This window comes from Streptomyces telluris, assembly GCF_024519335.1.
GTDB classification, from domain to species: domain Bacteria; phylum Actinomycetota; class Actinomycetes; order Streptomycetales; family Streptomycetaceae; genus Streptomyces; species Streptomyces telluris.
Window position 1 is genome coordinate 338,747 of record NZ_JANIID010000001.1, and the last position, 57,671, is coordinate 396,417.

The following is a 57,671-nucleotide window of genomic DNA, read 5'->3' on the forward strand; positions in this document are numbered from 1 at the left end:
CACCAGGTCGGTCAGTTCCGGCATGGTCCCCAGCGCCGCGACGCCCTCGTCGGTGAAGTCGCCCGACAGCACGAGCGTCCTGACCGCCCGCTGCCCGGCGACGGCCCGGAGCATGCCGTCCGTCGCGCCGCCCAGGTCGGCGACGACGAACGCGTCGGACGGCAGCCCGGCGAGGCCGTCCGCGAGGGCCTCCTTGTCGGCCGCCTCGGCATCCGCCGCGTCGATCACGTAGACGAGCCGGGAGCCGGAGGACAGCGCCACCGCGCCGCGCGGCTCCACCTCCACGGGCTCGCCCCCGCCCTCCGTGTAGCGGACGAGGGTGCCGGGAAGGCCTTGCTCGGGGAACTCGATCAGACGCGCACTCATGAGCCCCATGCTATGCGCCGCTATTCGTCGAGGCTGATGACCTGGACCGGGCACGTCATGGCCGCCTGGCGGACGTCCTCGTACACCTCCTCCGGCGGCGCCTCCTGGAGGAGGACGACGATCCCGTCCTCGTCCTGGTCGAAGACCTCCGGGGTGAGCATCGCGCACTGACCGGACCCCACGCACCGCGGGGTCTCCACGCTGACGCGCATGGCGGGGAACCTCTCTCCGGAGCCGGTCACCAGGTGACGGGCAGTTCGTAGACGCCGTAGACCATGGCGTCGTCCTTGAACCTGAGCTCTTCCAGGGGCGCGGCCAGGCGCAGGCCGGGGATGCGCCGGAACAGGGTGCCGTAGACGACCTCCAGCTCCACGCGGGCGAGGTTCGCTCCGATGCACTGGTGGATGCCGTAGCCGAAGGCGAGGTGGCTGCGGGCCTCCTCGCGGTGGATGTTCAGCGTGTCGGGGTCGGGGAAGACGGACTCGTCGTGGTCCGCGGAGTTGTTGAGGGGGAGGATGCCCTCGCCGGCGCGGATGAGGGTGCCGCCGACCTCGATGTCCTCCAGGGCCACGCGCGCGGCGCCCGAGTCCGAGATGCTGAAGAAGCGCAGGAGTTCCTCGACGGCCCGCGGCAGCAGGTCCGGGTCGGCCTTGACCGCGTCCAGCTGCCCGGGGTGCTCCAGCAGCGCCAGCACACCGAGGGCGATCATGTTGGCCGTGGTCTCGTGGCCGCCGACGAGCATCAGCCGCGCCATCGTCACGACGTCGGTGTGGTCGGCGACCTGCTCCACCCGGTTCTTCTCGATGAACCGGCTGATCAGGTCGTCGCCCGGCCGCTCCTCCTTGCCGGCGACCAGCGCGTCCAGATAGCCGTCCAGGGCCTGGACCGCCGCTCCGTACTCCTCGGGTGCTGCGTCGTGGTTCATCATCGTCGCCGACCACTCCTCGAACCGCGCGTGGTCCTCGTACGGGACGCCGAGCAGCTCGCAGATCACCAGGGAGGGCACGGACAGCGCGAGCGCGGTCACCAGGTCCACCGGGCCGCCCGCGGCGAGCATCGCGTCGACGCGCTCGTCCACGATCTCCTGGATCCGCGGGCGCAGGGCCTTGACCCGCCGGGCGGTGAACTCGGGGATCAGCATGCGGCGCTGCGCGGTGTGGTCCGGGGGATCCATCGACAGCAGCATCAGCCGCACCGACCGGAGCATCTCCTCGGGGATGTGGAACTGGTGCGGGTAGCCCGGCAGCTTGAGGTTCGAGCTCACCCGCGGGTCGCCGAGCACCTGCCTGACGTGCTCGTAGGTGGTGACCAGCCAGGCGGGCTTGCCGTTGACCTTGAGGGTCGCCCGGGAGACCGGTTCGCTCGCGCGGAGCTTCGCGTACTCCTCCGGCGGGCTGAAGGGACAGGTGCGCTTCATCGGGAACGCCGGGTGGCGCGCCGGGTCGGCGGAGTGCGTCATGGTGCCCTCTCGAACTCGGTACGTCGTGCGGATGGTTACCAGGTGACCGGCAGCTCGTAGACGCCGAACACGATGGCGTCGTCCTTGAAGCGCAGGTCCTCCGGGGAGGCGGCGAGGCGGAGGCCGGGGACGCGCCGGAAGAGCGTGCCGTAGACGACGTCGAGTTCGAGGCGCGCGAGGTTCTGCCCGATGCACTGGTGGACGCCGTAGCCGAAGGCGAGGTGGCTGCGGGCCTCCTCGCGGTGGATGTCGAGCGTGTCGGGGTCGGCGAAGACGTCCTCGTCGTGGTTGGCCGCGTTGTTGAGCGGCAGGATGCCCTCGCCGGCGCGGATGAGCGTGCCGCCGATCTCGATGTCCTCCAGGGCCACGCGTGCGGTGCCGGAGTCGGAGATGCTGAAGTAGCGCAGGAGTTCCTCGACGGCCCGGGGCAGCAGGTCCGGGTCGGCCGTGACCGCGGCGAGCTGCTCGGGATGCTCCAGCAGCGCCAGGGTGCCGAGGGCGATCATGTTGGCGGTGGTCTCGTGGCCCGTGACGAGCATCAGCCGGGCCATGCTGACGATGTCCGCGTGCCCGACCGCCGGCTCCGCACGGTTCTTCCCGATCAGCCGGCTGATCATGTCGTCGCCCGGCTCGCTCTCCTTGGCGGTGACCAGGCCGTCGACGTACCGGTCGAGCTCGTAGTGGGCCCGCCCGCGCTCCTCCTCGCCGATGTCGCGGCTCATGATCTGCCCGGCCCAGGTCTCGAACCGTGCGTGGTCCTCGTAGGGGACGCCGAGCAGCTCGCAGATCACCAGGGAGGGCACGGGCAGTGCGAGCGCGGTCATCAGGTCCACCGGGCCGCCGGCGGCGAGCATCGCGTCGATGCGCTCGTCCACGATCTGCTGGACCCGGGGCCGCAGCTCCCGCATCCGGCGGACGCTGAACTCGGGGGCCAGCATGCGGCGCTGGACGGTGTGGTCCGGCGGGTCCATGGACAGGAACGTCAGCGGGACGGCCTGCAGCATCTCCTCCGGTACGGGGACCTGCAGCGGGTAGCCCGGCAGTTTCAGGTTGGCGCTCACCCGGGAGTCGCCGAGCACCTTCTTGATGTGCTCGTGCTTGGTGATCAGCCAGGCGGGCTTGCCGTTGACCTTGAGGGTCGCCCGGGAGACCGGTTCGCTCGCGCGGAGCTTCGCGTACTCCTCCGGCGGGCCGAAGGGGCACCGGCGGGCCATGGGGAACGCGGGGTGCTGCTCGGCAGGTGGGTTCATGATGCCCTTTCGTACTCGGTACGTCGTACGGGCGGGCACGTGGGAAACGGGCTGCCGCCGTTCGCACGCTAAACACCCCCGGTGCGCGGGCAGCACCCCCTACCGGCCCCAGTTCGGCGACGCCGGCGCACCCCGGCGGCAACCCCTGCTCCGCTAGGGGCCGTTAGGGGTCCTGGTGCGGCGCCGCAGCGGGTTAGCGTCGGTCCCGACCCCCTGCACGACGTCGAGTGAGGTGCTTGCCGTGTCCTCGGACCCCAGCGCAAAGGGAACGGTCCCTTTCGGGGAGTACCGGACCTGGTACCGGATCACCGGTGAACTCCGTGCGGGCCGGCCCGCCGTCGTCGCCGTGCACGGCGGCCCGGGCAGCACGCACGACTACCTGCTGGGTCTCACCTCCCTCGCCGACGCCGGCTGGCCGGTCGTCCACTACGACCAGCTCGGCAACGGCGGATCGACGCACCTGCCCGGCCGCGGCGCGGACTTCTGGACCCCCGAGCTCTTCCTGGCCGAGCTGGACAACCTGCTGGAGCGCCTCGGCATCGCCGACGACTACGTGCTGTTCGGCCAGTCGTGGGGCGGGCTGCTCTCCGCCCGGCACGCCTCGGCACGGCCCTCCGGCCTGCGCGGCCTCGTCATCGCCAACGCGCCCGCCTCATACCCCTTGTGGCTCGCCGAGATGGAGGTGCTGCGGTCGCAGCTCCCGCCGGGGGTGGACGAGACGCTGCGGCGCCACGAGGCCGCCGGCACGACCGACTCGGACGAGTACTTCACCGCGATGCGCGTCTTCTACGACCGGCACGTGTGCCGGACCCTGCCGTGGCCGCGGGACTTCCTCTCCTCCTTCATGGAGATCTACAACGACCCGACCGTGTACTACACGATGAACGGGCCCAGCGAATTCCACGTGACCGGCACCCTGAAGGACTGGTCGGTCATCGACGGCCTGGACGCCGTCGAGGCGCCGACCCTGCTCGTCAACGGCCGTCACGACGAGGCGACGGCGGTGACGATGCAGCCGTTCCACGACCTCATTCCGGATGTGCGCTGGGAGGTCTTCGAGCAGTCGAGTCACGTGCCGCACCTGGAGGAGCCGGAACGGTTCACCGAGGTGCTGACCGGATTCCTGAAGAGCCTGTAGACCTGTAGAGAGGACGTGGCACTCATGGCCGCCGAGGCACACCGCACCGCCGTCGTCTTTCCCGGCATGGGCCCGTCCGCGTTCACCGACGTCGGCCGGTTCATGGTGGTGAACCCGTTCGCCCGCGAACTCGTCGCCGTCGCCGACGACGTGCTCGGCTACTCCCTGGTCGACGCCTTCCGCGAGGCCGACGGGGACTATTCCGAGGCGGCCCAGGTCGCCTTCCTCGTGAACTGTCTCGCCTCCGCCGAATGGGCGCGGCAGAACCTGGGGATCGAGCCCGGATTCTGTGCCGGGCCGAGCTTCGGCGAGAAGGCGGCCATCGCCTACTCCGGGGCGCTGCCGGCGGCCGAGGCGATCCGGATGACCGCCGGGCTCGCCCGCTGCATGGACGAGTACTTCCGGCACGAGCACCGCGACATCGTCACGCTCTCCTTCGTGCGCACGCCGCGCGAGCGGCTCGACGAGATCCTCGCCGAGCTCGACGAGCAGGGCGAGTGGCACGACATCTCCTGCTACATCGACGACGACTTCTTCATGCTCTCGCTGGCCGAGGGCCGGGTCTCCTGGCTGCAGGAGCGGCTGCGCGCCGTCGGCGGGATGTCGCTGTACACGATGCGGCCGCCCATGCACTCGGCCGCCTTCGCGGGACTGCGCGCCAAGGCCGAGCGGGAAGTGGTCTCCACCCTGGACTTCGCCGACCCGGAGCTGCCGGTCGTCGCCGACCAGGACGGCACGCTCCTGCACTCGGCCGAAGGCATCCGCACGATGCTGCTGGACAGCTTCACCCGCCCGCTGGACTGGCCGGCGGTCGTGACCGCCCTCAAGGAGGCCGGTGTCGAGCGGATCTGCGTCGCGGGCCCGGACAGCCTCTTCGGCCGGGTCGGCCGCACGACGGACAACTTCGAGGTCATCGCGGCCAATCCGCGGCTGGCGATGACACCACGGCGCCGCGCCGGCGCCGCCTGAGCACCCTCCGACGATGGGATCCACCATGTGGGACGACCAGTTCGAACAGCTTCTGCGCAAGTTCCTGCCGTTCCTGGCACCGGACGAGCCCCTGGAGAGCGGCACCGCCCTGCGCGACCTGGGGCTGGACTCCCTGGGCGTGGTCGAACTGCTCGGGAACCTCGAGAGCACCTACGACGTGCGGTTCCTCGACGGCGCGCTGGCCATGGAGAACTTCGAGAACCCCGGCATCCTCTGGAAGACCGTGGAGGGCCTGCCGGCCGGCACCGCCGCGTAGCGGGAGCCGGGGGACACCACGATGGACGACACCATGGACGCCGTACTGCCCGGCCGCTTTCTGCGCGGCCTGGCCTTGTCGCCGGACCGCCCCGCGGTCCGGGCCGGCAAAGCCGCGCTGACCTACCGGGAGCTGCACGAGCGCGCGCTGGCGCTGGCGGGCTCGCTGCTGTCGGGGCTGCCGGAGCGGCCGCAGGCGATCGGCGTGCTGGCGGGCAAGGGGCTCTCCGCGTACCCGGCGGTCCTCGCCGGCCTGTACACGGGGATCACCACCGTCCCGCTGCAGCCCGCCTTCCCCGCGCTGCGCACCCGGCAGATGATCGAGGCGAGCGGCGTCGGCGCACTGATCGCGGACGACGACGCGCTGCCCGCGCTCACGGCGCTGCGGGAGGCCGGCACCGACCTGCCGGTGCTCTTCCGCCCCGGCGGGCAGCCGATGCCGGCCGTGCCGTACGACCCGGCCGCCGCCCTGGCCTCGCCGCGGCCGGTGCGGGCGGCGGACGTGGCGTACGTCCTGTTCACCTCGGGCTCGACCGGCAGGCCGAAGGGCGTGCCGGTCACGCACGCCAACACCGCGCACTACTTCGGCCTGCTCGACGAGCGCTACGACTTCGGGCCCGGGGACGTCTTCTCGCAGAACTTCGACCTCAACTTCGACTGCGGGATGTTCGACCTGTTCTGTGCCTGGGGGGCCGGTGCGACCCTGACCGTTCCGCCGCCGCAGGCGTTCCGGGACATGCCGGCGTTCGCCGCCGCGGAAGGGCTGACCGTCTGGTTCTCCACGCCCAGCGCCATCGCCCTGATCCGGCGCACGGGCGGCCTGCGGCCGGGGGCGATGCCGTCCCTGCGGTGGAGTTTCTTCGCGGGGGAGGCGCTGAACTGCCAGGACGCCGAGGACTGGCAGGCGGCGGCACCGGGCGCGTTCGTGGAGAACCTCTACGGGCCGACCGAGCTGACCATCACGGTCTCCGCCCACCGGTGGTCCGCCGGGCGCGGGCTGCACGGCGTCGTGCCGATCGGCGCGGTGCACGCCGGGCACGGCGTGCTGCTGCTCGGCCCGGACGGCGCCGAGCACACCGACGAAGGGGAGCTGTGCATCGCCGGGCCCCAGCTGACGCCCGGCTACCTCGACCCCTCCGACGACACCGGCCGCTTCTTCCACCGGGACGGCCGGCGCTGGTACCGCACCGGCGACCGCGTCCGCCGCGCGGACGACGGCGAACTGCTCTACCTGGGGCGGCAGGACTCCCAGGTCCAGGTGCACGGCGTGCGCGTGGAGCTGGCCGAGGTGGACGCCGCCGTGCGCACCTGCGCCGGCGTGGAGGACGCCGTCACCGTGGCGGTCGCGGCGGGCCACACCTGCGAACTGGTGGTCTTCTACACCGGATCCGCCGTGCCGCAGGTGCAGCTGGCCCGCGAGCTGCGGAGCGTGCTGCCCCTGGCGATCGTCCCGAAGAAGTACGTGCACCTGGCGGAATTCCCGCTGAACCCGAACCGGAAGATCGACCGCAAGAAGCTCGCCCTCCGGGCCGCGCCCGCAGCCGGCTGAGCCGGCCGCCCGCACCGTGCAGGAGGGCTCTCATGAAAGGTCATACGGGGCGCAGTGAACCGTAATTCGACATCGGATACCCGTCCGCCCGCGCTCGTCCACGCGCTGCTGGACGAGGCCACGGCGGACACCGCTCCCGGCGCCGCGGCGGTCGGCGACGGAGCCGGGCGCTGGACGTACCGGGAGCTCGCCGCGTACAGCCACGCGGTCGACGCCTGGCTGGAAGCCCGCGGCATCGGCCGCGGCGACCGGGTGCTCGTGCAGGTGCCCAGCACCCGCGAACTGGTCGCCCTGTTCTACGGGACCTCGCGGCGCGGCGCGGTGTTCGTGTCGCTGAACCCGGGGATGAAGGACTTCCACCTCCGCTCGGTGCTCGCCAACGCCGAGCCCGGGCTGGTGATCGCGGCCGACGCCGCCGCGGCGCGGATCACGGAGTTCTCCCCGGCCCCGGTCGTCGGGATGGGGGAGTTCTGGAGCGGGGTCGCCGCCCTGCACGAGAAGGGGGCACGGGCCTCGGCCCCGGTGGAGGTGTCCGCCGAGGACATCGCGGCGCTGGTGTACACCTCCGGCAGCACCGCCGCGCCGAAGGCGGTCATCTGCCCGCACGGGCCCATGCTCTTCGCCTCGCACGCGATCCACCTCGAACTCGGCTACCGCCCCGACGACGTGGTGTTCTGCCGCTTCCCGATCTCCTGGGACTACGGGCTGTACAAGATCCTCCTGGCCGCCCTCGGCCGCTCCGAACTGGTGCTCGCCGACGGCGAGTCGGACCTGGTGCTGCTCAAGCGGATCCGGGAGTCGGGGGCGACGGTGGTGCCCATCGTGCCGTCCCTCGCCACCATGATCCTGACCCTGGCCGAGCGCGAGCCCGCGCCGGAGGGGATCTCCCGGGTGCGGATGTTCACCAACACCGGGGCCGCGCTGCCCAGGCCGACGGCCGACGCGCTGCGCGCGGCGTTCCCCGGTGCCGAGGTGATCCGCCAGTTCGGCCAGACCGAGTGCAAGCGCATCTCCGTCCTGCCGCCCGAGTTCGAGGACGGCAAGCGCGAGTCGGTCGGCCGGCCCCTGCCGGGCACGACGGTGCTCGTCCTCGGCGAGGACGGGGCCGAACTGCCCACGGGGGAGACGGGCGAGATCGTGGTGGAGGGCCCGCACGTGATGCCCGGGTACTGGCGCGCGCCGGAGCTCACCGCCCGCACGTTCCGGGAGAACCCGGTCACCGGTGCCCGGCGGCTGCACACCGGCGACTACGGGCACGTGGACGAGGACGGCTTCCTCTACTACGAGGGCCGCCGCGACGACGTGTTCAAGCGCAAGGGCGTGCGCATGAGCACCACCGAGATCGAGGCCGCCACCATGGACATCCCCGGCGTCCGCGCCGCGGCCGTCCTGCCGCCTGCCGGGGACCGCGACCTCGCGGTGTGCGTCGAGGGCGACGTGGCCTCGCACACCGTCCTGCGCGAGCTGGCCCGCCGGCTGGAGCCCGCCAAGGTCCCCGGCCTCTGCAGGGTCGTCGAGGACCTGCCCCTCACTCTGCACGGAAAGCACGAGCGCAAGCAGCTCGCCCTGCTGTTCGAAGGGAACGACCGGTGACCGGCTACACCGAGCTCGCCGAGCGTTTCGGCACGCCCGCCTACGTCTACGACCTCGACCGCGTCGCGGCGGCGAAGCGCGACCTCTTCGCCGCCCTGCCCGAGGAGGCCCACCTCTTCTACGCCGTCAAGGCGAACCCGCACCCGGAGCTCGTCCGCGAGATGTGCGCCGGCACCGGGCGCGGCTGCCGGGCGGAGATCAGCTCCGTCGGCGAGCTCGCCGCCGTGCTCGCCGCGGGGGCCTCCGCGGCGGACGTCCTCTACACCGGGCCCGGCAAGACCGAGGGCGAACTGACCGAGGCGCTGAAGGAGGGCGTGCGGCTGTTCTCCGTCGAGTCCCTCGGCGACCTGCGGCGCGTCGGGGAGACCGCCGGCCGGCTCGGCGTCGTCGCCGACTGCCTGCTGCGGGTCAACAGCGCCTCCGCGAGCGCCTCGACCAGCATCCGGATGACCGGCGTCCCCTCCCAGTTCGGCTTCGACAGCGAGACGCTGCCCGCCCTCCGGGACGAGCTGACGGCCGTGCCCGGGACCCGGGTCGCGGGCGCCCACTTCTTCCCGCTCAGCAACGCCAAGGACGAGGCGAGCCTGATCGCCGAGTTCCGCCACACCATCGCGGTGGCCGCCGGGCTGCAGGACGAGCTGGGCGTGCGGTTCCGGTTCGTGGACATCGGCGGCGGCTTCGCGGCCCCGTACGCCGTGACCGGCGACCGGCCGGTGTACGGCGAGCTGCGCGCGGCCCTGGCGGAGACGCTGGACGCGCACTTCCCCGGGTGGCGCGAGGGCGCCCCGCGCATCGCCTTCGAGTCCGGGCGTCACCTCGTAGGCGACAGCGGCACGCTGCTGGCCGGGGTGGTCAACCTCAAGGAGAGCCGCGGCCGGCGCTTCGCGATCCTGGACGGCGGCATCAACACCTTCGGCGGCATGTCCGGCCTCGGGCGGATCCTGCCGGTGTCCGTCGAGCTCCACGGGCCGCAGGAGCCGGCCGACCAGGTCGCCAGCCTCGTCGGCCCGCTGTGCACCCCCGGGGACGTCCTCGGCCGTGACATCCCGCTGCCGGCGCTCGCGCCCGGGGACGTCGTCGCCGTCCCCAACGCCGGCGCCTACGGACCCACCGCCAGCCTGCTGATGTTCCTGGGCAGACCGGCCCCGGTCGAGATCGTCGTGCGCGGCGGCGACGTCGTCTCGGCCTCCCGGATCGAGCACACCCGCGCGTACGCGTACGGGCAGGGGGAGCGATGAGCAGCCCGGCCACGACGGGGAGGGGTGCGGGCGCGGAGCCCGCCGGGGACCGGGCCCCCGCCCGGCGGGACGCCACCGTCGTCGTCACGGGCGTGACCTCCGACTCGCACACCTGGAACCTGGTCTTCCTGCAACTGCTGCTGGAGGAGCTCGGCTTCGGCGTCGTCAACCTCGGCCCCTGCGCGCCCGAGGAGCTGGTCGTCGCCGAGTGCCTCGCCCGCCGGCCCGCGCTGCTCGTGGTGAGCAGCGTCAACGGCCACGGCTACCGGGACGGCATGCGGCTGATCAGCCGGCTGCGCCGGCAGCCCGGGCTGAGCGCCGTGCCGGCGGTCATCGGCGGCAAGCTGGGGATCGCCGGGGTCCGGAGCGCCGAGCAGCTCGGCGCCCTGGTCACCGCCGGGTACGACGCCGTCTTCGACGACGGCGCCGAGGGGATCGCCTCCTTCCGGCGGCTGCTCGACGCGCTCCCGCAGCGGGCACTGGCGTGACCGGGTTCGGCGCGTTCGTCCGCCGGGCCCACGCCGGCGGCGAACTCGTCGTGCAGCCCAGGATGGGCATGAGCGAACCCGGACGGATGCGCGCCGGCCTGCGGGCGACCAGGGCGGCGAACGGGCGGACGGTCGGCACCATCACCCTGGACAGCTACACCCGCGTCCGGGACCTGGAGTCCGCCGGACTCGCCCTCCTGGAGGGCGAGTCGCTCAACGGCTACCCGATCGTCAACCACGACCCGGCCACCACGCGGTGGGTCCTGGAGGGCTCCCACGGACCGGACTTCCCCGTCCAGGTCCGGCACGGCTCCGCCGACCCCGTCGACATCTTCCGGGCGCTGATGACCGTCGGACTCGACGCCTCCGAGGGCGGGCCCGTCTCGTACTGCCTGCCCTACGGGCGCATACCGCTCCGGCAGTCCGTGGACAACTGGGCGCGCTCCTGCGAGCTGTTCGTCCGGCTGCGCGAGACGGGCCTGGAACCGCACCTGGAGACGTTCGGCGGGTGCATGCTCGGACAGCTCTGCCCGCCCAGCCAGCTGGTCGCGATCAGCGTGCTGGAAGCCCTGTTCTTCCACCGGCACGGCCTGCGCAGCATCTCCGTCAGCTACGCCCAGCAGACGAGCCCGGCGCAGGACGCCGAAGCCGTCGCGGCGCTGCGCCGGCTGTGTGCGGAGCTGCTGCCCGACACCGACTGGCACGTCGTCATCTACGCCTACATGGGCGTCTACCCCGCCTCGCCGGACGGCGCCTACCGGCTGCTGGGCAAGGCGGCGGAGCTCGCCGCCGTAACCGGCTCCGAACGCCTGATCGTGAAGACCGTCGCCGAATCCGTACGGATTCCGACGGTCGCGGAGAACGTCAGCGCGCTCGAATTCGCGGCCGCCACCGCGGCGAGGACCCCGCGGCCCGTCGCCGCCGAAAGCGCGGGCGCCGATTCACAGACGTATGCGGAAGCCGCCGCTCTAGTGTCCGCCGTACTCAATATGGCGTCCGATCCCGGCGAGGCCATGCTGCTGGCATTCCGCAGGGGATATCTCGACATCCCCTATTGCCTGCACCCCGACAACATGGGGCGCAGCAGGAGTTACATCGACGGGAAAGGACGGCTCCGCTGGGCGGACACCGGCAGGCTGCCGCTGTCCGGCGTGGTGGAGACGCGCGGGTCCCGCACCGTCACCTCCGGCGATCTGCTGGATTCCCTCTCGTATGTGCGCCGGAAGTTCGACCACGAGCAGGTGTCCGGCGCGCCGGGCAGGGGAGTGATCGGCCCGGGGCGCACACGTCCTAGGGGTGCGTAAGGGTGTGGCCCCTGCCGGGGTCTCACTACCGTCAACGGGAAAACGGTTTCGGCCGAAAGTGGAGATGCGCGGATGAACGAGTCCAGTTCCGATTCAGCACTGGCCCGGCTGCTGGCCGCCACCGCGCCGTCGGAACACCGCAGGGTGGTCCTCGACCTCGTGCACGCCCACGCGTCGGCGGCACTGCGGTCGGCCCGGCCCGACGCCCCCGGAACCCTGGACCTCACGCTGCCCTTCGCCGGGCTGGGCTTCGACTCGCTGGCGGCGGTCGACCTGCACCGCAGGCTGAGCGCGGAGACCGGCCTCGACCTGCCGGTCACGCTCGTCTACGAGCACCCCACCCCCGTCGCCCTCGCCGACCGGCTGCTGGCCGGGGCCCTGGGCGACGCCGCGGCCCGGCCCGCGCCGGTCCCCGCGGCCGCCGCGGCCGGGCCCGCCGGCGAGCCCGTCGCCGTCGTGGGGATCGGCTGCCGCTTCCCGGGCGGGATCGACTCGCCGGAGGAGCTGTGGCGGCTGCTGGCCGACGGCGGCGAGGTGCTGTCCGGCTTCCCCGAGGACCGCGGCTGGGACCTGGAGAACCTCTTCGACGACGACCCCGAGGCGCCGGGCCGCAGCTACGTGCGCGCCGGCGGGTTCCTGGACACCGCCACCGGGTTCGACGCCGACTTCTTCGGGATCAGCCCGCGCGAGGCCCCGGCGATGGACCCCCAGCAGCGGCTGGTGCTGGAGACCTCGTGGGAGGCGCTGGAGCGCGCCGGCATCGACCCGACGGGCCTGCGCGGCAGCGCGGCCGGCATGTTCTTCGGCGCCGAGGTGCAGGAGTACGGCCCGCGCCTGCACGACGCGCCCGACGGCCTCGATGCCTACCTGCTGACCGGTAACGCGCCGAGCGTCATCTCCGGCCGCGTCGCCTACGTCCTGGGCACGGAGGGGCCGGCCGTCACCGTCGACACCGCCTGCTCGGCCTCCCTCGTGGCCATCCACCTGGCCTGCCAGTCCCTGCGGCAGGGCGAGTCCTCGCTGGCGCTCGCCGGCGGCGTCGCCGTGATGGGCGGACCCGGCGTCTTCACCGCGTTCAGCCGCCAGCGCGGACTGGCGCGCGACGGCCGGTGCAAGGCCTTCGCGGCCGCGGCCGACGGCACCGGATTCGCCGAGGGCGCCGGCGTCCTCGTCCTCGAACGGCTCTCCGACGCCCGGCGCAACGGCCACCGCGTGCTCGCCGTCGTCCGCGGCTCGGCCGTCAACCAGGACGGCGCCAGCAACGGCCTCACCGCGCCCAGCGGCGCCGCCCAGCAGCGCCTCATCCGCCAGGCCCTGGCCAACTCCGGGCTGACCGCGGCCGAGGTCGACGCCGTCGACGCGCACGGCACCGGCACCACCCTCGGCGACCCCATCGAGGCCCACGCGCTCCTCGCGACCTACGGGCAGGAGCGGGACGGCGGCGCACCGCTGCTGCTCGGCTCGGTGAAGTCGAACCTGGGCCACACCCAGGGCGCCGCCGGCGTCGCCGGAGTGATCAAGATGGTCCTGGCCATGCGCCACGGCCACCTGCCGCGCACCCTGCACGTCGACGCGCCCAGCCCGCACATCGACTGGGCGTCGGGGGCCGTCGAACTGCTCACCGAGGACCGGCCCTGGCCCGAGACGGGCCGCCCCCGCCGCGCCGGCATCTCGTCGTTCGGCGTCAGCGGCACCAACGCGCACCTCATCGTCGAACACCCTGAAGAGGACACGGCGGACGCGGAGCCGGCCGGCCCCGCGCCCGCGGACGAGGACACCCCCGGCGTGCTGCCCTTCCTCCTGTCGGCCCGCGGCGAACAGGCCCTGCGCGCCCAGGCGTCCGCGCTGCTGCCCCTGGCCGCCGAGGCGCCCCTGGCCGACATCGCCCTCTCCCTGGCCACCACGCGCGCCGCCCTCCCGCACCGCGCCGCCATCGTCACCGCCGACCGCGGCGAACTGCAGGACGCCCTGGCGGACCTCGCCTCCGGCACCGCCCCCACCGGCGTGGCCGGGCCCGGCGGGCTCGCGTTCCTCTTCACCGGCCAGGGCAGCCAGCGCCTCGCGATGGGACGCGGCCTGGCCGGGGCCTTCCCGGCCTACGCCGACGCGCTCGACGAGGCCTGCGCCTACCTCGACATGCAGCTCCAACCGCCCCTGAGCGACGTGCTGTTCGCGGAGGCGGGCACGCCGGAGGCCGCGCGGCTGCACGACACGGAATACGCCCAGCCCGCCCTCTTCGCCGTCGAGGTCGCGCTGTTCCGTCTCCTGGAGAGCTGGGGCGTGCGGCCCGACTACCTCGCCGGGCACTCGGTCGGCGAGATCGCCGCCGCCCACGTCGCCGGCGTGCTGACACTGGAGGACGCGGCGATCCTCGTGGCCGCACGCGGCCGCCTCATGCAGGAACTCCCCGCCGGCGGCGCCATGGTCGCGGTGCAGGCAGCCGAAGCCGACGTGACGCCCCTGCTCACCCCGCGCACGGGCATAGCCGCCGTCAACGGCCCCGCCTCCGTGGTGATATCCGGCGACGGGGACGAGGTCGCCCGCATCGCCGAAATCCTGGCCGGGCGCGGCCACGGCACCAAGCGCCTGCAGGTCAGCCACGCCTTCCACTCGCCGCTGATGGAACCGGTGCTGGCGGAGTTCCGCCGCGTCGCCCAGGTGCTGACCTACGCGACGCCGCGGATCCCCGTCGTCTCGACGGTCACCGGCGCCCTCACCACCGGCGAACTGTGCGGCCCCGACCACTGGGTCGAACACGTCCGCGCCCGGGTGCGCTTCCACGACGCCGTGCGCGGCCTGGAGGAAGCCGGGGTCCGCACCTTCCTGGAGCTCGGCCCCGACGGCGTGCTCAGCGCGATGGGCGAGGAGTGCGCCGAGGGCACCGGCCTCGCCTTCACCCCGCTGCTGCGCCGCGACCGGCCCGAGGAGCACGAGGCCGTGTCCGCCCTCGCCCTGGCCCACGCCCGCGGCGTGCCCGTCGACTGGGCGCGCTTCCACGCCGGCCGCGGCGGCCGGCGCATCGACCTGCCCACCTACCGCTTCCAGCGCAAGCGGTTCTGGCTGGAGCCGGGTTCGGCCGGTGCGGACGCCACCGGCCTCGGACAGCTTCCCGCCGGCCACCCGCTGCTGGGCGCCGTCGTCGCCGTCGGCGCCGACGAAGCGGTGCTGACCGGCCGCCTCTCGCTCCGTACGCACCCCTGGCTGGCCGACCACGCCATCTCCGGCCGCGTGCTCCTCCCCGGCACGGCGTTCGTGGAACTGGCCCTGCGCGCGGGCGACCACGTCGGCGCGGGCACCCTGGAGGAGCTGACCCTCGGCGCACCGCTGGAGCTGCCCGCCGACGGGGGAGTGGCGGTGCAGGTCGCCGTCGGCGCGCCCGACGCGTCGGGGCGCCACCCGCTGACCGTCCACTCCCGGCCCGACGGGGCGGAGCCCGGCGCGTGGACCCGGCACGCCACCGGCGTCCTCGCCGCCACCGCCGCGCCGCCCGAGGCCCCCCTCGCCACCTGGCCGCCGGCAGGCGCCGAACCCCTCGGCCTCGACGGCGTCTACGCGGACCTGGCCGCCCAGGGCTACGGATACGGCCCGGCCTTCCAGGGCCTGCGCGCCGCCTGGCGGCACGGTGACGACATCTGCGCCGAGGTCGCCCTGGACCCGGCCACGGCGGCGGACGCGCCCGGCTTCGGACTGCACCCCGCCCTGCTCGACGCGGCCCTGCACGCCGCCGACCTCGGGGAGCAGGCCCGCCCGGAGGTGCTCGTCCCCTTCGCCTGGAGCGACGTCCGCCTGCACGCGACTGGCGCTTCGGCGGTACGGGTCCGGATCTCCCGCGACGGCAAGGACACGCTCTCCCTCCGGCTCGCCGACGCCACCGGGGCCCCCGTCGCCACGATCGGCGGCCTGACCTCGCGCCCGGTGCCGGACGCCGAACCGCTCTACGCGATACGGCCGGTGCCCGCGGCCCGGCCCGCGCAGGCACCGCCGCTGAGCACGGCCGCGCTCGGCGACGTGCTGGACGGCACGTGGGCCGGGCCGGTGCCGGACGCGGTCGTCCACCGGGCCGGGGACCACGACGGTGACTTCGCGACCGCGGGGTTGGCCGCCGCGGGAGAAGCCCTGCGCGCCCTGCAGGCCTGGCTGTCCGACGACCGCTGCGCCGCCGCGCGCCTGGTCGTCGTCACCTCCGCGGGACCGGCCCACGCACCCGTCCGCGGCCTGGTCCGCTCGGCCCAGGCGGAGAACCCGGGCCGCTTCGTCCTGCTGGAGCACGACGGCCCGCACATCGCACCCTCCGACGCGGACCTGAGCGCCGCCCTCGCCACCGGGGAGCCCGAACTCACCCTCTCCGGCGGGGAACTGCACGTCCCCCGGCTGACCGCCGTGCAGCCCGCGCGGAGCGCGGCACCTGACTGGGGCACCGTACTGATCACCGGCGGCACGGGCGGCCTCGGCGGCATCCTGGCCCGGCACCTGGTGCGCACCCACGGCGTCCGCAGCCTGGTGCTGGCCGGCAGGAGGGGCTCCGCGCCCGCGCTGGAGGCCGAACTCGCCGCGCTGGGCGCCGACGTGACCGCCGTGGCCTGCGACATGGGCGACCGCACGGCCGTCGAGCGGCTCCTCGCCGCCCACCCGGTCGACTCGGTCGTCCACGCCGCGGGCACCGTGCACGACGGCGTGATCGGCTCGCTCACCGGCGAGCTGCTCGCCGAGGTGTTCCGGGCCAAGGCCGAGGGGGCCTGGCACCTGCACGAGCTCACCCGCGGCCGGGACCTGAAGGCGTTCGTCCTCTTCTCCTCCCTGGCCGCCGTCCTCGACGGCGCCGGACAGGGCAACTACGCGGCGGCCAACGCCTTCCTCGACGTCCTCGCCGACCACCGCGCCTCCCTCGGACTGCCCGTCACCGCACTGTCGTGGGGCCTGTGGGCCACCGACGCCGGGATGGGCGCGGACCTCGACGCGACGGCACTGGCGCGCATCGCGCAGTACGGGCTGCCGGGGCTGAGCGCCGAGCGGTCCCTGCGCCTGTTCGACGCCGCCGTCCGCTCCGGCGAACCCCGCCTCGTCCCCGCCGAGATCGACGCCGCCGCCGTACGGGCCCGGCCCGGCGGCATACCCCCGCTGCTCAGCGGGCTGGTACGCCCCCTCGCACGGCGGGCCGCCGCGGCACAGGCACCGGCCCCGCCCACCGCCGGCGGCGCACTGGCCGCACTGCCGGCCGCCGAGCGGGACCGCACGCTGCTGGAGCTCGTCCGCACCGAGGTCGCGGCCGTCCTGCGGCACGACGGCGCCGCCGCCGTCGACCCGGCCAGGGCCTTCACCGAGACAGGCTTCGACTCGCTGGCGGCGGTCGAGCTCCGCAACCGGCTGAACACGGCGACCGGGCTGCGCCTGCCCGCCACCCTCGTCTTCGACCACCCCACCCCGCAGATCCTGGCCGGTCACATCCGCGACACCCTCTTCGGCACCGCACAGGAGACCCTGCCGCAGCCCACCGAGCTCCCCGCCGCAGCGGACGAGCCCATCGCCATCGTCGGCATGAGCTGCCGCTACCCCGGCGGCGTGCGCTCGCCCGAGGAGCTGTGGCAGCTGGTGGCCGACGGCGTCGACGGCATCGCGGCCTTCCCCGGGGACCGCGGCTGGGACGCCGACGCGCTCTACGACCCCGAGCCGGGCACGCCCGGGAAGACGTACGCCCGCGAGGGCGGCTTCCTCTACGACGCCGCCGACTTCGACGCCGACTTCTTCGGCATCAGCCCGCGCGAGGCCGTCGCCATGGACCCCCAGCAGCGGCTGCTGCTGGAGGTCTCCTGGGAGGCCCTCGAACGGGCCGGCATCGACCCCGCGGCCGTCCGCGGCTCGCGCACCGGCGTGTTCGCCGGCGTCATGTACCACGACTACGGCACCTGGCTGACGGACGTGCCCGAGGACGTCGCCGCGTACTTCGGCAACGGCAACCTCGGCAGCGTCGTCTCCGGCCGGGTCGCCTACGCGCTCGGCCTGGAGGGACCGGCCGTCACCGTCGACACGGCCTGCTCGTCCTCGCTGGTCACCCTGCACCTCGCGGCGCAGGCCCTGCGGCAGGGCGAGTGCTCCCTGGCCCTGGCCGGAGGCGTGACCGTGATGTCGACCCCCGACACGTTCGTGGACTTCAGCCGGCAGCGCGGCCTGGCCGCCGACGGCCGCTGCAAGTCCTTCGCGGCCGCGGCCGACGGCACCGGCTGGGGCGAGGGCGTCGGCGTCCTGGTGGTGGAGCGGCTCTCCGACGCCCGCCGCAACGGCCACCGCGTCCTGGCCGTCCTCAGGGGCAGCGCGATCAACTCCGACGGCGCCTCCAACGGCCTGACCGCTCCCAACGGCCCGTCCCAGCAGCGGGTGATCCGCGCCGCCCTGTCCGGCGCGGGGCTGACCGCCGCCGACGTCGACGCGGTCGAGGCCCACGGCACCGGCACCACGCTCGGCGACCCGATCGAGGCCCAGGCCCTGCTCGCCACGTACGGGCAGGAGCGGCCGGCGGACCGGCCGCTGCGGCTCGGCTCCATCAAGTCGAACATCGGGCACACCCAGGCGGCGGCCGGCGTCGCGGGTGTGATCAAGATGGTGATGGCGATGCGCCACGGGGTGCTGCCCCGGACGCTGCACGTGGACGCCCCCTCGGAGCAGGTGGACTGGTCGGCCGGCGCGGTGGACCTGCTCACCGAGGCCCGGCCGTGGGAGCGCGACGGCCGCCCGCGCCGGGCCGGGGTGTCCTCGTTCGGCATCAGCGGCACCAACGCCCACGTGATCCTGGAGGAGCCCGCGGCCGAGGAGGCCGTGCCCGAAGCGGAGACCGGGCCCGGCCAGGCCCCGGCCCCCGCGCTCGTGGCGCTGCCCGTCTCGGCCCGCGGCACCGCCGCCCTGCGCGACCAGGCCGCGCGGCTGCTGCCCCTGACCGGCACCGACGTGGCCGACCTGGGCCTCGCGCTGGCGACGGCCCGCACCGCGCACCGGGACCGCGCCGTGATCCTGGCGGCCGACCGCGGCGAGGCCGAGGCCGGCCTCGCCGCGCTCGCGCAGGGGACGTCCGCGCCGGGCCTGGTCACCGGCTCGGTCACCGAGGGCGGGCTCGCGTTCCTCTTCTCCGGCCAGGGCTCGCAGCGGATCGGCATGGGCCGTGAGCTGTACGAGGCCTTCCCCGTCTTCGCCGAGCACTTCGACCGGGCCGCCGCCCTGCTGGACAAGTCGCTGGAACGGCCGCTGACCGACGTGCTGTTCGGCGATCCCGGCGACGCTTCCGAGCGCGCCGGGCTGCTGGAGCGGACGGCCTGCACGCAGGCCGCCCTGTTCGCCACGGAGGTGGCGCTGTTCCGCCTGCTGGAGTCCTTCGGGCTGCGCCCGGACCGGCTGGCGGGCCACTCGGTCGGCGAGTTCGCGGCCGCGCACGTCGCGGGGGTCTGGTCGCTGGAGGACGCGGTGGCGGCCGTCTCGGCGCGCGGCCGGCTGATGCAGGCGCTGCCCGAGGGCGGCGCGATGGTCGCGGTGCGGGCGGCGGAGGACGAGGTGGCGCCCCTGCTGGACGAGCGGATGAGCATCGCCGCCGTCAACGGGCCGCGCTCGGTCGTGGTGTCCGGTGACGCCGACGCGGTCCTCGCCCTCGCGGAGGGCTTCGACCGGCCCAAGCGGCTGCGGGTCTCCCACGCCTTCCACTCGCACCACATGGACGCCATGCTGGCGGAGTTCGGCGAGGTCATGGCCGGGCTCACCGCCGCCGACCCGGTCATCCCCCTCGTCTCGACGCTGACCGGCCGCCCGGCCGGCGGAGCGGAGCTGCGCTCCCCGCAGTACTGGGTCCGGCACGTGCGCGAGACCGTGCGCTTCGCGGACGCCGTCGCCGCCCTGGAGGCGCAGGGCGTCACCACCTTCCTGGAGCTGGGCCCCGACGCGGTGCTCGCCGCGATGGGCCGGGACTGCACCGACGGCGCCGAGTTCGTCGCGGTCGCCCGCAAGGACCGGCCCGAGGTGCGCGAACTGCTCGGCGCCCTGGCCCGGGTCCACACGCGCGGCGCCGGCGTCGACTGGTCCGCGCTCCACGGCGGCCGCACCGGCAGGCCGGTCGACCTGCCCACGTACGCCTTCCAGCACCGGCGCTTCTGGCTCGACGTCCCCGCACGCAAGGGCGACGCGGGCGGGCTCGGCCAGACCCCGCTCGACCACCCGCTGGTCGGCGCGGAGATCCGGATGGCCGCCTCCGGCGGCGTCATGCTGACCGGGCGGCTCTCCCTCGCCACCCACCCCGTGCTCGCCGAACACGCCGTCCTCGGCACCGTGCTGCTGCCCGGGGCCGCGCTGGTCGGCCTCGCGATCCGCGCCGGCGACCTGACGGGACGCCCCGTCCTGGAAGAGCTCACCCTCGAAGCGCCCCTGGTCATTCCGCAGCGCGGGGCCGTACAGCTCCAGGTGGTGGCCCAGGACGGCACGGCGGAGATCTTCTCGCGGCCCGAGGGCGCCGCGCCCGGCGCGGGCTGGACCAGGAACGCGACCGCGCTCCTCACCGACCGGGAGGGACCGCGGCCGCAGCCCCTCGCCGCGTGGCCGCCGCCGGGCGCCGCCCCGGTCGACACCGCCGGGCTCTACGACCGCCTGCAGGCCGAAGGCTTCGCCTACGGGCCCGTCTTCCGCGGCGTCCGGGCCGTCTGGCGCCGCGGCGAGGAGCTCTTCGCCGAACTCGCGCTCCCCGCCCCGGCCGGGGCCGAGGCCGCCGCCTACGGCCTGCACCCCGCGCTCCTCGACGCGGCCCTGCACGTCACCTCGCTCTTCGACGACGGGACCGCGCAGGACGACGGCCGGGTGCGGCTCCCCTTCGCCTGGGAGGACGTCGCCCTGCACGCCGGCGGCGCCTCGGCGGCCCGCGTCCGGCTCTCCCGCACCGCCGGCGAGAGCGGCGCGGCGGCCGGGACGGTACGGATCGAGCTGGCGGACCTCTCCGGCCGGCCGCTCGCGACCATCGGGTCCTACGCGACCCGGCCCGTCGCCGCCGGGCGCCTGACCGCGGGCCACGACGCACTGTTCGCCGTGAAGCAGGTGCCGCTGCCGCTGCCGCAGGCGTCCGCCGGGAGCGGTGGCGACCGCCGGTTCGCGGTGCTGGGCACCGACGACCTCGGGCTCGGCCTGCCCGCCTCCCCGGACCTCGCCTCGCTCGCCGCCGCCGCGCCCGACGTGGTCCTCCTGCCCGTACGGCCGGACTCCGGCGACGTGCCCGCGGCCGTACGGTCGGCCCTGCACGGTGTGCTCGGCGTCCTCCAGGAGTGGGCGGCGGACGAGCGGTTCGCCGCGGCGAAGCTCGTCGTGCTGAGCGGGACCGGACTCGCCGGGGCCCCCGTAGGCGGCCTGGTCCGCGCGGCGCAGGCCGAGGACCCGGGCCGGATCGTCCTCGCCGCCACCGGCGACGAACCGCCGTCCCTGGCGGCGCTGGCCGCCGCCCTCGACTCGGGGGAGCCCGAAGTCGTGCTGCGCGACGGCGAGGTGCTGGTGCCGCGACTGGCCCCGGCCGCTGCGGCGGACGGCGCTCCCGGCGAGCCGGACGCCGCCCCGGACTGGGGCACCACGCTGATCACGGGCGGCACGGGAGGCCTCGGCGCGCTGGTGGCCCGGCACCTCGTGCAGCGCCACGGGGTCCGCAGCCTGGTCCTCGCCGGGCGCCGCGGCCCCGGGGCCCCGGGCGCGCGGCAGCTGCAGGAGGAGCTGGCCGGACTCGGCGCGCAGGCCCGCGTGGTCGCCTGCGACGTCGCGGACCGGGCCGCCCTCGCCGCCCTGCTCGCCGAGCACCCCGTCCGCAGCGTGGTGCACACCGCGGGCGTCCTGGACGACGGCCTGATCGGCTCGCTGACGCCCGCGCGGATCGACGCGGTGCTCGCGCCCAAGGCCGACGCCGCGTGGCACCTGCACGAGCTGACCCAGGGGCAGGACCTGGCGAACTTCGTCCTGTTCTCCTCGGCGGCGGGCACGCTGGACGCCACCGGCCAGGGCAACTACGCGGCCGCCAACGTGTTCCTCGACGCGCTCGCCGCCCACCGCAGGGCCGCCGGCCTGCCCGCCGTCTCCCTGGCCTGGGGCCTGTGGGACCAGCCCGGGGGCATGGGAGGTCAGCTCGACGAGGCGGACCGGCAGCGCATCGCCCGGGCCGGCATCGGCGCCCTGGACCCCGCCGACGGGCTCGCTCTTCTCGACGCCGCTCTGCTGACCGGCGCCGCAACGCTCGTGCCCGTCAAGCTGGACCTCGCGGCGCTGCGCCGGCGGGCCGACGACGTACCGGCCGTCCTGCACGGCCTCGTCGCCGCCCCGCCCCGGCGCGAGGCGAGCGGCGGGAGCGGCGCGGCGGACGCCGGCGGGGCGCCGCTCGCCCGCCGGCTGGAGACCCTGCCGGCCGCCGACCACGACCACGCGGTCCTGGAGGCGGTGCGCGCCGAAGTCGCCGCCGTGCTCGGCCACGACGGCGCGGCGTCGGTCGAACCCAGGCGCGCCTTCACCGAGCTGGGCTTCGACTCGCTCGCCGCCGTGGAACTGCGCAACAAGCTCAACGCGGTGAGCGGGCTGCGGCTCCCCTCCACGATGATCTTCGACTACGCCACCCCGGCGGCGCTGGCGGGCCACCTGCTCACCCGGCTCGTACCGGACCGGCCGGAAGCCGGCGCGGCACCGGCCGCGGAAGCCGACGACGCACGCCTGCGCGACCTGCTGGCGGGCATCCCGCTGGCCCGGATCCGCGCAGCCGGCCTGCTGGATTCCCTATTGGAGCTGTCCGGGCCGGACACCGCCGCCGGCCCCGCCCCGGACCCCGGCCCGGGCCCGGACGACGACGCCGCAGCCGCGGCCGACCGGAGCCTGCCGGACATCAAGAGCATGAACATCGCCGATCTCGTGCGGACCGCACTCGACCGCAGCGACGCCAAGTAATCAGGGAGCGACACCTACCGTGGACACATCCGTCGAGCAGATCGTCGAGGCGCTGCGCGAGTCACTGCTGGAGAACGAGCGGCTGCGCCGGCAGAACGCCGAGATCACGGCAGCGGCCTCCGAGCCCGTGGCGATCGTGGCGATGAGCTGCCGCTATCCCGGCGGCGTGGCCTCGCCCGAACAGCTGTGGCGCCTCGTCGACGAGGGCACCGACGCCATCGGCGACTTCCCGGACGACCGCGGCTGGGACGTCGAAGGACTCTACGACCCGGACCCCGACACCCCCGGCAAGACCCATGTGCGCGAGGGCGGGTTCCTTTACGGAGCCGCCGGGTTCGACGCGGCGTTCTTCGGGATATCCCCGCGCGAGGCCATCGCGATGGACCCGCAGCAGCGGCTGCTCCTGGAGACCTCCTGGGAGGCCTTCGAGCGTGCGGGCATCGACCCGCACACCGTCCGGGGGAGCCGGACCGGCATCTTCGCCGGCGTCATGTACCACGACTACGGCAGCTGGCTGACGGACGTGCCCGAGGGCGTCGAGGGCTACCTCGGCAACGGCAGCCTCGGCAGCGTCGCCTCCGGCCGGGTCTCGTACACCCTGGGCCTGGAGGGCCCCGCGGTCACCGTCGACACGGCCTGCTCGTCGTCGCTGGTCGCCCTGCACCTGGCGGTCCGGGCGCTGCGCACGGGGGAGTGCTCCCTGGCGCTGGCGGGCGGGGTGACGGTGATGTCGACCCCCGACACGTTCGTGGACTTCAGCCGGCAGCGCGGGCTGTCCCTGGACGGCCGCTGCAAGTCGTTCGCCGCCGGGGCCGACGGCACGGGCTGGGGCGAGGGCGCCGGCATGCTTCTCCTGGAGCGGCTCTCCGACGCCCGCCGCAACGGGCACCCCGTCCTCGCCGTCGTCAAGGGCAGCGCCCTCAACCAGGACGGCGCCTCCAACGGGCTGACCGCCCCCAACGGCCCCTCCCAGCAGCGCGTCATCCGCCAGGCCCTGGCCGACGCCGGGCTGCGCACCGACCAGGTGCACGCCGTCGAGGCCCACGGCACCGGCACGCCCCTGGGCGACCCGATCGAGGCGCAGGCCCTGCTCGCCACGTACGGGCAGGACCGCGAACAGCCCCTGTGGCTGGGCTCGGTCAAGTCGAACATCGGGCACACCCAGGCCGCCGCCGGCGTGGCCGGCGTCATCAAGATGGTCATGGCCATGCACCACGGCAGGCTGCCGAGGACGCTGCACGCCGACGAGCCCACGCCCCAGGTCGACTGGGACTCCGGCGCCGTCGAACTGCTCGCCGAGGCCCGCGCGTGGCCCGGCACCGACGGCCCCCGCCGCGCAGGCGTCTCCTCGTTCGGCATCAGCGGCACCAACGCCCACGTGATCCTGGAAGGCGTCCCCGGGCCCGAACGGCCCCAAGCGCCGGCCGCGCTCACCGGGCCCGTCCCGCTGGTCCTCTCCGGCCAGGGCGAGCAGGCGCCGGCCGCCCAGGCCCGGCAGCTGCTCGCCCACCTCACTGGCGCCGGGGAGGGCCCGGACGCGGCCCCGCTCCCCGACGTCGCCCACACGCTGGCGACGTCGCGGGCGGCCCTGGACCACCGCGCCGTGGTGATCGGCGACGACCGCGAGACCCTGCTCGCGGGGCTCGCCGCCCTCGCCGACGGGACCACCGCGCCCCACGTCGTCCGGGGCCGGCGGGCGAGCGAGTCCCGGATCGCCTTCGTCTTCCCCGGGCAGGGCTCCCAGTGGGCCGGCATGGCCGCAGAACTCCTCGACGCGTCACCGGTGTTCGCCGCCCGGATGGCCGAGTGCGCCGAGGCCCTCGCCCCCTTCACCGACTGGGACCTGCTCGACACCGTGCGCGACGCGGCGCCCCTGGAACGCGTGGACGTCGTCCAGCCCGCCCTGTGGGCGGTCATGGTGTCGCTCGCCGGGCTGTGGCGCTCGTACGGCATCCGCCCCGCCGCCGTCATCGGGCACTCCCAGGGCGAGATCGCCGCCGCGTGCGTCGCCGGGGCGCTCTCCCTCGCCGACGGCGCCCGCGTCGTGGCCCTGCGCAGCCGGGCCATCGCCGACGAGCTCTCCGCCCGCGGGGGCATGCTCTCGGTCGCGCTGCCCGAGGAGCGGATCGGGGAGCGGCTCGCCGCCTACGACGGCAGGATCTCGGTGGCCGCCGTCAACGGGGCCGCCTCCGTGGTCCTCTCCGGCGACACCGACGCCCTCGACGCCCTGGAGGAACGGCTCAAGGCCGACGACGTGCGCGTCAAGCGGCTGCCCGTCGACTACGCCTCGCACTCCGCGCAGGTCGAGACGATCCGCGAGCGGCTGCTGACCGAACTGGCCCCCGTCAGCCCGCGCTCCGCGGACGTGCCCTTCTACTCCACCGTCACCGGAGCCCTGTTCGACACCGCCGGGCTCGACGCCGAGTACTGGTACACGAACCTGCGCCGGACCGTGCTCTTCGAGCCCACGACCCGGGTGCTGCTCGCCGGCGGCTACGGCGTCTTCGCCGAGTGCAGCCCGCACCCCGTGCTCCTGCACAGCATCGAGGAGACCGCCGACGCCGCCGGCGCGGACATCACCGGCCTCGGCTCGCTGCGCCGCGACGAGGGCGGCCCTGCCCGGTGGCTGGCGTCGCTGGCCGAGGCGTTCGTGCACGGCGTCCCCGTGGACTGGCGGCCCGCCTTCGACGGCATGCCCGTCCGCCCGGCCGACCTTCCGACCTACGCCTTCCAGCGCGAGCGGTTCTGGCTCGGCCGCTCGACCGCCGCCGGCGACGTGGCCGCGGCCGGGCTCGCGGCCACCGGGCACCCGCTGCTCGGCGCCGCGGTGACCGTCGCCGACGGCGGAGGCATGCTCTTCACCGGGCGGCTCTCCACCGCCACCGCGCCCTGGCTCGCCGACCACGCCGTCGGGGAGACCGCCCTGCTGCCCGGCACGGCGTTCGTGGAACTCGCGATCGCGGCGGGCGACGAGCTCGGCTGCGGCCGGGTGGCCGAGCTGACGCTGGAGGCGCCGCTGCTGCTGCCCGCACGGGGAGCCGTCCAGGTACAGGTCCGCGCCGGCGACGCCGACGGGACGGGACAGCGGTACCTGTCCGTGCACTCCCGCCCGGAGGACGGCGCCGCAGGCTGGACCCGGCACGCCTCCGGCCTGCTCGAACCCGACGCCCCGGACGCCGGGTTCGACCTCGCCGCCTGGCCGCCCGCCGGCGCGCGGCCGGTCGCCGTCGACGACGTCTACGACCGGCTCGCCGGACAGGGCTACCACTACGGCCCCGCCTTCCAGGGGCTGCGCGCGGCCTGGCGGCGCGGCGACGAGACCTTCGCCGAGGTCGAACTGCCCGTGGAGGCGGAGCGCTTCGGCCTCCACCCCGCCCTGTTCGACGCCGCCCTGCACGCCGCGGGGCTCGGCGAACCGGAGGAAGGGGCGGCCCGGCTGCCCTTCTCCTGGACCGGCGTCTCGCTGTACGCGGCCGGGGCCACCGCCCTGCGTGTACGGATCACCGGCACCGACGTCACGACGCTCCAGCTGGCCGACGCCACCGGGGCGCCCGTGGCCGCCGTCGACGGCCTGACCGCCCGCACCGTCGACCCCGGCGCGCTCGCCGCGGCCGGCCGCTCCGACGGCCTCTACCGCCTGGACTGGCCCGCTCTTCCCGCCGCCGGACCCGCCACCGCCGCCCACGTCGTACTCGGCGACGGCGGTCTCGACGCCCTGGAGGAGGTGCCCGCCTACGCCGTTCTCCCCGTGAACGGATCCGGCGACCCCCTCGCCGCCACGCGCGCGCAGGCCGGACGGGTGCTGGAGACCGTACGCCAGTGGCTCGCCGACGACCGGGCCGCCTCCTCCCGGCTGATCGTGCTCACCCGCGGCGCCGTGGCCGTCGGCGCCGAGGACGTCACCGACCTGGCCGCGGCCGCCGTCTGGGGCCTGGTCCGCGCGGCCCAGGCCGAGAACCCCGGCCGCCTCGTCCTCGTCGACGCGGACGCCGCGGCCACGCCCGGCGACGCGGCCGCCGCGGCCGAGACGTCCGGCGAACCCCAGCTCGCCCTCCGCGAGGGCAGGGCCCACGTGCCCAGGACGGCCGGGGCGGGCCGCGGCGCCGGGCACCTCGCGCTCGACCCCGAGGGCACCGTCCTGATCACCGGCGGCACCGGCGTGCTCGGCGGCCTGATCGCCCGTCACCTGGTGACCGCGCACGGCGCGCGCCACCTGCTGATCGCCGGCCGCAGCGGCGTCCTGTCCGGCGACCTCACCGGCCTGGACGCGGACGTGACCGTGGCCCGGTGCGACGCCTCCGACCGGGACCGCCTCGCCGGCCTGCTCGCCGCCGTCCCCGCCGAACACCCGCTGACCGCGGTCGTCCACCTGGCCGGCGCTCTCGACGACGGCCTCGTCACCGGGCTCACCCCCGAACGGCTCGACGCCGTCCTGAAACCCAAGGCCGACGCCGCCTGGCACCTGCACGAACTCACCGAGAAGCTCGACCTGGCGGCCTTCGTGCTGTTCTCCTCGGCGGCCGGCACCGTCGACGGCGCGGGCCAGTCCGGCTACGCCGCCGCCAACGCCTTCCTCGACGGCCTGGCCCACCACCGCGCCGCCCGGGGCCTGCCCGCCGTCTCCCTGGCCTGGGGCTTCTGGGAGCAGCGCACCGGCATGACCGCGCACCTCACGGACGCCGACGTCGAGCGCATGGCGCGCTCCGGGGTCCGGCCGCTGACCACCGAGGACGGGCTCGGGCTCTTCGACGCCGCGCTGACCGCGGGCGAACCGCTGCTGCTGCCCATGGGCCTCGACCTGCCCGCCCTCCGGCGCGCGGACTCCGTCCCGCCCGTGCTCCGCGGACTGGTCCGCGCCCCCGCCCGGCGCACCGCGGCGGCGGGTACCGCGGGCGGCGGGCTGCGGGACCGGCTGACCGCCGCGGCGCCCGCCGAGCGCGACGCGCTGCTCCTCGAACTCCTGCGCACCCACGTCGCCGCCGTCCTCGGCCACGACGCGGACATGGTCCTCGACCCGCGCCGCGCCTTCCGCGAGATCGGCTTCGACTCGCTGACCGCGGTCGAACTGCGCAACCGCCTCTCCGGCGCGCTCGGCCTCCGGCTGCCCGCGACCCTCGTCTTCGACCACCCCGACGCCACCGCACTGGCCGGCCACCTCAAGGCCGAGCTGATCGGTCCCGACGACCCGGACGCGGCCGGGTCCGCACCCGCCGCAGCGGCCGCCGTAACGGACGAGCCGATCGCGATCGTGGCCATGAGCTGCCGCTACCCCGGCGGCGTCACCACCCCCGAGGAGCTGTGGCGCCTGCTGGCCGACGGCGGGGACGGCATGTCGCCCTTCCCGGCCGACCGCGGCTGGGACCTCGCCGGCCTCTACGACCCCGAGCCGGGAAAGGTCGGCCGGTGCAGCACCCGCGAGGGCGGATTCCTGCACGACGCCGCCGACTTCGACCCGGACTTCTTCGGCATCTCGCCGCGCGAGGCCCTCGCGACCGACCCGCAGCAGCGGCTGCTGCTGGAGACCTCCTGGGAGGCCCTGGAGCGCGCGGGCATCGACCCGCACGCGGTACGGGGCAGCCGCACCGGCGTCTTCGCCGGCGTGATGTACCACGACTACGGCAGCAGGCTCGCCAACGCGCCCGAGTCCGTACGGGACTACCTCGGCAACGGCAGCCTCGGCAGCGTCGCCTCCGGCCGGGTCGCCTACACCCTGGGCCTGGAGGGCCCGACCCTCACCGTGGACACTGCGTGCTCCTCGTCGCTGGTCGCCCTGCACCTGGCGGTGCAGGCCCTGCGGCAGGGGGAGTGCACCCTGGCCCTGGCCGGCGGCGTGTCCGTGATGTCCACCGTGGACACGTTCGTGGACTTCAGCAGGCAGCGCAACCTCGCCGGGGACGGCCGGGCCAAGTCCTTCGCGGACGGCGCCGACGGCACCGCCCTCTCCGAGGGCGCGGGCATGCTGCTCCTGGAGCGGCTGTCGGACGCGCGGCGCAACGGGCACGAGGTCCTGGCCGTCGTCCGGGGGAGCGCCGTCAACCAGGACGGCGCGTCCAACGGTCTGACGGCTCCGAACGGCCCGTCCCAGCAGCGGGTGATCCGCCAGGCGCTGGAGAACGCCGGTCTTTCGGCGGCTGACGTGGACGTGGTGGAGGCGCACGGCACCGGCACCACCCTCGGCGACCCCATCGAGGCCCAGGCGCTGCTCGCCACGTACGGACAGGACCGCGAACAGCCCCTGTGGCTGGGCTCGGTCAAGTCGAACATCGGTCACACGCAGGCCGCCGCCGGCGTGGCCGGCGTCATCAAGATGGTGCTGGCCATGCGCCACGGCGTCCTGCCCGCCACGCTCCACGTGGACGAGCCTTCGCGGCAGGTGGACTGGACGGCGGGCCGCGTAGAGCTGCTGACGGAGGCGCGGGACTGGCCGGAGGCCGAAGGCCGTCCGCGCCGGGCGGGCATCTCCTCGTTCGGCATCAGCGGCACCAACGCCCACACCATCATCGAGGCGCCGGCGCCGCCCCCGGCCCCGGCCGCGGAGCCCGGAGACGGTTCCGCAATGACCGCCGAGCCCGCGGCCGCGGCACCCCTGCTGCCCGTCCTGCTGTCCGGGAACACCCCGGAAGCCCTCGCGGCCCAGGCGGGACGCCTCGCAGCAGTCCAGGACGCCCCCCTGCACGATCTCGCCTTCTCCCTGGCCACCGGCCGGGCCGCCCTCGGCCACCGGGCCGCCGTGGTCGCCCGCGACCGGGACGAACTCGCCGCGGGCCTCGCCGCGCTGGCGGCGGGCGCCACGGCGCCGGGAGTGGTCCGCGGCAGGCCCGTCGCCGGCAAGGTGGCCTTCCTCTTCACCGGGCAGGGCGCCCAGCGCCCCGGGATGGGACGGGAGCTGTACGCGCGGCACCCCGTCTTCCGGGCCGCGTTCGACGAGGCGTGCCGCCACTGCGACGCCCACCTCGACCGACCGCTGCGCAAGGTCGTCCTCGCCGGGCCGGACGATGCCGAAGCCGGCCTGCTCGACCGGACCATGTACACCCAGAGCGCCCTGTTCGCCGTCGAGACCGCCCTGTTCCGGCTGCTGGAGTCCTGGGGGATCCGGCCGGACCTCCTCGCCGGTCACTCCGTCGGCGAGGTGACCGCGGCCCACGCCGCGGGCGTGCTCACCCTGGAGGACGCCGCCCGCCTGGTCGTGGCCAGGGGACGGCTCATGGAGGCGCTGCCCGCCGGCGGCGCGATGCTGGCCGTCGACGCGACGGAGGAGGAGGTGCGGGCGCACCTCGTCGACGGCGCCGCCGTCGCCGCCGTCAACGGGCCCCGCGCCGTGGTGGTCTCCGGCGACGAGGACGCGGTGGCCGCCGTCGGCGCCGCCTTCGGCGACCGCAGGACGAAGCGTCTGCGGGTCAGCCACGCCTTCCACTCGCCGCGCATGGAGCCGATGCTCGGGGAGTTCGAGGAGGTCGCGCGGAGCCTGCGGTTCGCGCCGCCGTCCGTGCCCGTCGTCTCCAACCTGACCGGCGTGCGGGCCACGGACGAGGAGCTGACCTCGCCCGGGTACTGGGTGCGCCACGCCCGCGAGGCCGTCCGGTTCGCCGACGGGATCCGCACCCTGGAGGCGGCGGGCGTCCGCACCTTCCTGGAGGTCGGGCCCGACGCGGTGCTCTCCACCATGGGCGCCCAGTGCGTGGACGACGCCGAGCGGTCGCTGTTCGTCCCCGTGCTGCGCCGCGACCGGGAGGAGCCCGTCGCCCTGGCCACCGCCCTGGCGACGCTGCAGGTCCGCGGGGTGCCCCTGGACCGGGAGCGGGTCTTCGCCGCGGCCGGCGCCCGCCGGACCGACCTGCCCACGTACGCCTTCCAGCGGCAGCGGCTGTGGCTCGACGACGAGCCGGCCGCACCGGCCGGCGCCGGCGGGGTGGGGCAGACGCCCGTGGACCACCCCCTGCTGGGCGCGGAGATCCGGCTGGCCGACGACGACGCCGTCGCGCTGACCGGCCGGGTGGCGCTGGAGACGCACCCCTGGCTGGCCGATCACGCCGTCGCCGGAGTGGTCCTCCTGCCGGGCAGCGCCTTCGTCGAACTGGCCGTCCGGGCCGGGGACCGCACGGGCTGCGCCCTGGTCGAGGAACTCACCGTCGAGCGGCCGCTGGCGCTGCCCGCGCAGGGCGCGGTGCAGCTCCAGGTCGTGGCCGGAGCGCCCGACGCGACCGGGCGCAGGACGGTCACCGTCCACGCGCGCACCGAGGGCGCCGGGCAGGCCTGGATCCGGCACGTCACCGGCGTCCTCGCCCCCGCCCCCGCGGCGGAGCCCGAGGCGCTCGGCGCCTGGCCGCCCGCGGGCGCCGTGCCCGTCGACCTGACCGGCACCTACGACCACCTGGCCGAGCAGGGCTACGGCTACGGCCCGCTGTTCCGGTGCCTGCGCACCGCCTGGCGGCTCGGCGAGGAGGTCTACGCGGAACTCGCCCTGCCCGAGGGCGCGGAGACGGCCGACTTCGGGCTGCACCCGGCGCTGCTCGACTCGGCGCTGCACGCCATCGACCTGGTCGACGGCCAGGACCCGACGGTGATGACGCTGCCGTTCGCCTGGGAGGGTGTGTCGCTCCACGCGGCGGGCGCCTCGGCGGTGCGGCTGCGGCTCACCCCGTACGGCACCGAGCAGATGGGCCTGCGCCTCTACGACGGCGCGGGCTCGCCGGTCGCCGCGGTGTCCTCGCTGCGCATCCGGCCGGTGACCGCGGAGCAGCTGAACGCGGCCGCCCCGGCGCCGGGCGACCTGTACGAACTGGTGTGGAAGCCGGTGCCGCTGCCCATTGTGGCCGGCCCCCTTCCCGGGAGCGTGCTGTTCGCCCCGGAGCCCACGGCCGAGGACGCCCCGGCCGCCGCCCGGGAAACCCTGCAGGCGATGCTGGCCACGCTCCAGGAGCGGCTCGCCGACGAGTCCCTCGGGGACGCGCGGCTGGTGGTCGTCACCCGGGGAGCGGTCGACCTGGAGGGTGCTCCCGGGCTCGCCCAGGCCGGTATCGGGGGCCTCGTGCGGTCCGCCGCCGTCGAACACCCCGGCCGGCTCGCGCTCGTCGACCTCGACGACGACCCGGCCTCCCGGGCCGCCCTCCCCGCGGCGGTGGCCGCAGGAGAACCGGAGCTCGCTCTGCGCGCGGGCAAGGCGTACGTCCCCGCGCTGTCCCCGGCCGCCCCGGCACCCGGCGCCGCCCCCGCCCTCACCGGGCCGGACCCGGACGGCACCGTACTCATCACGGGCGGCACCGGCAGCCTCGGCCGGCTGCTCGCCCGGCACCTGATCACCGCACACGGCGTACGGCACCTGGTGCTGAGCAGCCGCGGCGGCGACCCGGGGGACCTCGGCGACCTCCGCGGGCTCGGCGCGACGGTGACCGTCGCCGCGTGCGACGCGGCCGACCGCGAGGCGCTGGCCGCGCTGCTCGCCGCGATACCGGAGGCGCATCCGCTCACGGCGGTGGTGCACGCCGCCGGCGTGCTGGACGACGGCCTGCTGCCGTCGCTGACGCCGGACCGCCTCGACGCGGTCCTGCGGCCCAAGGCCGACGCGGCCTGGAACCTGCACGAGCTCACCCGGGACCTCGGTCTCGCCTCCTTCGTGCTGTTCTCCTCGGCCGCCGCCACCCTGGGGGCCGCGGGCCAGGCCAACTACGCCGCCGCCAACGGCTTCCTGGACGCCCTCGCGGCCCGGCGGCGCGCGGCCGGGCTGCCCGCCCAGTCCCTGGGCTGGGGCCTGTGGGACACCGCCTCGGGCATGGCCGGCTCGCTCGGCGAGGCCGAGCTGCGGCGGCTGGCCCGCGACGGCGTCGAGCCGCTGCCGGCCGACCGGGCACTGGCCCTCTTCGACCGGGCCCTGACCGCGGACCGCGCCGTGCTCCTGCCGATGCGGGTGCGGCCCACCGAGGACGCGCCGCCCATGGTGCGGGCCCTCGGCGGCGCACCGGCCCGGCGGACCGCGCAGGCCGCACCCTCCGCCGCCGGCACCGCCGACGGGCGGCAGCAGACCGCCGCCCTCCCGCAGCGGCTCGCGGAACTGCCGCCCGCGGAGGGCAGGAAGCTGCTGCTGGAGACGGTGTGCGGGCACGTCGCCGACGTGCTCGGGCACGCACGCGCGGACGCCGTCGACCCGGAGCGGGGCTTCGGCGAGCTGGGAGTGGACTCGCTGTCCGCCCTGGAGCTCCGCAACCGCATCGGCGCGGACACCGGGCTGCGCCTGTCGGCGACCCTGACCTTCGACTACCCGACCCCCGCCGCCATCGCCGGACATCTCTTCGGCGAACTGGCCGGGGACGCGGACGGGGCCGTGCCGGAAGCCGAGGCCGAAGTGATGCGCCTCGAAGCCCTGCTGGACGCCGCGGTCGTGGACGGGGAGCAGCGGGCCAGGGTCGCGGTGCGGCTGCGGGCCCTCACGGCGAAGTGGACCGACGCCGGCCCCCGGGAGGAGGAGCGGGAGAGCGGTCCGGGGCTGGAGACGGCGACCGCGGACGAGCTGTTCGGCATCCTGGACGACGAGCTGGAGACGTACAAGTGACAACGGCGGGCGGGCCGGGAGCCTCTGAGGGCTCCCGCCCGCCCGCCGCGGCGTGGCGCGCGGTGTCCGCTCAGGCGCTGCCGCGCACCGCGGCCGACCGGGCCGCGGGGGCCGGGTCCGACGGCGTCGGTATCCGGTACTCGATCACCTTGGACGGCAGCTCGGTGCGGCTGGCGACGTTCAGCTTGCGGTAGACGCGCGTCAGGTGCTGCTCGACCGTGCTGATGGTGACGTGGATGCGGCTGCTGATCTCGCGGTTGGTGTAGCCGAGCGCGGCCAGCGCCGCGACCCGGCACTCCGCGTCGCTGAGGGCCGGTGCGGCGCCGGGGGCCTCCGGCTCGGCCCGCTCCAGGCGGTTGCCGACCGGCGAATCGATCCGGCACGCCGCGGCCTCCTGGGCGGCCTGCTGCGCCAGGAGCCGGGCGCGGGCGAACTCGCCCAGCTCGTAGTGGGCGGCGGACAGTTCGCCGTAGGCCAGGGCGAGCTCCAGCCGGTCGCCGCAGGCCTGGAGCAGGTCGACCGATTCGCGCAGGAGGGCGGTGCGGTGGCGCAGCTGGCTCGCTCCGGCCAGGACGCGCAGGGTGATCGCGCGCGTGCGGGAGCCGAAGTTGCCGCGCATCCTGAGCTGCTTCTGCGCCCAGTCCTTGGCGGCGCGCTGCTTGCCGATGCGCAGGTTCGCCTGGGCGAGGTCGGTCCGCCAGGGGATCCCCGCCTGCAGTTCCGGGCTGCGGTCCTGCATGAGCCGGCCGCAGGTCTCGAAGTCGTTGAGCGCGGCGAAGGCCCGCCCGGTGGCCAGGTAGTGATGTCCCCTGGCGCGCAGGTACTGCACGCCGAAGAGCGTCTGGAACATGCTGTCCGGCACCTTGTGCTGGAGCAGGTCCGCCGCGGCCTCGTGGCGGCCGCGGGCCGTGTACGCGAACAGGGCCGTCGACAGCGGCAGGCCGGCCAGCACGCCCCAGCCCTGCGGGTGCAGCAGGCCGAGGGACTCGACGGCCTTCTCCGAGGCGGTCTCCACGTCGCCCTGCAGCAGGGCGATTTCGGCCCGCACGGCACCGAGGACGGCCTGCCAGGTGGTCGACTCGCGCCGCCCGGCGTCGGCCAGGAGGGAATCGCACACCTCCGCCGCGGTCGCGGGCCGGTCCGCATGCGCGATGACCATCAGGGAGATCGTGGTGAGTTCGAGCCGCAGGTCGCTGAGCTGGTGGGCCTGCAGGGCCTCGGCCACGTGCGTGACGGATTCGTCGGTGACGGTGCCGCCGGCCATGAGGGCGACGCTGGCCCAGAGGCTGCTGGTGTGGTCCGCCATGGTGGGTTCGAGGGGGCTCGTCCGGCCCGTGTCACCGCGCTGCGGGGCCCGCGGCATGCCGTAGAACCACTGTCTGACGAACTCCATCTCGGCCAGCAGCCGGGCGTCGGTCCGCGTGCGCAGGCCGCCTAACGCGCCGATCGTCTCCGCCGCGAGATCGGTATCGCCCTGCCAGAGCATGTGGCGCAGCACGGTGGCCGTGTCGCGGGTGTCCAGGGTGCCGCCGCGGGCGGCGGCGTACAGCGGGGCGAGGTGCGGGCCCGCGGCCGCCGGGTTGACCCGCCACACCGCCCGGGCCAGGGTTGCCGAGAGAGCGTGGCGTTCCCGCTGGTCCTTGCACTCCCGCAGGGCGAGCCCGAGGAAGCTCGCGGCCTCCTCGACGTCGTCCGCGGCCAGGGCCTGTTCGGCCGCGCGCCGCAGCACCGCGGGCCCCCAGGGCTCGGGGGCCCGGCCGGCGGCCAGGAGGTGGCGCGCCACGTCGGCGAGGGGGTCGCCCACCTCGTAGCGCAGCTGCGCTACGTCGCCGTGCAGGCGCGAGCGCTCGTTCGCGGCGAGGCTGCTGAGCACCGCGCTCGCCGCGACCGCGTGCCGGAAGCGGAATCCGTCGAGCAGCCCCGTCTGGGAGAGCAGCTCGGCCCCTTGCTGCACCTCGTCCGGGGACAGGCCCGTCACGGCCGCCGCGCTGCCGGCCGAGGCGGCGTCGCCCAGGGCGGCCAGCGCCGCGGCGGTGCGCGCGTGGCCGGGCTCGGTGCGCGCCAGGCAGGCGAGCACCGCCTGCCGGTAGGCGACGCTCGCGACCGGCTCGCCGATGTCGGCCCCGAAGCGCGTCGTGTCGTCCAGGAGGGCGCGCACCAGCATGGGGTTGCCGGCGGTCATGCGGTGGTAGCGGGTGCGGGCGCCGGGCGGCAACGGCCGCTCCGACTGCGCGGCGAGCATGAGGCCGACGCCCTCCTCGGAGAGCGGCGCGAGGCGGACCCTGCGGTGCGGCCGGCGCAGGAGCTCGGTGCGGAAGAACGGGTGGGCGGGCCCGTACTGCTCCCAGCCGGTGCACACCACCAGGACCCGCTTGGCGCGGATCCGCTGCAGCAGCGCGAGGACGGTCCGGAGCGAGGCGGCGTCCATGTGGTGGCAGTCGTCGATGCCGATCACCACGGGCCGGTCGCCGGAGAGTTCCACCACGGCCCGGGAGACGTCCTGGACGGCGCGCGCGACGTACTTCTCCTGCTCCGGCCCGGACGGCGCAGGAGCGGTTCCGTCGGAGGTGCGGCAGCGGGTGATCCGGTCCAGCACGTCCGCGGGGACCTCGCCGCTGAGCAGCAGGTCCCCCACGGTGCCGAGCGGCCGGTTCCGCTCGGTGGCGGAAGCGGTGGCGATCAGGAGCCGGGCCCCCGCCGCCACCGTGCCGGCGAACTCGTGGAGGAGTCCGGTCTTCCCCGAGCCCGGACCACCGCTGATGATCACGAGCTGTCCCGATCCGCCGACGCAGTCGGCGAACGCCTCGCTCAAGGCTTCCAGTTCTTTATGGCGGTCGAACAGATGCATATCGCCCCCGCGGTCAGTATTCCGAGAATCCGGGTTCACCGAACAGCACTGCGGAACTGCAACCCTTGCCGGACCCCGCGCACGGGGCCCGGCCCATGCAGTCCACCGCATGGTCTAGCCGAAACCGATAGATCCCGCGTAAACGTTTCGTCACCAAAACGGATCACGCGCCCAGCGAACCCAATCGTTCTAGGACATCAGCGAAATATGGACACGAAACTTACGTAGCGTGTCACATGGGTGTCAACGGTTAGGCCGGTCCGTCAAGTTCCGGCCTCCCAAGAGTATGGAAGGTAGCTCCACCGCCCCGGGTTGCCTCGGGTAAGGCAAAGTCCGCCCGGCGCGCGCCGCGCCCCCGGGCACCCCCTGCCCGGGCTGGGGGCGATAGGGGTTGGCCGGGCCGTCCGGGGCTCCTTAGCCTCCGATGGGCGGGGGCGCGGACCGAGGAGCCCTGGAGCCCCGCGTTTTCCGAAGGCTTCTGTCGATTCCGATCGGACGGCTGCGCTGGTGAACAACGAGGACCGACTGCTCGACTACCTCCGACGGACGACGTCGGATCTGCGCGAGACGCGGCGCAGGCTGCGCGAGTCCGAGCAACGGGCGCACGAACCCGTCGCGATCGTGGGCATGGCGTGCCGCTATCCCGGCGGCGTCACCACCCCCGGAGAGCTGTGGGACCTGGTGGCCGCGGGCACCGACGCGGTGTCCGGCTTCCCGGCCGACCGTGGCTGGGACACCGACTCCCTGTACGACCCCGAACCCGGGCGCCCCGGCCGGACCTACGCCCGCACGGGCGGATTCCTGCACGACGCCGCGGAGTTCGACCACGACTTCTTCGGCATCAGCCCGCGCGAGGCGCTGGCCACCGACCCCCAGCAGCGGCTGCTGCTGGAGACCTGCCACGAGGCGTTCGAGGACGCCGGCATCGTGCCGTCGGACCTGCGCGGCAGCCGCACCGGAGTCTTCGCCGGCGTCATGTACAACGACTACGCGACCCGGATCCGGTCCGTTCCCGAGGACCTCGACGGCTACCTCGCCAACGGCAGCGCCGCCAGCATCGCCTCGGGCCGGGTGGCCTACACCTTCGGCCTCGAAGGGCCGGCCGTCACCGTCGACACCGCCTGCTCGTCCTCGCTGGTCGCCCTGCACTGGGCGGTCCGGGCGCTGCAGTCCGGCGAGTGCACCCTGGCCCTGGCCGGGGGCGTCACGGTGATGTCGACGCCCGAGACGTTCATCGACTTCAGCCGGCAGCGGGGCCTGTCCCCCGACGGCCGCTGCAAGGCCTTCGCCGCGGGCGCCGACGGCACCGGCTGGGGCGAGGGCGCCGGCATGCTGCTCCTGGAACGGCTCTCCGACGCCCGCCGCAACGGCCACCGCGTCCTCGCCGTCGTCAAGGGCAGCGCGATCAACTCGGACGGCGCCAGCAGCCGCCTCACGGCGCCGAACGGCCCCTCCCAGCAACGGGTGATCCGCCAGGCGCTGGCCCATGCGGGCCTGTCCCCGGCGGACGTCGACGCGGTCGAGGCCCACGGCACCGGCACCACGCTGGGCGACCCCATCGAGGCCCAGGCGCTGCTGGCCACGTACGGCCGCGAGCGGACCGGCGGACGGCCGCTGTGGCTCGGGTCGGTCAAGTCGAACCTCGGCCACACCCAGGCCGCCGCGGGCGTCGCCGGCGTGATCAAGATGGTCATGGCGATGCGGCACGGCGCGCTGCCGAAGACGCTGCACGTCGACGAGCCCTCGCCGAAGGTCGACTGGGACTCCGGGGCGGTGGAGCTGCTCACCGAGCACCGCGCCTGGCCGGAGACCGGCCGGCCCCGCCGGTCGGCCGTCTCGTCGTTCGGCATCAGCGGGACCAACGCGCACGTCGTGCTCGAAGAGGCTCCCACGGAGGCCTCCGCGCCCGCCCCGGACGGAGCGGACCCGGACGGAGCGGACCCGGACGCAGCGGCGCCCTCCGGGACCCCGGACGGGACGCCTGCGAACGCTCCGCGGCTCAGCGCCGTCCCCTGGATCCTCTCCGCGCGGACGCCGGAGGCCCTCGCCGGGCAGAGCCGCCGGCTGCGCGAGTGGGTCGCCGCCCGGCCCGGCGCCGACCCCGCCGACATCGGCTGCGCACTGGCCACCACCCGCTCCCGGTGGGAACACCGCGCGGTCGTCGTCGGCGAGGACACCGAGGAGTTGCTCGCCGGCCTGGCCCGGATCGCCGCCGGCCCCCGCGACGAAGCCTCCCGCGACGAAAGCATCCGCGGCGCCGGCTCCCGCACCGCCGGAAAGCTGGCGTTCCTCTTCACCGGGCAGGGCTCCCAGCGCCCCGGCATGGGCCGCGAGCTGTACCGGGCCTTCCCCGTGTTCGCCGCCGCCTTCGACGAGGTGGCCGCGCTCATGGACGCGGAGCTGGAGGTGCCGCTGGCCGAGGTGATCGAGACGGACGCCGGGACGCTGCGCCGCACCGACTACGCGCAGGCCGCGATCTTCGCCGTCGAGGTGGCGCTCTACCGGCTCCTGGAATCCCTGGGCGTCCGCCCGGACTACCTCGTGGGGCACTCGGTGGGCGAACTGGCCGCCGCGCACGTGTCCGGCGTGCTCTCCCTGGAGGGCGCCGTCGCGATGGTCCTCGCCCGCGGCGGCCTGATGCGGCGGCTGCCGCCCGGCGGCGCGATGGCGGCCGTCGCCGCGGCCGAGGCCGACGTGCAGCCGCTGCTCTCCGGCACCGTCGGCCTCGCGGCCGTCAACGGCCCGCAGTCCGTGGTGATCTCCGGCGCCGAGGAGGGCGTGGCGGAGATCGCCGCGCGGTTCGCCAGGAGCAGCAGGCTCAAGGTCTCGCACGCGTTCCACTCGCCGCTGATGGAGCCGATGCTGGCCGACTTCGCGCAGGTCGCCAAGGCGCAGGCCTACGGCGCGCCGCGGATCCCGGTCGTCTCGACGCTGACCGGCGCCCCGGCCACGGCCGAGGAGCTGTGCTCCCCGGACTACTGGGTGGACCACGTCCGCCGTCCCGTGCGGTTCGCCTCGGCCGTGCTCACGCTGCACGACCTGGGCGTGGGTACGTACCTGGAGGTGGGCCCCGACGCGGTGCTGACCGCGATGGCGCAGGACTGCGTGGCCGGCGGCGAACCGGTGACCGTCGCGACGATGCGGCGCGACTGCGCGGAGGAGCGCGAACTGGTCGGCGCCCTCGGCCGGTTGCACACCGCCGGCGTCCCGGTCGACTGGGCCGCGCTGTTCGCCGGCCGCGGCGCACACCGCGTCGACCTCCCCACGTACGCGTTCGACCGCAGCCGCTTCTGGCTGGAGTCGGCCGGCAGCGGCGGGGACGCGAGCGGCCTCGGCCAGCTGTCCGCAGGCCACCCCCTGCTGGGCGCGGTCACGGAGCTGCCCGACTCGGGCGGTCTCGTCCTGACCGGCCGCCTCTCGCTGTCCGCGCAGCCCTGGCTCGCGCACCACGCCGTGCACGGCACCGTCCTGCTGCCCGGCACCGCCCTCGTCGAACTCGCCGTCCAGGCGGGCGACAAGGCCGGCTGCGGAGTGGTGGAGGAGCTCACCCTCCAGGCGCCGCTCGTCCTGCCCGAGCGGGGCGCCGTGGCGGTGCAGGTCGCCGTCGGCCCGGAGGACGGCGGCCGGCGCTCGCTGGCCGTGTACTCGCGGCCCGCGGACGCCCCCGACGTGCCGTGGACCGGCAACGCCACCGGAGTGCTGGGCGCCACCGGCGACGCGGCCCCGCCCGCGGACCCGGCCGCCTGGCCGCCGGAGGGCGCCGAAGAGGTCGGACTGGGCGAGCTCTACCCGGCGCTGGCCGCGGCAGGCTACGGCTACGGCGAGGTCTTCCAGGGCCTGCGCGCGGTGTGGCGGCGCGGCGACGACCTGTTCGCCGAGGCCGCCCTGCCCGAGAGCGCACGGGCGACGGCCGGTTCGTACGGCGTGCACCCCGCGCTGCTCGACGCCGCCCTCCACGCCAACCTCCTCGGCCTCGGCCCGGGCCGGGCGGTCCTCCCCTTCAGCTGGAGCGGCGTCACCCTGCACGCCGCCGGGGCGCCCGAGCTGCGGATCCGCATCGGCAAGGCCGGTGAGGACGCCGTGTCGCTGGAGGTCGCGGACGGCACCGGCGCACCGGTCGCCTCCGTACGGGCGCTCGTCGCCCGCCCGGTCTCGCCCGGGCAACTGGCGGGCGGGCCGGGGGAGTCGCTGTTCCGCGTCGACCGCGTCCCCGTGCCCGCCCCCGCGGTGCCGCCCGCCGCGGACCTGGCCGTGCTCGGCACGGACGACCTCGGACTGGCGGCGCCCCTGCACCCCGGCCTCGCCTCGCTCGGCGGACCGGTGCCGGACGTGGTCGTCCTGCCCGTAGCCCCCTCCGAGCCCGGCGACGACGTGCCCGCGGCCGTCCGCGCGACGCTCGCCCCCGTCCTGGCCGCCCTGAAGGACTGGCTCGCCGACAGCCGCTTCGACCGCTCGCGCCTCGCCGTCGTCACCCGGGCCGGCGACCTCGCGCACGCGCCGCTCGCCGGACTGGTGCGCGCCGCCGAGGCGGAGAACCCCGGCCGGTTCCTGCTGGTCGACACCGACGGCAGCGACGGCCTGGCCGCCGCCCTGACGTGCGGGGAGCCCGAAGTGGCCGTACGGGACGGGGCGCTGCAGGCGCCGCGGCTCGCCCGGGCCGAGCCGGGCGGCCGGCCGCGGTGGGAGCCCGGGGCCACCGTGCTGATCACCGGCGGCACGGGCGGCCTCGGCAGCCTCCTGGCCCGCCACCTCGTCACCGCCCACGGCGTCCGCCGGCTGCTGCTGACGAGCCGCCGCGGCGAGGACGCCCCCGGCACGGCCGCACTGCGCGCCGGGCTGGAGGAGCTGGGCGCCGAGGTGACCGTGGCCCGCTGCGACGCGGCCGACCGCGACCGGCTCGCCGCCCTCCTCGCCCGGCACGAGATCCACGGGGTCGTGCACGCGGCCGGCGTCGTCGACAACGGCATGCTCGCCGCGCTGAGCCCGGAGCAGGTGGAGCGGGTGCTGCGCCCCAAGGTCGACGCGGCCTGGAACCTGCACGAGCTCACCGCGGACCGGGACCTCACGGCCTTCGTGCTGTTCTCCTCGACCGCCGGGCTCCTGGTCGGCGGCGGCCAGGCCAACTACGCCGCCGCCAACACCTTCCTCGACGCGCTCGCCGCCCACCGCCGGGCCGCCGGGCTGCCCGCCGTGTCGATGGCCTGGGGCCTGTGGACCGAAACCGGCGGGCTCGCCGAGCAGATGGAGGCCTCCGACCTGGAGCGCATGCACCGGGCCGGCCTGCCGCCCCTGCCCGCCGCCCAGGGCCTGGAACTGTTCGACGCGGCCCTGGAGGCCGGGGACGCGCTCGTGGTGCCGACCAGGCTGGACCCCGCCGCCGTGCGGGCCCGCGCCGACGGGGTGCCCGCGCTGCTGCGCGGCCTCGTCCGGGGCGCGCCCCGGCGGGCCGCCGCGGCGGGCGCCGGAGCAGGCACCGCCTCCTGGCGGGAACGGCTGGCGCCCCTGCCGGACCCGGAGCGGGACCGCCTGCTGACCGACCTGGTGCTGACCCACGTCGCCGCCGTCCTCGGACACGCCTCGGCCGATGCCCTGGCCCCCGGACGGGCGTTCCAGGAAATGGGCTTCGACTCGCTCGCCGCGGTCGAGCTGCGCAACCTGCTGGCCGCCGCCACCGGCCTGGCCCTGCCGGCCACGCTGGCGTTCGACCAGCCGACGCCGCGGGCCCTGGCCGCCCACCTCAAGGCCGGGCTCGTCCCCGGGCCCGCCGACGCGGCCCGGGCGATGGTCGCCGAAGTGGACCGGCTGGAGGCCGCCCTGGCCGCGCTTCCCGACGCGGACGGCTCGCACGCGCGCGTCACCGCGCGGCTCGAAGCCCTCCTGCGGACCTGGCACGACACGCACGGCGGGCCGGCCGGCCCCGCGGCGCCCGAGGACATCGGCGGCGCCAGCGACGAAGAGCTTTTCGCGAGGATCGACAACGAACTGGGAGTCCAGTGATGGAAGAGCCGGGCACCGCCGACAAGCTCCGCGACTACCTCAAGCGGGCGACGACAGAGCTGGAGCGGACCCGACGCCGCGTGCGCGAGCTGGAGGAGCGGGAGCGCGAACCGATCGCGATCATCGGCATGGGCTGCCGCTACCCCGGGGGCGTACGGACGCCCGAGGACCTGTGGCGGATCGTCGCCGACGGCGTCGACGTGGTGTCCGGCTTCCCCGTGGACCGCGGCTGGGACATCGACGGCCTCTACGACCCCGAGCCCGGCCGCCCCGGCAAGAGCTACGTGCGGCACGGCGGGTTCCTGCACGACGCCGCCGAGTCCGACCCCGCCTTCTTCGGCATCAGCCCGAAGGACGCGGCGGGCACCGACCCCCAGCAGCGGCTGCTGCTGGAGACCTCCTGGGAGGCCTTCGAGCGGGCCGGGATCGACCCGGCCTCCGTCAAGGGCACGCCCACCGGCGTCTTCATCGGCCTGATGCACCACGACTACGTGGGCGGCACCATATCCGGCAGCATCGTCTCCGGGCGGATCGCCTACACCCTCGGCCTCGAAGGACCCGCGGTCACCATGGACACCGCGTGCTCCTCCTCGCTGGTCGCCCTGCACACGGCCGTTCAGGCGCTGCGCAAGGGCGAGTGCTCGCTCGCCCTCGCCGGCGGCGCCGCCGTGATGGCCAGCCCCGAGATGTTCATCGAGTTCAGCGAGCGGCGCGCCCTGTCGCCCGACGGCCGCTGCAAGTCCTTCTCCGAGGACGCCGCCGGAGCCGCCTGGGCCGAGGGCGCGGGCGTCCTGCTCGTCGAGCGGCTCTCGGACGCGCTGCGCAACGGGCACGAGGTCCTCGCCGTGGTGCGCGGCAGCGCCGTCAACCAGGACGGCGCGTCCAACGGCATGACCGCGCCCAGCGGGCCCGCCCAGATCCGGGTGATCGAGCAGGCCCTCGCCGACGCCCAGCTCGCCCCTCAGCAGGTCGACGTCGTCGAGGCGCACGGCACCGGCACCACGCTCGGCGACCCCATCGAGGCGCAGGCCGTCATCGCCGCCTACGGGCAGGACCGGCCGGAGGGCCGGCCCATGTGGCTCGGCTCGATCAAGTCCAACATGGGCCACCCCCAGGCCGCCGCCGGCGTCGCGGCGATCATCAAGATGGTCATGGCCATGCGCCACGGCGTCCTGCCCCCGACCCTGCACGCCGAGAACCCCACGACCGCCGTCGACTGGTCGGCGGGCGACGTCGAGCTGCTGACGCGGGCCCGCGAGTGGCGGACCGAGGGCGCGCCGCGCCGCGCCGGGGTGTCCTCGTTCGGGATCAGCGGCACCAACGCCCACACCATCCTCGAGCAGGCCCCGGACACCGAAGCGCCCGGGGACGGGCCGCGCGCCGCCCTGCCCGTCGTGCCCTGGGTGCTCTCCGCCCGCACCGCCGACGCGGTCCGCGCCCAGGCCGGCCGGCTGCTGGAGGCGGAGGCCGAGGCCGGGGCCGGGGGCGGCAACGACCCCTTCGACACCGGCTTCTCCCTGGCCACGACCCGCTCCCTGTTCACCCACCGGGCGGCCGTCACCGGCCGCGACCGCGAGGAGCTGCTGGAGGGCCTGCGCGCGCTGGCCGACGGCCGGGAGCCGCCGGTGACGGCGGCGGGGCCTGGACGCCTCGCCGTCCTCTTCTCCGGCCAGGGTTCCCAGCGCCCCGGCATGGGCCGCGAGCTGTACGCGGCCTTCCCCGTCTTCGCGCGGGCCTTCGACGAGCTGTGCGCCGAGTTCGCCGAGCACCTCGACCGGCCGCTGCGGGACGTCGTCCTCGACCCCGGCTCCGAGTTGCTGCACCAGACACGGTTCACCCAGGCAGGCCTCTTCGCCTTCGAGGTCGCCCTCTTCCGCCTGCTGGAGTCGTGGGGGATCCGCCCCGACCTGCTCGGCGGGCACTCCATCGGCGAGGTCGTCGCCGCGCACGTCGCCGGCGTGCTGTCCCTGCCGGACGCCGTCACGCTGGTCGCCGCGCGCGGCCGCCTGATGCAGGAACTCCCGCCCGGCGGCGCGATGGTCGCGGTCCGGGCCGCCGAGGCCGACGTCGTCCCGCTGCTCACCGAGGGTGCCGGCCTCGCCGCCGTCAACGGGCCCCGCGCCGTCGTCGTCTCCGGCGACGAGGACGCGGTGCTGGCCGTGGCGGAGCGGTTCGACAAGACCACCCGGCTGCGCGTCTCGCACGCGTTCCACTCGCACCGCATGGACGCCATGCTGGAGCCGTTCCGCAAGGCGATCGAGGGGCTGGACTTCCACGAGCCCCGGCTGCCCGTCGTCTCCAACGTCACCGGCCGGATCGCCACCGGACTGACCTCGCCCGAGTACTGGGTCCGGCACGTGCGCGACGCCGTCCGCTTCGCCGACGGCGTGCGCACCCTCGCCGCCGAAGGCGCCACCCGCTTCCTGGAGGTCGGCCCCGACGCCGTGCTCACCGGCATGGCCCAGGACGCCGCGGACCAGGCCGTCGCCACCCAGCGCCGCGACCAGGGCGAGGCCAAGGCCCTGATCGACGCGGTGTGCAGGCTGCACACCGGCGGCCTGAGTCCCGACTGGTCCGCGCTGTTCCCCGGCGCCCGCCGCGTCGCCCTGCCCACGTACCCCTTCCTGCGCGACCGCCACTGGGAGAACGCCCCCTCGGTCACCGCCGACCGGCCCGTCGACGAGAACGCCGAGTTCTGGCAGCTCGTACGGGACGGGGACGTGCCCGCGCTCGCCGCCACCCTCGGCGTCGCGGACGCGTCCCCCGTCGCCGCCCTCGTGCCCGCGCTCGCCGCCTGGCACGGCGACCGGCAGGCCAACGCCACCGTGGACGGCTGGCGTTACCGCACGAGCTGGCGCATGCTCTCCGCCGCGCAGCCCCCGGCCGGCGCCGGGCAGTGGCTCGCCGTCGTCCCCGAAGGCGGCGACCGCGACCCCTGGACCGCCGCCCTGCTCGCCGCGCTCGCCGAAAGCGGCCTCGGCATCGACGTCCTCCCGGTGCCCGCCGCCGCGCAGGACCGCGCGGGGCTCACCGCGCTGCTCACCGGCCGCACCGGCGTGGACGGCGTGCTCAACCTGCTCGCCCCCGCCGCCCCGCCCGCCGCGACGGCCGCCCTCGTCCAGGCCCTCGCCGGCACCGGGACCGCCGCCAGGCTGTGGACCGTCACCCGGGAGGCCGTCGCGCACGAGGCGCGCCCCGAAGGCTTCCGGCAGGCGGCCGTCTGGGGGCTCGGGCGCGTGGCCGCACTGGAGCACCCCGGCCTGTGGGGCGGCCTCGCCGACCTGCCGGAGACGCTCGAACCGCACGTCGTCGCACGGTTCGCGGCCCTTCTCACCGGCGCCGGCGACGAGGACCAGATCGTCGTCCGCGCCTCCGGGGCGTACGCCCGCCGCCTGGAGCACGCCCCCGCCCGCACGGGAGCGCCGTGGCGGCCCACCGGCACCGTGCTGGTGACCGGCGCCACCGGAGCCGTCGGCGCCGAGGTCGCCAAGTGGCTCGCCGCCGAGGGCGCGGACCACCTGCTGCTCACCAGCCGCCGCGGCGAGCGCGCCCCGGGCGCCGCCGAACTGGTGCAGGAGCTGGCCGCGACGGGCACCAAGGTCACCCTGGCCGCGTGCGACGTCGCCGACCGCGACAGCCTCGCCGCGCTCCTGCGCACGGTGCCCGCGGACCAGCCGCTGACCGCCGTCATGCACCTGGCCGGGGTCCTGGACGACGGCGTCCTCGACGCCCTCACCCCCGACCGCTTCGACGCCGTGCTCGCCCCCAAGGCCGACGCGGCCCGCCACCTCCACGAGCTGACCGCGGACCTGGACCTCTCCGCCTTCGTGCTCTTCTCCTCCCTCACCGCCACCGTCGGCGGCGCGGGCCAGGCCAACTACGCGGCCGCCAACGCCTTCCTCGACGGGCTCGCCGAATTCCGGCGCGCCCACGGGCTCCCGGCCACCTCGGTGGCCTGGGGACCCTGGGGCGGCGCGGGCATGGCGGACAGCGACCACGTCCGCGGCGCCGGAAGCGCCCTCGGCATCGCGGCCCTGGACCCCGCCCGGGCCCTGACCGCGCTGCGCCGCGCCCTGGAGGGCGACGAGACCACGCTGACCGTGGCCGACGTGGACTGGACCCGGTTCGTCCCGGCGTTCACCTCCGTGCGCAGCAGCCCGCTGCTGGCCGACCTGCCGGAGGTCCGGGACCTGAAGCCGGCCGTCGCCGAGGCCCCCGTGCCCGACGACTTCGCCCGGAAGCTCGCCGCGATGACCGCGGGCGAACGCGAACGCGCCCTGGTGGACCTCGTCTGCGGTCAGGCCGCACTGGTCCTCGGCTACGCGGGAGCCGGCGCGGTCGAGCCGACCACGGCCTTCCGCGACCTCGGCTTCGACTCCCTGACCTCCGTCGACCTGCGCAACCGGATCAGCACGGCCGCGGGAGTCGCCCTCCCCGCCACCCTGGTCTTCGACTACGCGACCCCCGCCGCCCTGGCCGCGCACCTGGGCGGGGAGCTCGGCGGGGCGGCGGCCTCCGCCGACTCCGTCCTCGCCGAGCTGGACCGGCTGGAGGCCCGGCTGCGCGAGCTGAGCGCCGAGGACCTCGAACAGGCACGGATCACCGCGCGCCTGCAGACCGTGCTGAACGGGCTGACCGGGACGCTGGCCGGCGGTGACGCCCCGTCGGTCGCCGGCCGGCTGGAGGACGCCTCCGCCGACGACGTCTTCGCCTTCATCGACAACGAGCTCGGCACGACGTGACCCGAGCCGCTCCTCCCGTCCCGCACACCTGCAGCCGAATCTTTCCGCACAGAAGTGGCGACACCCGATGACCAACGATGACAAGCTGCTCGACTACCTCAAGAGGGTCACCGCGGATCTGCACCAGACCCGGCAGCGGCTGCGGGACGTGGAGAGCGGGGACGAGGAACCGGTCGCCATCGTCGGGATGAGCTGCCGCTTCCCCGGCGGCGTCAGCACGCCGGAGGAGCTCTGGCAGCTCGTCCACGACGGCACCGACGCCATCACCGACTTCCCGGAGGACCGCGGCTGGGACACCGGCTCCCTCTACGACCCGGACCCCGACGCCGCCGGCAAGAGCTATGTGCGCCGGGGCGGGTTCCTGCACGACGCGGGCGACTTCGAACCCGGCTTCTTCGGCATCAGCCCCCGCGAGGCCGTCGCCATGGACCCCCAGCAGCGCCTGCTGCTGGAGGTGTCGTGGGAGGCGCTGGAGCGGGCGGGCATCGCACCGGACTCGGTGCGCGGCGCCCAGGTCGGCGTGTTCGCCGGCACCAACGGCCAGGACTACCGCGACCTGCTCGCGAAGCTGCCGCAGGACACCGAGGCGGCCCTGGGCACCGGCAGCCTCGCCGCGGTGATCTCCGGCCGCATCTCGTACACCCTGGGCATCGAGGGGCCGTCGGTCACCATCGACACCGCCTGCTCCTCCGCCCTGGTCGCCCTGCACCTGGCGGTGCAGGCCCTGCGGCAGAAGGAGTGCTCGCTGGCCCTGGCCGGCGGCGCGACCGTCATGTCCACCCCCGGCTCCTTCGTCGCCTTCAGCCGGCAGCGGGGCCTGGCCCCCGACGGCCGCTGCAAGTCCTTCGCGGACGGCGCCGACGGCACGGGCTGGGGCGAGGGCGCCGGCATGCTGCTCCTGGAGCGGCTCTCCGACGCGCGCCGCAACGGCCACCGCGTGCTGGCCGTCGTCCGGGGCAGCGCCGTCAACCAGGACGGCGCGTCCAACGGCCTGACGGCCCCCAACGGCCCGTCCCAGCAGCGCGTCATCCGCCAGGCGCTGGCGAACGCACGGCTGTCCGCGTCCGACGTCGACGCCGTCGAGGCGCACGGCACGGGCACCACCCTGGGCGACCCGATCGAGGCCCAGGCGCTCCTGGCGACGTACGGGCAGGGCCGCCCCGGCGGACAGCCGCTGTGGCTGGGCTCGGTCAAGTCGAACATCGGGCACACCCAGGCCGCGGCCGGCGTCGCCGGCGTCATCAAGATGGTCATGGCGATGCGGCACGGGGTCCTCCCGCGCACCTTGCACGTGGACGCGCCGTCGGCCCAGGTCGACTGGTCGGCGGGCGACGTCCGGCTGCTCACCGAAACCCGGCGGTGGCCCGAGGCCGGCGGGCGTCCGCGCCGCGCCGGCATCTCCTCCTTCGGCGCGAGCGGCACCAACGCCCACACCATCATCGAGCAGGCACCGGCCGAGGAGGAGCCGGAGGAGCCGGAGGCGGCGTCCGCCGCGCCGCCCGCCGCGGCACCGGCCACGGCGTCCGGCATCGTGCCCTGGATCGTGTCCGGCCGGACGGCCGCGGCGCTGCGCGACCAGGCGGCCCGCCTCGCGGCCGTCGCCGGCCCGCTGGACCCCGTGGACGTCGGCTTCTCCCTGGCGACGACCAGGACCGCCCACCCGCACCGGGCCGTCGTCCTCGGCCGCAGCCGCGACGAGCTGCTCGGCGGCCTGACCGCGCTGGCCGACGACTCCGCCGGCGCCCTCCGGGGCCGCACAGCCAAGGGGCTGACGGCGTTCCTCTTCACCGGCCAGGGCGCCCAGCGCCCGGGCATGGGCAAGGAGCTCCACGAGGCGTTCCCCGTCTTCGCCCGTGCTTTCGACGAGGTGTGCGCCCACTTCGACGCCGGGCTGCGCGAGACCGTCTTCGGCACCGACCCCGGCCCCCTGAACCGGACGGCCCGCACCCAGGCCGCCCTCTTCGCGGTCGAGGTCGCCCTGTTCCGGCTCGTCGAATCCTGGGGGCTGCGGCCGGACTTCCTGGCCGGCCACTCGATCGGCGAGCTGGCCGCCGCCCACGCCGCGGGCGTCCTGACCCTCCCGGACGCCTGCGCCCTCGTCGCGGCCCGCGGCCGGCTGATGCAGGCCCTGCCCGAGGGCGGCGCCATGGTCGCCGTGCGGGCGGGCGAGGCCGAGGTGACCCCGCTGCTGTCCGGCCGCGTCGGCATCGCGGCCGTCAACGGTCCCGAGGCCGTCGTCGTCTCCGGGGACGAGGACGCCGTCATGGAGCTGGCCGCCCGCTTCGGGAAGACCAAGCGGCTCCCGGTCTCCCACGCCTTCCACTCCCCGCTGATGGAGCCGATGCTGGCGGAGTTCCGCGCGGTCGCCGAGAGCGTCGCGTACGCCGTGCCCGCCGTGCCCGTCGTGTCGAACGTGACCGGCCGCCTCGCCACGGACGAACTGACCTCGCCGGAGTACTGGGTCCGCCACGTCCGCGAGGCCGTCCGCTTCCACGACGGCGTCCGCGCCCTCGAAGAGGCGGGCGTCACCCGCTTCCTGGAGCTCGGCCCGGACGCGGTCCTCACCGCCATGGCGCGCGACTGCCTCGGCGAGGGGAAGTCCGCGGACGCCGTCCTCGCCTCCGCCACCCGGCGCGGCCGCCCGGAGCCGGAGACCCTGCTGACCGCGGTCGCCCAGCTGCACATCGGCGGCCACTCCCCGGACTGGGCGGCGCTCTTCGAGGGCGCCCGGCGCGTCGAGCTGCCCACCACCGCCTTCCAGCGCGAACGCTTCTGGGCCGACGTGCCCGCCTCCGCCGGCGACGTCACCTCCGCGGGCCTGGACCCGGCCGAGCACCCGCTGCTCGGCGCCACCACCATGCTCGCGGACGAGGGCGGCGCCGTCTTCACCGGCCGCGTCTCGGTCCGCACGCACCCCTGGCTCGCCGACCACGTCGTCGGGGAGGCCGTGGTGCTGCCCGGCACCGGCATGGTCGAACTGGCCGTCCGGGCGGGCGACCAGGTCGGCTGCGGCCACCTGGAGGAGCTGACCCTCGAAGCCCCGCTGGTCCTGCCCGAGCGCGACGGCGTCCGCGTGCAGGTGACCGCCGGCGCCCCCGGCCCCGCCGGCAGCCGGACCGTGAGCATCTACTCCCGCCCCGAGAACGCCCCCGCCGAGCAGCCCTGGACCCGCCACGCCACCGGCCTGCTCGGCGCCGCCCCGGTCGCCCCCGGGGAGCCCCTCACCGCCTGGCCCCCGGCCGGCGCCGAGGAGCTGGACACCACCGGCCTCTACGAGCGGCACGCCGCCTCCGGCCTGCGCTACGGCCCGGTCTTCCAGGGACTGCGGGCCGCCTGGCAGCGCGACGGCGAGGTGTTCGCCGAGGTGCGCCTGCCCGAGCAACCCGCCGCCGACGCGGCCCGCTTCGGCCTGCACCCCGCCGCCTTCGACGCCGCCCTGCACGCCCTCGCCCTCATCGGCGACGGCTCCGACGACGAGACCGCACGCCTGCCCTTCATGTTCGCCGGCGTCTCCCTGCACGCCGCGGGCGCGTCCGTGCTCCGGGTGCGGCTCACCCCGGCCGGCGCCCACGCCTTCGCCGTCGACCTCGCCGACGCGACCGGCGCGCCCGTCGCGACGGTGACCACCCTCGCCTCGCGGCCGCTGACGAACCTCAAGCACGCGCAGGACCCCGCCGCGGACGCGCTGTTCCGCCTCGGCTGGACCCCGCTGCCCCAGCAGGCCGCCCCCGCCGCCGGCACCGGCCACCGCCTCCTGGAAAGCACCCCCGGGAGCGATGCCGACGCCGTCCGCACAGCCACCCGCACGGCCCTGGAAGCGCTCCAGGACGACGACCCCCGCACCCTCGTCGTCGTCACCCGCGGAGCCGTCTCCGTCACCGGCGAGGACGTGCCGGACCTGGCCGGCGCCGCCGTCTGGGGACTCGTGCGGTCCGCACAGTCGGAGAACCCCGGCCGCTTCGTCCTGCTCGACCTCGACGCGGCCGCCGACACCGGCAGCTCCGTACAGCTCGCACTCGCCACGGACGAGCCCCAGGTGGCCGTACGGGACGGAGCGGCCCACGCGGCCAGGCTGACCGCGGCCCCGCCCGCCGCCGACGATGCCCCCGGTCTCGACCCCGACGGCACCGTGCTCCTGACCGGCGCGACCGGCGGCCTCGGCCCCGTCCTCGCCCGGCACCTGGTCACCGCCCTCGGCGCCCGCAGGCTCCTGCTGCTCAGCAGGAGCGGCGGCGCCGGGGACCTCGTCGCCGAACTCGCCGCCCTCGGCGCCCACGCCACCGCCGCCGCCTGCGACGTCGCCGACCGCGCCGCCCTCGCCGCGACCCTGGCCGGCATACCCGCCGCCCACCCGCTCACCGCCGTCGTCCACGCCGCGGGCGTCCTCGACGACGGCGTGGTCGCCTCGCTGACCCCCGAGCGCCTCGACGCCGTCCTGCGTCCCAAGGCCGACGGAGCGCTCCACCTGCACGAGCTCACCGCCGGAGCGGACCTGCGGGCCTTCGTGCTCTTCTCCTCCGTCGCCGGCGTCGTCGGCGCCCCCGGACAGGGCAACTACGCCGCCGCCAACGCCTTCCTCGACGGCCTCGCGGCCCACCGGCACGCCCGCGGCCTGCCCGCCCTCTCGCTCGCCTGGGGCCCGTGGGCGCCCACCGGCGGCATGACCAGCGGCCTGGACGCCGCCGACCGGGCCAGGATCTCCCGCGGCGGCATGGCCGAGCTCTCCGAACAGGACGGCGTGGCCCTCTTCGACCTCGCCCGCCGCACGGGGCACGCGGCGCTCGCACCCGTACGGCTCAGCCTGCCCGCGCTGCGCGCCCAGGGCGCCGCGCTCGCCCCCGTCCTCCGCTCCCTCGCCGGCCGCACCGTGCGCCGCGAGGCCGCCGCGACCCAGGGCGCCGGCCTCTCCCTCGCCGAGCGGCTCGGCGGACTCGGGGAGACCGAGCGCCTGGACGCGCTGCTGCAGCTCGTGCGCACCCAGGTCGCGGCCGTCCTCGGGCACAGCAGCCCGGAGGCCGTCGACCCCGAACGGGCCTTCCAGGACCTGGGCTTCGACTCGCTCGCCGCGATCGAACTGCGCAACGCCCTCTCCGCCGAGACCGGGCGGCGCCTGCCCTCGACGCTCGTCTTCGACTACCCCTCGTCCCAGGCGCTCGCCGCCCACCTCGCCGAGCAGGCCGCGGGCGAGCGCACAAGCGCCCGCAAGGCAGCCCGCACCACCGCGGCCGCCCGCACCGACGAGCCCATCGCCATCGTCGGCATGGCCTGCCGCTACCCCGGCGGGGTGACCTCCCCGGACGGGCTGTGGCAGCTGGTCGCCGACGGGACCGACGCCATCAGCGACTTCCCCGTCAACCGCGGCTGGGACACCGACCGCATCTACGACCCCACGGGCGAGCGCCCGGACACCACCTACGTACGGCGGGGCGGGTTCCTGCACGATGCGGGGGAGTTCGACGCGGGGTTCTTCGGGATCAGCCCGCGCGAGGCGTTGCTGATGGATCCGCAGCAGCGGTTGCTGCTGGAGGGTTCGTGGGAGGCGCTGGAGAGTGCGGGCATCGATCCGGGTTCGCTGAAGGGGAGCCGGACCGGTGTGTTCGCGGGGGTGATGTACCACGACTACTTCGGGAGTTTCGGGTCCGGGAGCATCGTCTCGGGCCGGGTGGCGTACACCCTCGGCCTTGAGGGGCCGACGCTGTCGATCGACACCGCCTGCTCGTCCTCGCTGGTCGCCCTCCACCTGGCCGTCCAGTCGCTGCGCCAGGGCGAGTCCTCGCTCGCCCTCGTCGGCGGCGTCGCCGTGATGGCCACGCCCGACACCTTCGTGGAGTTCAGCCGCCAGGGAGCGCTCGCCACCGACGCCACCTGCCGCGCCTTCGCCACCTCTGCGGGCGGCACCGTCTGGGGCGAGGGCGTCGGCGTCCTCGTCGTGGAGCGGCTCTCCGATGCGCGCCGCAACGGCCACCGCGTGCTGGCCGTGGTCCGGGGCAGTGCCGTCAACCAGGACGGCGCGTCCAACGGTCTGACGGCGCCCAACGGCCCGTCGCAGCAGCGCGTCATCCGTCAGGCGCTGGACAACGCCGGCCTGGCGACCGCGGACGTGGACGTGGTGGAGGCGCACGGCACCGGCACCACCCTCGGCGACCCCATCGAGGCCCAGGCGCTGCTCGCCACGTACGGCCAGGACCGCCCGGATGACCGGCCGCTGTGGCTCGGCTCGCTGAAGTCCAACATCGGCCACACGCAGGCCGCCGCCGGCGTCGCCGGGGTCATCAAGATGGTGCAGGCCATGCGCCACGGCGTCCTGCCCAGGACCCTGCACGTCGACGAGCCGTCGGACCAGGTCGACTGGACGGCGGGCAGCGTCGAACTGCTGACGGAGGCGCGCGAGTGGCCGCAGGCCGGCGGGCGCCCGCGCCGGGCCGGTATCTCCTCGTTCGGCATCAGCGGCACCAACGCCCACACCATCATCGAGGAAGCCCTGCCCGAGCCCGCCCCGGAGCAGCGGCCCGCAGCCGCCCCCTCCTCCGTACCGTGGCTGCTGTCCGCGAAGACCCGCGCGGCCCTGCCCGCCCAGGCCGGGCGCCTGCTGGCCCACCTGGACGCCCACCCCGAACTCGACCCCTCCGACGTCGGGTTCTCCCTGGCCACCACCCGTGCCCACTTCGCCCACCGGGCGGCGGTCACCGGCACGGACCGCGCCGCCCTGAGGGACTCCCTCGCCGCCCTGGCCGAAGGCGCCACCGCGCCCGGCCTGGCCGAGGGGATCGCCGCCGGCGGCGCCCGCCCCGTCTTCGTCTTCCCCGGCCAGGGCTCGCAGTGGCAGGGAATGGCCACCGGACTCATCGACGAGTCCCCGGTGTTCGCCGCCGCCATGAACGACTGCGCCGCGGCCTGCGCACCCTTCGTCGGCTGGGACTTCACGGCCGAGCTGCACGGGCCGCTGGACCGCGTGGACGTCGTCCAGCCGCTGCTGTGGGCGGTCATGGTCTCGCTCGCGAAGACCTGGAGCGCGTACGGGGTGCGCCCCGCGGCCGTGATCGGCCACTCCCAGGGCGAGATCGCCGCGGCCTGCGCCGCCGGCGCCCTGTCCCTGGAGGACGGCGCCCGCATCGTCACCCTGCGCAGCAAGGCGATCGCCGAGGACCTCTCCGGAGGCGGCGGCATGATGTCCGTCGCCCTGCCCGCCGACGAGGTCGCCCGGCGGCTGTCCGCGTGGGACGGGCGGCTCTCCGTCGCGGCCGTCAACGGCTCCGGATCGGTGGTGGTGTCCGGCGAGACCGGAGCCCTGGACCTCCTGCAGGCACAGCTCAAGGACGAGGGGACCCGGGTCAAACGGCTGCCGGTGGACTACGCCTCGCACTCCGCGCAGGTCGAGACCATCCGCGACCGGCTGCTCGCCGACCTGGCCGCCGTGCGGCCGCGCCCGTCCGACGTGCCCTTCTACTCCACGGTCACCGGCGGGCTCCTCGACACCACCGGGCTGGACGCCGGGTACTGGTACACCAACCTGCGGCAGACCGTGCTCTTCGAGCAGGCCACTCGGGCGGCCGTCGGCAAGGGCCACGGGCTCTTCGTCGAATCCAGCCCGCACCCCGTCCTCACCCTCGGCATCCAGGAGACCGACGACGGCGTCACCGCCCTCGGCTCGCTGCGCCGCGACGAGGGCGGCCGGGAACGGTTCACCGCCGCCCTCGCCGAGGCCCACGCCCACGGAGCGCCGGTCGACTGGACGGCCCTGTTCGACGGCGGGCGGCCGCGCCGCGTGGACCTGCCGACGTACGCGTTCGAGCACGAGCGGTTCTGGCTGGACAGCGCCTCCGGCGGCGCCGACGTCACCTCGGCCGGCCTCGCGCCGACGGACCACCCCCTGCTGAGCGCGGCGATGACGCGCGCCGACTCCGACGGCGCGGTCCTCACCGGCCGGCTGTCGGTGGGCACCCACCCCTGGCTGGCCGACCACGTGGTCGGCGGGGAGCTGCTGTTCCCCGGCACCGGCTACCTCGAACTGGCCGTGCGCGCCGGCGACCAGGTCGGCTGCGGACGCGTCACCGAGCTCACGCTGCAGGCACCCCTGGTCCTGCAGGAACACGGCGCCGTCCAGCTGCAGGTGGTCGTCGGGGAGGCCGGGGACGGATCGGTGCGGCCGGTGACCGTCTACTCCCGCGCCGAGAGCACCGAGGACGAGCTGCCGTGGACCCGCCACGCCGACGGCCTGCTGGCCCCGGCGGGCACCCCCGCCGAGCCCGAGCTCGCCGTGTGGCCGCCCGCCGGAGCCGAACAGGTCTCCCTGGACGGCGTCTACGAGCAGCTCGCCGAGGCGGGCCTGGCCTACGGGCCCGCCTTCCAGGGTCTGCGCGCCGCATGGCGCCTGGGCGAGGACGTGTACGCGGAGGTGAGCCTGGGGGAGCAGGCCGACGGCTTCGGCCTCCACCCGGCCCTGTCGGACGCCGCCCTGCACGCCGTCGGCCTCACCTCCGTCGCCGGTGACGACGCCCTCCTGCCGTTCGCCTGGTCCGACGTGCAGCTGCACGCGACCGGGGCGACGGACCTGCGCGTCCGCGTACGGCCCGCAGGAGCCGAGGGGGCGGTCTCCCTGACGCTCGCCGACGCCGCCGGTGCCCCCGTGGCGACCGTCGGCTCCCTCGCCCTGCGCCCGATCCCCGCCGAACAGCTCGCCGCGGCCGCCAAGTCGGCCCGCGCCGGGTCGCTCTACCGCGTCGACTGGATCCCCGCACCGGCCACGGCCGCCGAACCCGCCGGGGACCACGAGGTCCTGCACGCCGCGGCCGGGACGAGCGCCGAGGAGGTGCGGGAGGGCGTCGCCGGCCTCCTGGACCGGCTGCGCGAGGGCCTCGCCGGGGACGCGCCCCTGGTCGTCGTCACCGGCCCCGACCTCGCCGGGGCCGCGGCCGCCGGCCTGACGCGCTCGGCCCAGACGGAGAACCCCGGCCGCATCGTGCTCGTCGAGAACGGCGGCACGGACACACCGGACGACGACGCGCTGGCCGCCGCGCTCGCCGCGGGGGAGCCGCACGTGGCCCTTCGCGACGGCACCGTCCACGTCCCCCGGCTCGCCCGCGCCGAAGCGGCGGCCGACGACGCCCCCGCGGCGGACCTGGGCGGCGGCACCGTCCTGGTGACCGGCGCGACCGGCGCCCTGGGCGGCCTGATCGCCCGCCACCTGGTGACCGAGCGGGGCGCGCGGCACCTGCTGCTGCTCAGCCGCCGCGGCGCGGACGCCGCCCTCGTCGCCGGGCTCACCGGCCTCGGCGCGGAGGTCACCACGGCCGTCTGCGACGTCGCCGACCGCGACAGCCTCGCCGGAGTACTTGCCGGGATCCCGGCGGAACGGCCGCTGACCGCCGTGATCCACGCGGCGGGCGTGCTCGCCGACGGCGTGCTCTCCTCGCTCACGCCGGAACACCTCGACACGGTGCTCCGCCCCAAGGTGGACGCCGCCTGGCACCTGCACGAGCTCACCGCCGGACTGGACCTGCAGGCGTTCGTGCTGTTCTCCTCGGCCGCCGCCACCCTCGGCTCACCCGGCCAGGCCAACTACGCCGCCGCCAACGCCTTCCTCGACGCGCTGGCCGCCCGCCGCCGCGCCCTGGGCCTGCCCGCGCAGTCCATGGCCTGGGGCCTGTGGGCGCAGTCCGGCGGCATGACCGGCACCCTCGACGACACCGACCGCTCCCGCATCTCCCGGGGCGGCGTGGCCGCCCTGGAGAACGACGAGGGCCTCGCCCTCTTCGACGCGGCGCTGCGGGCGCAGGACCCGGCCGTGCTCCCCGTCAAGCTGGACCTCGCCGCGCTGCGCGCCCAGGGCGACGGCCTCGCGCCGCTCTTCCGCGGCCTGGTACGCGGCCGTCGGCAGGCGGCGTCCGGCGGCCCGGCCACGGGCACCGGCTCCCTGCGCGCCCGCCTCGCCGCCCTGCCGGACGCCGAGCGCGAGCCCGTCCTGGTCGACCTCGTGCGCACGCACGTCGCCGCCGTGCTCGGCCACCGGTCGGGCGACGCCGTCGAGCGCGACAAGGCCTTCCGGGAGCTGGGCTTCGACTCGCTGGCCGCCGTCGAACTGCGCAACGGGCTGAGCGCGGCCACCGGTCTGCGGCTGCCCGCGACCGTGGTCTTCGACCACCCCAGCCCCGCCGGCCTCGCCCGTCACCTGCTCGCCGAGCTCGTCGGCGGGCTCGGCGCGGCACCCGCCGAGACCGCCGCCGCGGCGGCCGACGACGAACCCGTCGCGATCATCGGAATGAGCTGCCGCTACCCCGGCGGGGTGAACTCGCCCGAGGACCTGTGGCGGCTGATCGCCGGGGAGACTGACGCCGTCGGAGAGTTCCCCGCCGACCGCGGCTGGGACCTGGAGGCGCTCTACGACCCGACCCTCGACCGCGAGGGCACCAGCTACGCCCGGCACGGCGGGTTCTTGCACGACGCGGGCGACTTCGACGCCGCCTTCTTCGGCATGGACCCCGAAGAGGCGCTCGTCACCGACCCCCAGCAGCGGCTGCTCCTGGAGACGTCCTGGGAGGCCCTCGAACGGGCCGCCATCGACCCGGCCGGGCTGCGCGGGAGCCAGACCGGCGTGTTCGCCGGCGTCATGTACCACGACTACTTCGGCAGCTTCGGCTCCGGCAGCGTCGTCTCGGGCCGCGTCGCCTACACGCTCGGCCTGGAGGGGCCGACGCTGTCGGTGGACACCGCCTGCTCCTCGTCGCTCGTCGCCCTGCACCTCGCGGTGCAGTCCCTGCGCCGGGGCGAGTGCACGCTCGCCCTCGCCGGCGGCGTCACGGTGATGGCGACCCCCGGGACCTTCGTCGAGTTCAGCCGTCAGCGCGGCCTGTCGCGCGACGGCCGCTGCCGGCCCTTCGCCGACGCCGCCAACGGCACGGGCTTCAGCGAGGGCGCGGGCGTCCTCCTCCTCGAACGGCTCTCCGACGCCCGCCGCAACGGGCACCGGGTCCTCGCGGTCG

General features: G+C 75.7%; 18 protein-coding genes (2 of these 18 running past the window's edge). 13 read left to right on the top strand and 5 right to left on the bottom strand.

Features of this window, described 5'->3' with window-relative positions; all coding sequences use genetic code 11:
• The 4 genes in view from NQU55_RS01480 to NQU55_RS01495 are tightly spaced (at most 35 nt apart) and all read right to left on the bottom strand, a layout consistent with a single transcriptional unit that may run on beyond the window.
• Positions 1–366 carry the 5' portion of a thioredoxin family protein gene (locus NQU55_RS01480; RefSeq protein WP_168096347.1) on the bottom strand. Its footprint begins 780 nt before the window's first position, so only the first 366 of its 1,146 coding nucleotides appear in the window; its start codon is at positions 364–366; its stop codon lies beyond the left edge, outside the window.
• 20 nt (positions 367–386) lie between these two features.
• Positions 387–578, bottom strand: coding sequence for a ferredoxin (locus NQU55_RS01485; RefSeq protein ID WP_256789465.1), 192 nt, complete (start codon positions 576–578; stop codon positions 387–389).
• A 26-nt stretch (positions 579–604) separates the two neighbouring features.
• Positions 605–1,825, bottom strand: a complete 1,221-nt coding sequence (locus tag NQU55_RS01490) for a cytochrome P450 (protein ID WP_256789467.1) — start codon at positions 1,823–1,825, stop codon at positions 605–607.
• Positions 1,826–1,860: 35 nt separating this feature from the next.
• The gene (locus NQU55_RS01495) at positions 1,861–3,075 is read right to left on the bottom strand and encodes a cytochrome P450 (RefSeq protein ID WP_168091476.1); all 1,215 of its coding nucleotides are present in this window, start codon (positions 3,073–3,075) and stop codon (positions 1,861–1,863) included.
• Positions 3,076–3,316: 241 nt separating this feature from the next.
• Here NQU55_RS01495 and NQU55_RS01500 point away from each other — a divergent pair, with 241 nt between their 5' ends.
• From NQU55_RS01500 to NQU55_RS01545, 10 genes are all read left to right on the top strand, one after another.
• A complete protein-coding gene (locus NQU55_RS01500; protein WP_168091475.1) occupies positions 3,317–4,213 on the top strand; it encodes a proline iminopeptidase-family hydrolase in 897 nt (298 codons plus the stop codon).
• Between the two features lie 24 nt (positions 4,214–4,237).
• Complete coding sequence (locus tag NQU55_RS01505) at positions 4,238–5,182, top strand: ACP S-malonyltransferase (protein WP_168091474.1); 945 nt, start codon at positions 4,238–4,240, stop codon at positions 5,180–5,182.
• A 25-nt stretch (positions 5,183–5,207) separates the two neighbouring features.
• Positions 5,208–5,459 (top strand): acyl carrier protein, encoded by a 252-nt coding sequence (locus NQU55_RS01510; RefSeq protein ID WP_168091478.1) that lies wholly within the window; start codon positions 5,208–5,210, stop codon positions 5,457–5,459.
• Between the two features lie 21 nt (positions 5,460–5,480).
• A complete protein-coding gene (locus NQU55_RS01515; RefSeq protein WP_168091473.1) occupies positions 5,481–7,007 on the top strand; it encodes an AMP-binding protein in 1,527 nt (508 codons plus the stop codon).
• Between the two features lie 54 nt (positions 7,008–7,061).
• Positions 7,062–8,600: an AMP-binding protein gene (locus tag NQU55_RS01520; protein WP_256789468.1), complete on the top strand. Its 1,539-nt coding sequence runs from the start codon at positions 7,062–7,064 to the stop codon at positions 8,598–8,600.
• Positions 8,597–9,838: a type III PLP-dependent enzyme domain-containing protein gene (locus NQU55_RS01525; RefSeq protein ID WP_168091472.1), complete on the top strand. Its 1,242-nt coding sequence runs from the start codon at positions 8,597–8,599 to the stop codon at positions 9,836–9,838. The genes NQU55_RS01520 and NQU55_RS01525 overlap by 4 nt, the downstream gene beginning before the upstream one ends.
• Complete coding sequence (locus tag NQU55_RS01530) at positions 9,835–10,326, top strand: cobalamin B12-binding domain-containing protein (RefSeq protein WP_168091471.1); 492 nt, start codon at positions 9,835–9,837, stop codon at positions 10,324–10,326. The genes NQU55_RS01525 and NQU55_RS01530 overlap by 4 nt, the downstream gene beginning before the upstream one ends.
• On the top strand, positions 10,323–11,630 hold the full coding sequence (locus NQU55_RS01535) for a methylaspartate mutase (protein ID WP_168091470.1): 1,308 nt from the start codon (positions 10,323–10,325) through the stop codon (positions 11,628–11,630). Before NQU55_RS01530 ends, NQU55_RS01535 begins: the two co-directional genes overlap by 4 nt.
• A gap of 72 nt (positions 11,631–11,702) precedes the next feature.
• Entirely contained in the window at positions 11,703–22,559 is a 10,857-nt protein-coding gene (locus NQU55_RS01540; protein WP_168091469.1) for a type I polyketide synthase, read from the top strand.
• Positions 22,560–22,578: 19 nt separating this feature from the next.
• On the top strand, positions 22,579–33,105 hold the full coding sequence (locus NQU55_RS01545; protein WP_168091468.1) for an SDR family NAD(P)-dependent oxidoreductase: 10,527 nt from the start codon (positions 22,579–22,581) through the stop codon (positions 33,103–33,105).
• A gap of 70 nt (positions 33,106–33,175) precedes the next feature.
• Here the strand turns inward: NQU55_RS01545 and NQU55_RS36345 are convergent, their stop codons facing one another.
• The gene (locus NQU55_RS36345) at positions 33,176–35,953 is read right to left on the bottom strand and encodes a helix-turn-helix transcriptional regulator (protein ID WP_168094524.1); all 2,778 of its coding nucleotides are present in this window, start codon (positions 35,951–35,953) and stop codon (positions 33,176–33,178) included.
• A 507-nt stretch (positions 35,954–36,460) separates the two neighbouring features.
• Between NQU55_RS36345 and NQU55_RS01560 the strand changes: the two genes are divergently transcribed.
• From NQU55_RS01560 to NQU55_RS01570, 3 genes are all read left to right on the top strand, one after another.
• Positions 36,461–41,950, top strand: a complete 5,490-nt coding sequence (locus NQU55_RS01560; RefSeq protein ID WP_168094525.1) for a type I polyketide synthase — start codon at positions 36,461–36,463, stop codon at positions 41,948–41,950.
• Positions 41,950–46,692: a type I polyketide synthase gene (locus tag NQU55_RS01565; RefSeq protein WP_256789469.1), complete on the top strand. Its 4,743-nt coding sequence runs from the start codon at positions 41,950–41,952 to the stop codon at positions 46,690–46,692. The genes NQU55_RS01560 and NQU55_RS01565 overlap by 1 nt, the downstream gene beginning before the upstream one ends.
• Positions 46,693–46,759: 67 nt before the next feature.
• Positions 46,760–57,671, top strand: the 5' portion of a protein-coding gene (locus NQU55_RS01570; protein ID WP_256789471.1) for a type I polyketide synthase. The gene runs 4,541 nt beyond the window's last position; only the first 10,912 of its 15,453 coding nucleotides appear in the window; its start codon is at positions 46,760–46,762; its stop codon lies beyond the right edge, outside the window.

Bases quoted from the DNA above. Each gene is read 5' to 3' on its own strand.
- NQU55_RS01515 (WP_168091473.1), top strand. From the start codon at position 5,481: ATGGACGACACCATGGACGCCGTACTGCCCGGCCGCTTTCTGCGCGGC.
- NQU55_RS01485 (WP_256789465.1), bottom strand. From the start codon at position 578: ATGCGCGTCAGCGTGGAGACCCCGCGGTGCGTGGGGTCCGGTCAGTGC.
- NQU55_RS01565 (WP_256789469.1), top strand. From the start codon at position 41,950: ATGGAAGAGCCGGGCACCGCCGACAAGCTCCGCGACTACCTCAAGCGG.
- NQU55_RS01510 (WP_168091478.1), top strand. From the start codon at position 5,208: ATGTGGGACGACCAGTTCGAACAGCTTCTGCGCAAGTTCCTGCCGTTC.
- NQU55_RS01530 (WP_168091471.1), top strand. From the start codon at position 9,835: ATGAGCAGCCCGGCCACGACGGGGAGGGGTGCGGGCGCGGAGCCCGCC.
- NQU55_RS01490 (WP_256789467.1), bottom strand. From the start codon at position 1,825: ATGACGCACTCCGCCGACCCGGCGCGCCACCCGGCGTTCCCGATGAAG.
- NQU55_RS01495 (WP_168091476.1), bottom strand. From the start codon at position 3,075: ATGAACCCACCTGCCGAGCAGCACCCCGCGTTCCCCATGGCCCGCCGG.
- NQU55_RS01505 (WP_168091474.1), top strand. From the start codon at position 4,238: ATGGCCGCCGAGGCACACCGCACCGCCGTCGTCTTTCCCGGCATGGGC.
- NQU55_RS01540 (WP_168091469.1), top strand. From the start codon at position 11,703: ATGAACGAGTCCAGTTCCGATTCAGCACTGGCCCGGCTGCTGGCCGCC.
- NQU55_RS36345 (WP_168094524.1), bottom strand. From the start codon at position 35,953: ATGCATCTGTTCGACCGCCATAAAGAACTGGAAGCCTTGAGCGAGGCG.